The organism is Klebsiella indica, assembly GCF_005860775.1.
Taxonomy (GTDB): Bacteria; Pseudomonadota; Gammaproteobacteria; order Enterobacterales; family Enterobacteriaceae; genus Klebsiella; species Klebsiella indica.
This window is the reverse complement of sequence record NZ_VCHQ01000031.1, coordinates 1-57,671: the sequence shown is the minus strand read 5'-3', so window position 1 is coordinate 57,671 and position 57,671 is coordinate 1. Positions and strand designations below refer to the sequence as shown.

Sequence of the window (57,671 nt, the reverse complement as noted above, 5' to 3'; positions counted from 1 at the left end):
TCTAAGGTGGCGGGCTCGTCTTTAATGTGCCGCACCAGCACCTGTTTTTCCGCTAATACGGTGCCGGGAGGGACATCTGCCGCCCAGGCGAGAGAAGAGACGCTGGCTAACCACAACGCACCACATGTCAAGGTGACAGGATACTTCATAAGATCCCCTTTAAAATAAAAAAGCTGAGCTGGCAGTGGGATAATTATTTGTTTTATCACCTGAAATTGCAAACGGCTTGTGAAAGAAAATTGACATATATATGCATTTCGTTATCACCGGAAACCATTTGATTCCAGAACGGTTTTACACAACACTACTGAAAAATAACCGGATAACAGGATGCCCTATGCCCACTTCTCGCCCGCGTCCCCAGCGCGGTGATTTTCCGCCCGGCACGCAACGCTATGGTCAGTCTCACCTCGGCGCGCCGCTGCTATGGTTCCCTGCGCCGCAGGCCGATAGCCGCAGCGGTTTGATTCTTGCCGGTACCCACGGCGACGAAAATTCATCGATCGTCACCCTCTCCTGCGCGTTACGCACATTAAAACCGGAACTGCGCCGTCATCACGTTGTGCTAGCGGTAAACCCTGACGGTTGCCAGTTGGGGCTGCGCGCCAACGCGCGCGGTATCGACCTGAACCGAAATTTTCCCGCGGCGAACTGGAAGGAAGGCGAAACGGTCTATCGCTGGAACAGCGCGGCGGAGCAACGCGATGTGGTACTGTCCACCGGCGAAAAACCCGCTTCAGAACCAGAAGTCCATGCGCTGTGCCAGCTGATCCATCAGATCCATCCCGCCTGGGTGGTTTCATTTCATGACCCGCTGACCTGCATTGAAGATCCCGGCTATAGCATACTGGGGCGCTGGCTGGCCGACGCATTTAGTCTCCCGCTGGTGGGCAGCGTCGGCTATGAAACCCCCGGCTCCTTTGGCAGTTGGTGCGCGGATATCGGCCTGCCCTGCATTACCGCCGAGTTCCCCCCGATATCTTCTGACGAGGCAACGGATAAATACCTTCAGGCAATGACGGAACTGCTACGCTGGCACGATCAAAGATGAAGCACCCCGGGGCTGAAACGCAGCGCCGGTTCAACGTCCACCGCCAGCCAGGTCGGGCCATCCAGATCGGCAAAACGGGCCAGCGGCGCCAGCGGTAGCGCCGCGTTAATGGCCCGTGACGTGCACAACATGCAGCCCAGCATCCGCGCAAACCCCTGACGTTCCGCCTCCTCCGCCAGCAGCAGCGCTTCCGTTAGCCCCCCGGTCTTATCGAGTTTGATATTCACCAACTCGTAGCGGCCGCGCAATCCTGCCAGGCTCTCGCGGGTATGACAACTCTCATCGGCGCAAATGGGCAACGGATGGATAAAATTCTCCAGCGCTGCATCCGCCTCCGCCGGAAGCGGCTGTTCCAGCATTGCGACGCCAATATCCGCCAGCAGTTGACAGCGCTCAGCCAGACCATCGCTATGCCAGGCCTCGTTGGCATCGACAATCAGCGTCGCTTCCGGCACCGCCTCGCGAATGGCGATCATCCGCTCACTGATCAAATGGTCATCAAGCTTCACTTTCAGCAAGGTGGCCCCTTTTTGCCACAGCGCGGCGGCGCTGGCCGCCATCTGTTCTGGCGTGCCGATCACCACCGTTTGCGCTGTGACCACCCGGTCGGGCAGCGTCACATCCAACAGTTGCGCAATACTTTTACCCGCGCTACGCGCCTGCCAGTCCCACAGCGCACAATCCACGGCATTGCGGGCCGCGCCTGGCGGCAGTAAATGCTGAATCTGCTCACGGGAAGCACCACGTTCAAGCTGTTCTCCAATTGCGACAATCTGCGCCATCACCGACGCGATACTCTCGCCGTAACGCGGGTAAGGCGTGCATTCTCCAACCCCCTTCACGCCGTTTTCTTCGATTTCCACCACCACCACTTTTGCCTCGCTGCGGCTGCCGCGGGAAATCACAAAAGGGGTATGTAACGGCCAGGATTCTTCGTACACTCGCAAATTTCGCATTCCCTGAACCTCGCAGCTAAAATTAAAAGGATTTGCCGTGCTGATGAATGATGTCATACACTAGCCGCGACGTTAACTATATGTAAACAGGAAGATAACCATGTCACAAACCGTGCATTTCCAGGGTAACCCCGTTTCTGTTCAGGGCACCATTCCGCAGGCGGGCGCGAAAGCGCAGCCGTTTACGCTGGTCGCCAAAGATCTCTCCGACGTCGCGCTCAGCCAGTTCGCCGGCAAACGTAAAGTGCTGAATATTTTCCCAAGTATCGATACTGGCGTTTGCGCGACATCGGTACGTAAATTTAACCAACTGGCGTCTGAACTGAACAACACCGTGGTGCTGTGCATTTCCGCCGACCTGCCGTTCGCCCAGTCCCGCTTCTGCGGCGCGGAAAACCTCAACAACGTTGTGACGCTGTCCACGCTACGTGGCGCCCAGTTCCTGACCGACTACGGCGTCGCCATCTCCGCCGGTCCGCTGTCCGGCCTGGCCGCGCGTGCCGTCGTGGTGATCGATGAAAATGACCAGGTTGTTTATAGCCAGCTGGTAAACGAAATCACCGAAGAGCCAGACTACGACGCAGCCCTGGCCGCGCTGAAAGCGTGATATTGCTGGCAGGCCACGTAAGCCCTCGTTGAGCGGGGGCTTTTTTATTTCCGCGCCGCATGGCGGGAGATAAAACGCGCGATCGCCGGGCCGGTCAGCAAAATCGTAAACAGCCGTAAAGTCTGCATTGCCATAATAAACGATATATCCGCCCGTGTGCCGGCGGCAATAATCGCCACCGTGTCCAGCCCGCCAGGACTGGTCGCCAGCCAGGCGGTCATGAAATCCAGCGGCATAACCTGCGTTAGCCCAAAAGCCATCAGCCCGCACAGCAAGATCAGGCCGATAATTGATGCCAGGATCTGCGGCAGCGTTTTGAGCGCCAGCAGAAAAATCTGTTTATTAAACTTTAGACCAACGCTCCAGCCTATGGCGCAATAAGCCAGCGCCAGCAGCCACTCCGGCAGTTCGAGCTGCAGCCAGCCTTCTCCCTGCACCAGCGCGCCGATCAGCATCGGGAACAGCATCGCGCCGGACGGAAACCGCAGCCGCAAACCCAGCCACCCTGCCGCCGCAGTCAGCAACAGCGTGAGCGGCAGTTGCCAGCTTATCGGTGGAAACCAGATAATCTCCTGCGTCATCATCTGCGCGTCACCACCGAGGGCGACACGCACCACCAGCGCCGCGGCACCGGCGACAAACAGTACCCGCAGATACTGCATCAACGCCACCAGCCTCACATCGGCGCCATACTCCTGGGCCATGATTACCATCGCCGAGGCGCCGCCCGGTGAACTGCCCCAGGCGCCGGTTGCGCCAGGTAACGCGCTGTAACGCACCAGCAGCCATCCCGCCAGCGCGCTGATAGCGAGTGTAGAAAAGAGGATCAGCAGCACCAGCGCCCAGTTTGCCAGCAGGACGCCGAAAATGGAGGCCGTCAGGCTGCGGGCGATCATACAACCAATAATCGCCTGAGCGGCAATAAAAAAAGGACGAGGAACAAGAATCTTTGCGCCGCGAAGACTCAGGCTAATCCCGGCAATCATCGGCCCCAGCAGCAGCGCGGCGGGAAGATGAAACCAGAACAGCACAAACGAGATCGCGCCAGATAACGCCAGGAGTTCCATCCATTGAAAAAAACGACTACGCGGAATCCACATGCGTACTCCCTGAGAAAAAAGGTGAAGATCCGAGTATATACCCAATAAATTGCAAAACGAATAACGCAATACTAATTAACATACTGATTTAAATATCATTTCATCATTTCGATTTCACTATTTCAGGCTAATTGAGTCTATACATCAGATTGCTGACAAAGACCGTTCTTTTAGAATTGCTCAGCGGCGCTTCGCTTACATAAGCCTACGCGGAATGCACAACATATTGATATTGTTTTTTATTGTCGGGTAAGGCGTGTTCCGCCACCCGACAATAAAACCGGCTGAACAGGCCACCGGTTGCAGTAATGCCGTTCACTTAGGCAAATCATCGGTGTTGTCTTTTGTTTTATTTGCCTGTGGCAATCGCATTATCGGTAGTTCTGGCAAGCATGACGCCGTTTTCACCCATTCAGATTCCGTGGTCCGTTCCGTTCACGATAAATTCGCGGATATTCGTTATATCCACAGCGTGTGAACGGGCAAGGGGACGTTTCGCCCGTCCCCCTGCACCCCCGGCATGGCGCTGAAAACCTGCCGCTGCGCGGTCCGCTCCACTCCGGCTTCATCTGGCGGACCGGGCGGGACTCGACGTCCCTGTCTCGACCCGCCCTCTGGCCGCCGTCCTGGCGGCCAGTCCTGGATGCGCGCCTGCGTTCTCGCCAGGTTTCCTTGATGCGCCCAACCCCCATGCGATGAGTCCGTTATTCGTCAGGGGCTTTTCAGAGGCTGAAAATCATAAAAAAGTTATATCCTTTATATTTCAGCCCGTAGTATCAGCTCAGTTAGTGAATCAACCGAATCAGATTTTCGTTTAAACCACCGATTGACAAAACCACTCAGCCAGCCATAAACGCAACTGAGAGCCCTTAACTGACAAGCATTACATCGGTTGCAGGCGTTATTCGTCGCCTTTCTTCTGGCTCAGGCCATATTCGCGCAGTTTATTGGCGATTGCGGTATGTGAGACGCCAAGGCGCCTGGCCAGTTTCCGCGTACTGGGATAGCTGCGATAAAGCTGCGTGAGCACCGAACGCTCAAAACGGCGGGTAATATCGTCCAGCGAGCCTTCCATCGCCTCTTCACCGACAGCCAATGAAGACACTTCGTGATCCGGCAGCAGGATATCCTGAGGACGCAGTTCAAAACCATCCAGCTGCGTCAGCGCACGATAGACCGCATTCTTCAACTGGCGCACGTTTCCCGGCCAACTGTAACGGGTCAGCATACTATTCAAATCAGCAGAAAGCTTCGGCCGCGGGATCCCCTGCTCATCGGCAAAGCGTGCCACGAAAAGTTCGGTCAGCGGCATAATATCCTGCGGGCAATCGCGCAGCGGCGGCAGATACAGTGTCAAAACATTCAGGCGATAATAGAGATCCTCGCGAAACGCGCCCTTTTGCACCAGTTCCACCAGGTTCTTTTGAGTGGCGCAAATTACCCGCACATCGACATGAACTTCATGATCTTCCCCCACTCGACGGAAAGTCCCATCGTTGAGGAAACGCAGCAATTTGGTTTGCATTCGCGGCGACATTTCGCCAATTTCATCCAACAGCACCGAGCCGCCGTTAGCCTGCTCAAAAAAGCCCTTTTTCCCCTGAATCGCGTCACCAAACAGTTCGCTTTCCACCACATCTTCCGGGATAGAGCCGCAGTTCAGCGCCAGATAGGGTTTATCCGCTCGCGGGCTGGCCAGATGGCAGGCGTGGGCCAGCAAATCTTTACCGGTGCCGGTATCGCCCACGATCAGCAGCGGCGCGCTCAGCATCGCCAGCTTGCGGGCCTGTTCGACAACGTGGCGCATTTTCGGGCTAACGGCGAGGATCTGACTAAAAGCGCTGGTATCCTGTATGGTCATCGTTTGCAGTTGACGCCCCATACGAACCGTCGAACGCAACATCACAACCGCGCCAGTCAGTACCCGTTCGCCCTGTTCGCCATCCAGATAGACCGGCGTGATTTCCAGCAGGAAGTTCTGGCCGTTGACCACCACATGTTCGGCGTGGGATTCCTGGGGCGTGTTTTCCAGCCAGCGCTGCAGATTAAACTCGGTAATGAGTTGCGCGACAGGGTAGTTATGCAGTTTCTCCTGGCTCAGGCCAAATAGCTGGCAACTGGCCGGGTTAGCCAGCTCGACTTTCCCTTTGGTGTTCAGGGATAACACCGGTTCCGGCATCGCTACCAGCAGCGCGCTGAGCGCCAGGTGTTCACGCTCAGACGGCATCCACGGAACGGTACGTACGTCTGTTACACCCGCAATATGGCGGATCTCCGCCATCAGGCGGCTGAAGTGAGTAAACTCCAGCTCGGCGAAATTGAGATAAATCCGGCCTACGGGGTCAATATCAATGCCGCGCAGATCAATGCCGCGCAGCACCAGCAAATCGAGTAATTCACGGGTCAGACCAAGACGGTCTTCACAAAAGACTTCAAGACGCATAAGCGTTTTCACCCTACAAAGGCCAATGACGGATGAATAATAGGACAGTTATCTGCTGACGGGAAGATGGCTGTCAACAATTATTGACAGCATGGTGGAAAAATAACGTTTATGCCGTAAAGTTATACGCTCAGAAGTGACGTAACGTCAGGATCGCTCCCCGGTGACGCGTCGCTGGTCGGGGACGTGCGGAAAACCGTTATTTCTCCGGACTGTTTTTGTTCTTCTGTAATGTCTCTTTCAGTTGACTGATCAGCTCGCGACGAAAATCCCCCAGACGCGGTTTATCGTCAGCGATCCACGGCAGCGGACGACAGAGTTCCATCGCTTTAATCCCCAGCCGCGCGGTCAGTAGCCCGGCGCCAATGCCTTGCGCCGCACGCGCTGACAGCCTTGCCGCCAGATCCTGCGACATCCAGTCCATCCCCACTTCCCGCACCAGTTCGCTGGCCCCGGCAAACGCGATATTCAGCAGCACCAGACGGAACAGGCGCAGACGGCTGTAATAGCCCAGCTCAATACCGTACAGAGTGGCGATACGGTTGATCAGGCGTAAATTACGCCAGGCGATAAACGCCATATCCACCAGCGCCAGTGGGCTGACGGCAATCATCAGCGTTGATTCCGCCGCCGAGCGGCTGATTTCACGCCGTGCCTGAGCATCGAGTACCGGCTGCACGATCTGCGCATACAGGCTGACCACCTCACGATCGTTTTGCGTTTCGTGGATCGCCGCATACCAGCGCTGCAGCGCCGGATACGATTGATCCAGGCCTGCCTGCTGCGCCAGCTTCTCGCAAAATCCCCGCCCTTTACCAACCGCGTGGCTGTGCATCAAATCCCGCGCCTCATCGCGCTCGTAAGCCCGCTGACGTAACCGCCACAGACGCCGCCATTCGGTCGCCACTGAACCCACGCCAGCGCCGATAATCAACGCCCCGGCGGCACAGCCGCCGAGCGCAATCCAGTCCTCGGTTTGCCAGGCGTTCATCGTCCACTGTATGCCCTGCGCCACTACGCTGACGCCGAAGATCGCCAGCCCGGCGCTGACCATTTTTCGCCACAGGCTGCGCTTAGGCCGCAGTACCGACTCCACCACCGCTTCCGCCGCGCCCTCTTCTTCTTCCAGCGAATCAACCCGCGCAGGGGCGAACTTCTCAGCCTCATCCCCGGCAAAAGCGCGAGCGGACTTCAGGATTTGCGCCTTTTCCTCCTCCAGCGGGCCGTCGAAATCGATACGCGGTTTTAACGGTTCGGTCATCGCAGTTTATCTCCAAGTAAAAATTCCAGCGCCGCGTCGAGTCGAATATGCGGCAGCGGTTTATCAACGTCCATGACCTGCGGGCGAAAGTTCTCAAACTGAAAACCCTGCTGTTCCCAGAATGCCTGCCCCGGCAGGCGCGCAGGCACTTCGCCTGGATAGACGGTTAACGGCTGACCGTCGCTCAGCCTGTGGCCCCGCAGCGCGGGGATCTTTTCGCCATTCACCTCAATAAGCCCGCTCTGCGTCGCCTGGATCGACGCCAGCCCCAGGCAATCCATGCTGATCCCTTCAAACGCCGCGTTTTGCCAGGCGTCCTGAATCAGCTGTTGCAGCAGCGATACCAGATTACTGTGCTGATCGACGGTAACGTGATCCGCTTTGGTGGCGGCAAACAGCAGCTTGTCGATCACCGGCGAGAACAGGCGGCGAAACAGCGTGCGTTGCCCATAGTGAAAACTTTGCATCAGTTGCGTCAGCGCCAGACGCATATCGTTAAACGCCTGTGGCCCGCTGTTAAGCGGTTGCAGGCAGTCCACCAGCACAATTTGCCGGTCAAAGCGCAGGAAATGCTCTTTGTAGAAACCCTTGACCACTTTCTCGCAGTAGTATTTAAACCGCTCGCGCAGCATTCCGGCATTGGTATGTTTGTCCGCCTGGGCAAGCTTAGCTTCACCGCCGGCATCAACATCCGGCCAGGGGAAGAACTGCAGCGCCGGCGCGCCGGCCATTTCACCAGGCAGCACAAAACGCCCCGGCTGAATAAAATGCAGCCCTTCACGCTTGCAGGCGTGCAAATAGTCGGTCCATGCTGCGGCGATCTCCGCCAGCCGGGTTTCATCCGCGGGCGCCAGCGGGTCCAGCCCTTCACAAAGCTGCCGCCAGCGCGCCGACCATTCCGCTCTCTGCCCCTGCAACAGTCCGGTCATCTGCCGTGACCAGGTAAGATAGTCCTGAGCCAGCATCGGCAGATCCAGCAGCCATTCGCCGGGATAATCAACAATCTCCAGATACAGGGTTGACGTATCCTTAAAGTGACGTAATAACGAGTCGTTAGAGCGGTAGCGTAGCGCCAGGCGAATTTCGCTAACGCCGCGGGTAGGCGTCGGCCAGGTCGGTGGTTGACCATATAGCTGCGCCAACCCTTCATCATATGTGAAGCGCGGAATGCCGAAATCCCGCTGCGGCACGCGCTTGACGCCCAGCAACCGCTCTTCTCTGGCGACGCTAAGCAGCGGTAAACGCGCTCCGCCGTGAATATTCAGCAACTGATTGACCAGCGCGGTAATAAAGGCGGTCTTACCGCTGCGGCTAAGGCCGGTGACGGCCAGACGAAGATGCCGATCAACCCCACGATTAACCAGCGCATTGAGTTCATTTTTGAGTCGCTTCATCGCCATCCTGTTGTGCCTGAAGACCGGGGGGAAATAATATGAGGGTATATTGTTAATCAATGAATGACATCCCCCCATAACGGAGGGCTGAGGATGCATGCTGATGCTTTTCGACATCTCTCTTTGACTGAGGCCCCCGCGTTAACGGCTTAAGTGTAGCAACTTGCGTAGCATTTTATCATCCTGCTATTCAGGCTGTGACGTATTCATAACATATGCCATCCGCGACGTTTGGAAAACCGCTGAGCCGCCCGGCTAAGCAACGGTTCCAGAACCAGCATCAGCAGCATTTTCAACGGTCGACGGGCAACGGATTTTACCGCCCAGCCAGCGACGCCTGCCGGGCCATAGCGCAGCGCGGTCAGCAAAATCAGCTTACCCGCGATTTTCAGGCCGGGTTGCACTTTTTGCCCCGCCTGCTGCCATTTCACATTCATTGTTAATCTCCGTTACAGTTACAACTGGCGAAAACGGCTGCGTAGTGAAAAGGTGTCGGAAGTGATATAGCGCTCCATTTCACGCAAACGCCGTTCGCCGTCCGCCAGATCTTTATCCACCGCCGCTAACAGTTCGCCGCTACTCGGTGTTTTGTCACCATTCAGTTCGCTTTCCGGCATCGGATCCAGCGCAAACGAGAGAATGATGTAGGCCACCACCACAAACAGAAACAGACCAAAAATCATTGCCAGTACGGTAATCAAACGCACCAGTTTTACCGGCACGTCAAGGTACTGCGCGATACCGGCACAAACCCCTTTCACCATGCCATGCTGCGGAACGCGCCACAGTTTTTTACTCAAATCCAGTCCGCCCATTATTTTTCTCTCCAGTTCGGGTGCTCAGCATCAAGAATCGCCTCCAGCGCCTGAATACGCTCGCGCATACGCTTCGCGTCATCGGTCAGTTGCAGCAGGCGCTGCTGTTCGTTCTGCGATAAGCTGCCGCTGGCGCTACGGTTGTTGTAATGCAGCCAGAGCCAGACCGGCAAAACAAACAGCACAAACAACGTCAAAGGGATGGCGAGAAAAAGCATGCTCATGTGAACTCCTTGCAGATGGCGACGGCACATCTCGGTGCCGCCCGAATACGATTACTGGTTATTTTGCTTCATTTTGGCTTTCAGCGCCGCCAGCTGCTCGCTGATTTCATCGTCCGCTTTCAGGTCGGCGAACTGCTGATCCAGGGATTTCTGCTTACCAAATCGCTGGCTCTCCGCTTCGGCTTCCATATGATCGATACGACGCTCAAATGACTCAAAACGCGCCATCGCTTCGTCAATCTTGCCGCTGTCCAGTTGACGGCGAACATCGCGGGACGAGCTTGCGGCCTGATGACGCAGCATCAGCGCCTGCTGACGGGCACGGGTTTCGCTGAGTTTGTTTTCCAGCTCGCCAATCTCTTTTTTCATCCGCGCCAGGGTTTCATCAACCAGTTGCGCTTCATTTTCCAGGCTGGCGATAATCTCGGTCAGCTTCTGCTTTTCGATCAGCGCCGCACGGGCCAGATCCTCTTTCTCTTTACGCAGCGCCAGCTCGGCTTTCTCCTGCCACTCCGCCTGCTGGGAGACGGCCTGTTCAATACGACGGCTCAGCTGTTTCTTTTCCGCCAGCGCCCGCGCAGAAGTCGAACGGACTTCAACCAGCGTGTCTTCCATCTCCTGAATCATCAGGCGAACCAGCTTCTGCGGATCTTCTGCCTTCTCCAGCAGGGAGTTGATGTTGGCGTTCACGATGTCGGCAAAACGAGAAAAAATACCCATAATTTCAATCCTCATAGTTCTGGTGTCAGGCATCGGCCTGTGTGATCATTAATACAAATACCGTGCCATTTTTTATCTTGTTGATTTTAAAAGATGTGGTTGTTATCCATCCAATGGATTGCTAAAGTAACCTGGTGAATCACACTACAAAATGGCGAAATTCATCATGGCGGATTACAAGGATAACCTGCTCGGCGAGGCCAACAGCTTTCTTGAAGTGCTGGAACAGGTTTCAAGGCTGGCCCCGCTGGATAAACCGGTGCTGGTGATCGGCGAGCGCGGTACCGGCAAAGAGCTGATCGCCAGCCGCCTGCATTTCCTCTCCTCCCGCTGGCAGGGGCCGTTTATCTCGCTGAACTGCGCGGCGCTCAATGAAAACCTGCTGGATTCCGAACTGTTCGGCCACGAGGCCGGGGCGTTTACCGGGGCCAGTAAACGCCACCCCGGCCGTTTCGAGCGCGCCGATGGCGGCACGCTGTTTCTTGATGAGCTGGCGACTGCGCCAATGCTGGTGCAGGAAAAACTCCTGCGGGTGATCGAGTATGGCGAACTGGAGCGCGTCGGCGGCAGCCAGCCGCTGCAGGTGAACGTCCGCCTGATTTGCGCGACCAACGCCGACCTGCCGCACATGGTGGAAGAAGGTCTGTTTCGCGCCGACCTCCTCGACAGACTGGCATTTGATGTGGTGCAACTGCCGCCGCTGCGCGAGCGTCAAAGCGATATCATGCTGCTCGCCACTCAGTTTGCCATCCAGATGTGCCGCGAACTCGGGTTGCCGCTGTTTCCCGGCTTCAGCGAACGCGCCGTCGAGACGCTGCAAAACTACCGCTGGCCGGGGAATATCCGGGAACTGAAAAACGTCGTTGAGCGTTCGGTTTACCGCCACGGTAGCAGCGACAGCGAGCTGGATAATATTATTATTAACCCTTTCCGCCAGCAGCATTCTGCGCCGGACTCTGCGGCAGACAAGACGCCCGGACCAACGCTGCCGCTCAATTTGCGCGCTTTTCAGCAGGAGCAAGAAAAAAGCCTGCTTGAGATGAGCCTGGCGCAGGCGAAATACAATCAAAAGCAGGCGGCAGAGTTACTCGGTCTGACCTACCATCAGCTGCGGGCATTGCTGAAAAAGCATCAGATTTGAGCCGTACGCGGGCGGGATTGCATTCGCTTTAATTCCTCATTCCGCCTTTCCCCCAGTTCAACCAACACGCCTAACTGGAGAAAGCGCCAGGAAAAAGTTACCATGTGGCAAATATCGGAGCGCTTATCCGTGAGATAAGCACCATGCTTAATACGAATAGCACCCGCAGACCGTGCTGCATATACATCAATAAACATCCTCTTTAATGAAGCCCTCGCATGTCTGATGACAACGTTGCGCATTTCTCCGCATGGTGGGATGCCAAACGCACGGCGATTTAAGAGGTATACTCGAAGTCAGAATCAGTATGAATTTGAATCAGTCTGCCACATCACCCATGCAGCCATCGCTTATTTTCTCTTCATAAGCCATTAAGGTGGTGGTAAATGTTATTTAATATTAATAAGATAGAGTCTTGCTCTATAATCAAAACGAAACTATGCGTCTGACATTGTCTTCTCTCCTGGCAGCAGCATCTCTGCTGTGTGGGCATGCTTTTGCCGCGCCCACACAGCCTGCTCACGCCGATATTCGCGATAGCGGCTTTGTGTATTGCGTGAGCGGCCAGGTCAACACCTTCAACCCGCAAAAGGTCAGCAGCGGGCTGATTGTCGACACCCTGGCCGCCCAGCTCTACGACCGACTGCTCGATGTCGACCCCTATACCTACCGGCTGGTCCCTGAGCTGGCAGAAAGCTGGGAAGTCCTGGATAACGGCGCAACCTACCGCTTCCACCTGCGCCCCAACGTACCATTCCAGACTACCGCGTGGTTCAAACCGACCCGTAGTTTTAATGCCGATGACGTCATTTTTACCTTTGGCCGCATTTTTAACCGCGACCATCCATGGCATAACGTCAACGGCAGCAGTTTCCCCTATTTTGATAGCTTACAGTTCGCCGACAGCGTGGAAAGCGTGCGCAAGCTGGATAATCTGACCGTTGAGTTCCGCCTCAAGCACCCGGACGCGTCGTTCTTATGGCATCTGGCGACCCACTATGCCTCGGTGATGTCCGCTGAATATGCCGCAAAGCTGGCGAAGGACGATCGCCAGGAACTGATTGATCGTCAACCGGTCGGCACCGGTCCGTTCCAGTTGGAAGAGTATCGTAGCGGTCAGTATATCCGCCTGCAGCGACATCCGGGCTACTGGCGTGGTAAACCGCTGATGCCGCAGGTGGTCGTCGATCTCGGCTCCGGTGGCACCGGGCGTTTATCCAAACTGCTCACCGGCGAATGCGACGTACTGGCCTGGCCCGCCGCCAGCCAGCTCTCTATATTGCGTGACGATCCGCGTCTGCGCCTGACGCTGCGCCCGGGGATGAATATCGCCTGGCTGGCATTTAATACTGCTAAGCCGCCGCTGGATAACCCGGAAGTTCGTCACGCGCTGGCGCTGGCCATCAATAATCAGCGGCTGATGCAGTCGATCTACTACGGAACGGCGGAAACGGCAGCGTCAATATTGCCCCGCGCCTCCTGGGCTTACGATAATGAGGCGAAGATCACCGAATATAATCCAGCGGAGGCCCGCGCCCGCCTCAACGCGTTGGGACTGGAAAATTTGACGCTTAAACTGTGGGTGCCGACCAGTTCACAGGCCTGGAACCCCAGTCCGCTGAAAACCGCGGAGCTGATCCAGGCGGATATGGCGCAAATTGGCGTGAAGGTGATCATTGTGCCGGTTGAAGGCCGTTTCCAGGAGGCCAGATTGATGGATATGAACCACGATTTAACGCTTTCCGGCTGGGCGACTGACAGTAACGATCCGGATAGTTTTTTCCGTCCGTTGCTGAGCTGCGCGGCGATTGCCTCGCAAACCAACTACGCTCACTGGTGTAATCGTGAATTTGACGAGGTGCTGCAAAAAGCGCTGACGTCGCAGCAACTGGCCTCGCGCATTGAGGCTTATAAAGAGGCGCAGCACATCCTGGCGAAGGAGCTGCCGGTGCTGCCTTTAGCCTCTTCTCTGCGTTTGCAGGCCTATCGTTATGATATGAAAGGCCTTGTGCTGAGTCCGTTCGGCAACGCCTCTTTTGCCGGTGTCTCGCGGGAAAAAGAGAATGAGGTGAAAAAACCATGATTATTTTTACCCTGCGCCGCCTGCTTCTGCTGCTGATTACCCTCTTTCTGCTGACCTTTGTTGGTTTCAGCCTGAGCTACTTTACCCCTCACGCGCCGCTGCAGGGCGCCTCGCTATGGAACGCCTGGCTGTTCTGGTTTGAAGGCATACTGCGATGGGATTTCGGCGTCTCCAGCATCAATGGGGAACCCATCGCCAGGCAGCTTAAGGAAGTGTTCCCGGCGACCATGGAGCTCTGTATCCTTGCTTTCGGCTTTGCCCTGATCATCGGTATTCCCGTCGGCATGCTGGCGGGCATTATGCGCAATAAATGGCCGGATACCCTGATCAGCGCCCTGGCGCTGCTGGGCTTCTCCATTCCGGTATTCTGGCTGGCGCTGCTGCTGACCCTCTTCTTCTCCCTCACGCTAGGCTGGTTTCCTGTCTCAGGGCGCTTCGACCTGCTGTATGAAGTTAAATCAGTCACCGGTTTTGCACTGATCGACGCCTGGCTTTCCCATTCGCCCTGGCGCCATGAAATGATCGTCAGCGCCGTGCGCCATATGGTGCTGCCGGTGCTCACCCTCGCGGTCGCGCCGACGACGGAAGTGATCCGTCTGATGCGTATCAGCACCAGTGAGGTGTACGACACCAACTACGTGAAGGCCGCCGCCACCCGCGGCATATCACGGCGAGCGATTTTGCACCGCCACGTGCTGCATAACGCCCTGCCACCGGTGATCCCCCGGCTGGGGCTGCAGTTTTCAACCATGCTGACGCTGGCGATGATTACCGAAATGGTCTTTAGCTGGCCGGGGCTGGGACGCTGGCTCATTAACGCCATTCGTCAACAGGACTACGCCGCGATTTCGGCGGGTGTGATGGTCATCGGCTCGCTGGTGATTATTGTGAATGTGATATCAGATATTCTGGGAGCTATGGCTAACCCACTGAAACATAAGGAGTGGTATGCCCTTCGATAGCGTTTATCTGGAGAAGCGCCCGCCGAGTGCGCTGCGCACCGTATGGCGAAAATTTTACGGCGATACGACCGCCATGATCGGCCTGTACGGCTGCGCGGCGCTGGTGTTGCTGTGCGTTTTCGGCGGATGGTTCGCCCCCTATGGCATCGACCAGCAGTTTCTTGGCTATCAACTGCTGCCGCCATCCTGGTCGCGGTACGGCGAAGTGTCGTTCTTCCTCGGCACTGACGATCTTGGCCGCGATGTCCTCAGCCGCCTGCTGAGCGGCGCGGCGCCAACGGTCGGCGGCGCATTTGTGGTGACGCTCGGCGCAACCTTGCTGGGGTTGGCGCTTGGTGTGTTTGCCGGTTCCACGCACGGGCTACGTTCGGCCGTGATGAACCATATTCTTGATACCCTGCTGTCGCTACCGTCCCTGCTGCTGGCGATTATCGTCGTCGCCTTCGCCGGGCCACACCTGAGCCACGCGATGTTCGCCGTCTGGCTGGCACTGTTGCCGCGCATGGTGCGCTCGGTTTACAGCATGGTACACGACGAGCTGGAAAAAGAGTACGTGATCGCTGCCCGCCTCGACGGGGCGTCAACGCTGAATATCTTATGGTTTGCAGTGCTGCCGAATATCGCCTCCGGCCTGGTCACGGAGATCACCCGCGCCCTGTCAATGGCGATACTGGATATCGCCGCGCTGGGGTTCCTCGACCTCGGCGCCCAGCTCCCCTCCCCGGAGTGGGGAGCGATGCTCGGTGACGCGCTGGAGCTGATTTACGTCGCGCCGTGGACGGTGATGCTGCCGGGTTCGGCAATCATGATAAGCGTCCTGCTGGTTAATCTGCTGGGCGACGGGATCCGCCGCGCAATCATCGCCGGGGTGGAATAATGCCATTACTCGACATCCGTAATTTAACCATTGAATTCAAGACCAACGAAGGCTGGGTTAAAGCCGTCGATCGCGTCAGTCTGACCCTTGCAGAAGGGGAAATTCGCGGCCTGGTTGGCGAATCCGGCTCCGGTAAGAGCTTAATCGCCAAAGCCATTTGCGGCGTGACCAAAGACAACTGGCGGGTCACCGCCGACCGTATGCGCTTCGACGACATCGACCTGCTGCGCCTCTCCGGTCGCGAGCGGCGTAAGCTGGTCGGCCACAACGTGTCGATGATTTTTCAGGAGCCGCAGTCCTGCCTCGATCCTTCTGAACGTATCGGCCAGCAACTGATGCAGAACATCCCTGGCTGGACGTTTAAAGGACGCTGGTGGCAACGTCTGGGCTGGCGCAAACGGCGCGCTATCGAGCTCTTACACCGCGTAGGGATCAAAGATCATAAAGACGTGATGCGCAGCTTTCCTTATGAACTGACGGACGGAGAGTGCCAGAAAGTGATGATCGCCATCGCGCTGGCCAACCAGCCGCGACTGCTGATCGCCGATGAACCCACCAACGCCATGGAAGCCACAACACAGGCGCAAATCATTCGCCTGCTGACCCGGCTCAACCAAAATAACAACACCACTATTTTGCTGATCAGTCACGATATGCAGATGCTCAGTAAATGGGCGGATAAAATTAACGTCATGTACTGCGGGCAGACGGTGGAGAGCGCGCCGAGCGAAGAGCTGGTGACCATCCCCCATCACCCGTATACCCAGGCGCTGATTCGGGCGATCCCCGATTTCGGCAGCGCCATGCCGCATAAAAGCCGCCTCAACACACTGCCCGGCGCTATACCGCTGCTCGAACAGTTGCCTATCGGCTGCCGTCTCGGCCCGCGATGCCCCTATGCCCAGCGTGAATGCATCGAGACGCCCCGGCTGGTTGGCGCCCGCAACCACCTCTACGCCTGTCATTTCCCGCTGAACATGGAGAAAGAGTGAAATGGTCGAAACATTGCTTGAAGTCCGCAATCTGAGTAAGACCTTTCGCTATCGTACCGGCTGGTTTCACCGGCAAACGGTGGAAGCGGTCAAGCCGTTGAGCTTTACGCTGCGCGAGCGCCAGACGCTGGCGATTATTGGTGAAAACGGTTCCGGGAAATCAACCCTGGCGAAAATGCTCGCCGGAATGGTTGAACCCAGCACTGGCGAACTGTTGATTGATGATCATCTGCTGGAATTCGGCGATTACTCTTTCCGCAGTCAGAAAATCCGCATGATCTTCCAGGATCCGTCGACCTCGTTTAATCCCCGGCAGCGGATTTCACAGATCCTTGATTTCCCGTTACGCCTGAATACGTCCCTTGAACCCGAGGCGCGACAGAAGCAGATTATCGATACGCTACGTATGGTCGGCCTGCTGCCGGACCATGTCAGCTACTATCCGCATATGCTGGCGCCGGGACAAAAACAGCGTCTCGGCCTGGCGAGAGCGCTGATCCTGCGCCCGAAAGTGATTGTCTGCGACGAGGCGCTGGCGTCGCTGGATATGTCGATGCGTTCGCAGTTGATTAACCTGATGCTGGAATTGCAGGAGAAACAAGGGATCGCCTACATTTACGTTACCCAGCATCTGGGCATGATGAAACACATCAGCGATCAGGTGCTGGTGATGCACCAGGGGGAAGTCGTCGAGCGCGGCAGCACTGCCGATGTGCTGGCTTCCCCACTACACGATCTGACGAAACGCCTTATCGCCGGACATTTCGGCGAGGCGCTGACTGCCGATGCCTGGCGCAAAGACGGCAAGTAAAGCGGAGATTTTTACCGCCATCGACATCCGCGCCGCCAGAAACCTGCGACATCAGACACTGGTGACGGGGAGACGGCATAGCCGTTGCCCGCGATGCCGTGAGGATTGACAGAAAAATATCGTGACACAAGGGGTCGTCAGTGGGATATAATTCCCGGCTAAATTTGAGCTATTCTGAAATAACAACGCCAACCAAAGAGTTGTTAAAGTAACAATAAGCAATAACGATAAGGATTAAAAGCTATGGGTTTTCTTTCCGGTAAGCGCATTCTGATCACTGGCGTTGCCAGTAAACTGTCCATCGCCTACGGTATCGCGCAAGCCATGCACCGTGAAGGGGCTGAACTGGCGTTCACCTATCAGAACGAAAAACTGAAAGGCCGGGTGGAAGAATTCGCTACCGCGCTGGGCTCAAATATCGTACTGCCGTGCGATGTGGCTGAAGATGCCAGCATTGAGTCTCTGTTCACTGAACTGAGCAAAGTATGGCCGAAATTTGATGGTTTCGTACACTCCATCGGTTTTGCTCCGGCTGATCAACTGGACGGCGACTACGTCAACGCCGTCACTCGTGACGGTTTTAAAATTGCCCATGACATCAGCGCCTACAGCTTTGTCGCGATGGCCAAAGCCTGCCGCGGTATGCTGAACCCCGGTTCCGCCCTGCTGACGCTCTCCTATCTGGGCGCAGAGCGCGCAATTCCTAACTACAACGTGATGGGTCTGGCGAAAGCCTCTCTCGAAGCGAACGTCCGTTATATGGCTAACGCAATGGGTCCGGAAGGCGTGCGCGTTAACGCCATCTCCGCCGGTCCTATCCGTACTCTGGCGGCGTCCGGTATTAAAGATTTCCGCAAAATGCTGGCGCACTGCGAAGCGGTCACCCCGATCCGCCGCACCGTCACCACCGAAGACGTGGGTAACAGCGCGGCATTCCTCTGCTCCGATCTGTCTGCCGGTATCTCCGGTGAAGTCGTCCACGTTGACGGTGGTTTCAGCATCGCCGCGATGAACGAACTGGAACTGAAATAAGTTCCTTGCCCTCCTCACGATCGTGAGGAGGGTTCCTGCCCCCCTTCTCAATCACGCTTTCTCCTTCCGTTATTCCAATCTGCTATTTATTAGCACGTATCAATATTTTCTCCCGTATCGGGGTTACGCCAGGATAGTTCAGCATAGCATGACCGCGAAACGGCGGTTTGCCACATACCGAACAAGGAACGCCCATGGAGCAACGCCGCATTTACGGCAAAAACCACTGGTATCATGAGACTCAGGCTACGATCTGCCCGGTGGATGTATTGCCGCTCGTCCCTGAAGCCGCTGATGTCGAAGATCGTTTTCTGCTCGACCTGGTGCTGCCCGACGATCTGCGACAGGCGCATGCACGCTGGCTCACGCCTGCCCGTCAACTGGCCGATGCCCTCTTCCCGGCATCAGTTAACGACGATCGTCTGCCTACATTTAATGCCTACGACCGGCTGAGTACCGCGCTGACCGCCGCCCAGGTTTATGGTGTGCAGCGTCTGTGTAATCATTACGCCGCCCGCCTGGCGCCGCTTCCCGGCCCGGACTCTTCCCGCGAGAGCAACCGCCGCCTGGCGCAGATGACGCAATATGCCCGCCAGCTCGCCAGTTCTCCCTGGGTGATTAACGCGCAGGCTCGTCGTCAGTTAGATGAAGTCGGGCTGAGCCGTGACGACATCATTCTTATCAATCAGATTATCGGCTTTGTCGGCTTTCAGGCCCGCGCTATCGCCGCATTGCAGGCGGCTCAGGGTTATCCGGTACGCTGGCTCCCCGGCATGTCGCAGCAGGAAGATGCGCCGGAAGAAAGCTTTATCTCTGGCGACGTAGACTGGGAACCAGGGATCGACGATTATGATTTAGGCTACGAAAATGATGAGTATCTGTCGTTATTAGCAAAATGGCAGAATCATCCGGGCCTGTCCGACCTGGCGCCGCTACTGGCAATCCAGGGCCCGCCACTTGATGTACTGGAACAGCTTCTGGCTCATCTTAGCGAAGCGCAACCGTTCGCCGCGCAGGCGGCGCTGGTATCCGCGCGCATTAATGGCAGCATTAGCTGTTTTAACGCCTGGGCCGCACGATGTCCGGATTTAACCCCTCTGACGGCGGCTTTACGTGGTAATGAGCCTGACATTCATCGGTGGGGGAAAAACCACCCCATTGAGTATCAAATTTTACACTCCGCCCGGCTTTTAACCCGTGCACCCGACCGCTTCAGTACCGATCGGTTAACGCTCCTGATCGAACAGGGGCTTTCCCGTACCGCCGCTATCGATCTTCTCGTCTGGTGTGGACTGTGCGGCTGGATGAATCGTCTGAAAATCGCCCTCGGCAACGTCCCTCCTCAGACGTAAAATGCTGAAACATCGCTTGCTGCGGCAGGCATATTCGCGTAAAAATGTCAGCCGCTCTTTTAGCCACGAAAATACGACATTATGTTTCAGGACAACCCGCTGCTAGCGCAGCTTAAACAGCAACTGCATTCCCAGACGCCGCGTGTTGAAGGCGTCGTTAAGGGGACGGAAAAAGGGTTCGGCTTTCTCGAAGTCGACGCCCAAAAAAGCTATTTCATTCCGCCGCCGCAAATGAAAAAAGTGATGCATGGCGATCGTATTATCGCCGTGGTCAATACGGAAAAAGAACGCGAAAGCGCTGAGCCGGAAGAGCTGGTTGAGCCGTTTCTGACGCGTTTTGTCGGCAAAGTTCATAAGAAAGATGATCGTCTTTCCATCGTTCCTGATCATCCGCTGCTGAAAGACGCCATTCCCTGCCGGGCCGTTCGCGGCATAGAGCATGATTTTAAAGAGGGTGACTGGGCCGTAGCCGAAATGCGCCGTCATCCGCTGAAAGGCGACCGCGGTTTCTATGCCGAACTCACCCAGTACATCACCTATGGGGATGACCATTTCGTGCCATGGTGGGTCACTCTGGCGCGTCATCATCTGGAAAAAGAGGCGCCGGGCGGCGTCGCAACTGAAATGCTTGATGAAGGTCTGGAACGCCGCGATTTAACCGCGCTGGCTTTCGTGACCATCGACAGCGCAAGCACTGAAGATATGGATGATGCCCTGTACGCAGAGCAGACCGCTGACGGTAAACTGCACCTGACCGTCGCTATCGCCGATCCGACCGCCTGGATCACGGCAGGCAGCAAGCTGGACAATACGGCGAAAACCCGCGCCTTTACCAACTACCTGCCGGGCTTCAATATTCCGATGCTGCCACGCGAGCTGTCTGACGATCTCTGCTCCCTGCGCGCCAACGAAGTCCGTCCGGTTCTGGCCTGTCGCATGATTCTGGCTGATGATGGCGCTATCGAAGACGATATTGAGTTCTTCGCCGCCACCATCGAGTCCAAAGCGAAACTGGCCTACGATGAGGTTTCCGACTGGCTGGAAAACCACGGTAGCTGGCAGCCGGAGAGTGAAACCATCGCGCAGCAAATTAAACTGCTGCAGGATGTCTGCCTGCGGCGTAGCGAATGGCGCCAGAACCACGCGCTGGTGTTCAAAGATCGCCCGGATTATCGCTTTGTGCTGGGAGAAAAAGGCGAAGTGCTGGACATCGTCGCCGAACCGCGCCGTATCGCTAACCGTATTGTGGAAGAGTCGATGATTGCCGCCAACATTTGTGCGGCCCGCGTCCTGCGCGATAAACTCGGCTTCGGCATTTATAACGTTCACACCGGGTTCGATCCAGCAAACACCGAGCAATTAGCGGCATTGCTGAAGACGCACGATGTGCACGTTGATCCAGAGGAAGTATTAACGCTGCAGGGCTTCTGCAAACTGCGTCGTGAGCTCGACGCTCAGCCGTCCGGTTTCCTCGACAGCCGTATTCGCCGCTTCCAGTCATTCGCGGAAATTAGCACCGAGCCGGGTCCGCACTTTGGCCTGGGCCTTGATGCTTACGCAACCTGGACCTCCCCGATCCGTAAGTATGGCGATATGATCAATCACCGTTTGCTGAAAGCGATTATCAAAGGGGAAGCCATCGCCCGTCCGCAGGATGACGTTACGGTACAAATGGCGGAACGCCGTCGCCTCAACCGCATGGCGGAGCGCGATGTCGGTGACTGGCTGTACGCCCGCTATCTGAGCCCTAAAGCCGGAACCGATACCCGTTTTGCCGCTGAAATCGTTGATATCAGCCGCGGCGGCATGCGCGTGCGTCTGGTTGATAATGGCGCGATCGCCTTTATTCCGGCGCCATTCCTGCACGCCGTACGCGATGAACTGGTTTGCAGCCCGGAAAACGGCACCGTGCAAATTAAAGGCGAAATCGTCTATAAGGTAACCGACGTTATCGACATTACGATTGCTGAAGTTCGCATGGAAACCCGTAGCGTGATTGCACGCCCCGCGGCCTGATAAACGGCCCTCTACGGCTCCCGCATGTGGAGCCGTATTTCTACCTTTTCCTTGTTTTTCTGGGTATTGCCTGCAACGCTGCGCAGATAATTGAGTTGTACGTTTTTTTCACTTCTCTTTTTCTTCTATTTTTAGCATCATTGATTTTATTCACATTTATTATCAGGATAACGCCATGTCAGAACTGAATACCCGCCTGCTCGCCCAACGTATCGATACCGTGCTGGATATTCTGGTTGCCGGGGATTATCACTCCGCTATCCATAACCTGGAAATTCTGAAAGCTGAACTGCAGGCGCTTTCCAGCGACGAACAGGAAGAGAAATCCGGTCAGCCTAAAGCGCCGTGGGAAATTTAATAATTTCCTCGTTACCACCGGCCGCATAAGACCACTCGTTAGCCCAAATAGCCCTTAACCGTGATGTTGCTATGAACGCCAGACAACAAAGTATTTTGCAAATGGTCATCGATAAAGGCCGCATCAGCGTGGCCGATCTCGCGAAGATGACCGGTGTCTCTGAAGTCACCATCCGCCAGGATCTGAATTTATTAGAACAGCAGAGCTATCTGCGTCGTACCCACGGCTTCGCGGTTCCACTGGATAGCGAAGATGTGGAAACCCGGATGATGACCCATTTCGCCATCAAACGTGAACTGGCCGCATGGGCTGCTACGCTTGTCTCCTCTGGTGAGACGGTATTTATCGAGAACGGTAGCGGTAACGCTCTGCTTGCGCGTACGCTTGCCGATCGCGGTGATGTTACTATTATTACCGTCAGTAGCTATATCGCGCATCTGCTGAAAGCGTCTCCCGGGGAAGTCATTCTGCTTGGCGGAATTTATCAAAAACGCAGTGAAAGTATGGTTGGCCCGTTGACACGGCACTGTATCCAGCAGGTCCATTTTAGTAAGGCTTTTATCGGTATTGACGGCTGGCAGGCTGAAACCGGATTTACCGGACGGGATATGATGCGAGCCGACGTGGTCAATGCGGTGCTGGAAAAGGGCTGTGAAGCCATTGTGCTTAGCGACAGTTCGAAGTTCAATGTTGTTCACCCCTATCCACTCGGCCCTGTCGGGCGATTTAATCGCCTTATTACCGATAATAATCTTAGCGATGCCGTTCGCAATCAATTAATCGAATGCGGATTAGCCGTCGATATCGTCGACCATCCCTGATTCCCCTTTTTTGCTATTACGCGCGACGCTTTGCCGGACAATGTCCGGCCTGAGTTTCGTCTGAGACTTTTCCGACGCCTCAATTCAGAGTTTTTACCTGCCTGAAAAATTTATAGAAAGTAGAATTAATATTAGCGATATAACAGGAAGTGACTATCACCTGCGTGATTAAAGTAACACCTGCGCAACGAAAGTGACATGGAATAACCCCTGGGCTGGAGTAACACGCTATGCTTAAAGGAAGTTGTATCCATGAATAGATTATTCAGGAGAAAAAAATGATGACTTCAATGAACAAAAAAATGACCGCTGTAGTGCTGGCCGTCACGGTTGCAATGTCTCTGAGCGCTTGTTCTCACTGGTCTAAACGCGACCGCAACACCGCAATCGGTGCGGGTGCCGGCGCTATCGGCGGCGCGGTATTAACGGACGGCAGCACCCTGGGTACGCTGGGCGGCGCGGCAGTCGGCGGGATTATCGGCCACCAGGTGGGTAAATAATATTTACCACGCACTATAAAATTAATTTACAGCCGCTGGCTGATACCCCCGGCAAAAAATTAAGGCCACGATAAATATCGCGGCCTTAATAATTAATTAACCGCCAGCCAGCTTAACTTTCATACCTTTAGCTTCCAGCAACGATTTCAGCAAATCGCGCTTATCGCCCTGAATCTCTATTACGCCATCCTTCACCGACCCACCGCAGCCGCATTTCTTTTTCAGTTCGGCGGCTAGTTTAGCCAGCGCATCATCATTTTCATCAATTCCGCTAATCAGGCATACGCCTTTACCCTTGCGGCCGCTGGTCTGGCGCTGGATGCGCACAATACCGTCTCCTTTCAGACGCGTCTGTACCTGTTTGGGCTCATCAATACGGCCACCATCCGTTGAATACACCAGACGGCTACTGGAATCGCTCATCATGCCCCCTTGTTTAGCGATGCGTTGATGCTGCGCAGCGTGGCAGCCGGATCGGCAGACTGGGTTACCGGACGGCCAATCACCATATAATCGACGCCAGCCGCCTGCGCCTGTTCCGGCGTCATAATTCGCCGCTGGTCGCCGGCATCGCTGCCCAGAGGACGAATGCCGGGCGTCACCAGCTTAAACGCCTGGCCACGTTCTTGTTTGAAACGCACCGCCTCCTGCGCCGAGCAGACGACACCATCCAGACCGCAGCGTTGGGTCAGCGCCGCCAGCTTCGCAGCGTAATCTGCCGGAGAAAGGGAGATTCCCAGCGCCTGTAGATCGCTGGCTTCCATGCTGGTTAACACGGTTACCGCAATCAGCAGCGGCGCGTCACTGCCAAAGGGCAGTAGTGCTTCTCGTGCAGCGGTCATCATGCGCGCGCCGCCAGAGGCGTGAACGTTAACCATCCAGACGCCCAGATCCGCTGCCGCAGCGACCGCACGCGCCGTGGTATTCGGGATATCATGAAACTTGAGATCGAGGAAAACGTCAAAACCACGCTGGTGCAGGTCGCGGACAAACTGCGGCCCGAGCAGAGTAAACATCTCTTTGCCAACCTTCAGACGACAGTCGCGCGGGTCGATACGGTCGACAAACGCCAGCGCTTTATCACGGTTATCATAATCGAGAGCAACGACGACGGGCGAAGATGTGACAACGCGGGAAAAAGATGTAGCAGTAGACGTCATGACCGGACCTTAATTGTTGATAAGCGCCACTGCGGCGCAAGAAAGGTAAACGGCCAGCATTTTACCTGCGATAAAGCGAAAATAACAGGCTGCATTTCCCTCCCTGCCTGGCGATTTGATTACCGGGAGCGGAGGTAACGACGGTCATAACTAATAAGTATGTTGTAACTAAAACGCAGATTTTTTTTAACCTACTGCCCGTCAAGGCCACGAATCGGTTTAATAGTTGACCATGAGCGGCACGACGGGCAGTGCCAGTACAGGGTATGGGAGGTAAAACCGCATTTCTGGCAGCGGTAGCGCGGCTTGCTGCGCACCTGTTCCCCAACCATATGACGCAGAACGCCGAGGCTCTCCTTCGCCCGCCCCTCTTCGGCCTCATTAATATGGTAGTCAATTAGCTTGTGGAAAACGCGCATCGTCGGATGGCGCTCCAGTTGACGGGTAACATAGTTTTGCGCGGGCTCGATTCCTTCCCGTTGTTCGAGAATTTGCGCCAGCATAAGGTCGGCGCTCGCCCCGACATTTTCTTCAGCGCAGCGACGCAAAAACGCCTCCCATTCGCTGGCTTTCCCCAACTGCTGATAACAGGTTTGCAGCATTTCCAGCGTTTCAACGACCAGCTCTTTATCCTGTTCGATAACACGCTCCAGGCTCTCTACCGCTTTCGCGTAGTCGCCCTTTTCCATCCATACCCGGCCCATCATGATAGAAACCCGCGCGGCGGAACGGTCCGCCGCCGCACCTTTTTTCAGCAACGCCATCGCCTTATCCAGATCGTTGCTCGCCATTTGCTGAAGCGCCAGTTCGCACCAAAAATTCGCGATTTCGCCGCGATGTTTCTCTTTCCCCAGCTTTACCAGACGCTCGGCTACCTCAATAGCGGATTGCCAGTCGCTGGTCGCCTGATAGATTTGCAGCAGTTGCTGCAAGGCACCGAGACGAAAATCCGTTTCATCCACCAGTTGCTTGAACATGCCCTCCGCCCGGTCGTAGAGCCCGGCGGCCATATAATCACGCCCGAGCTGTTGTACGGCGAGCAGACGCTGGTCATACGTCAGCGCGGCGCTTTCCATCAGGCTTTGGTGAATGCGAATAGCCCGGTCAACCTCGCCGCGCGAGCGGAACAGATTACCGAGCGTGAGATGTGCTTCGACGGTGCCCGTATCCTCTTTCAGCATATCAAGGAAGAGATCGACAGCTTTATCCTGCTGATTGCTCAGCAGGAAGTTTACCCCTGTCACGTAGTCACGCGACAGACGGCTCGCATCGTCCTGTTTGGACTGTTGTGCACTTCTGCGCCCCATATACCAGCCATAAGCAGCGGCAACAGGCAAAAGCAGAAACAACAACTCCAGCATAAAGGGTTATTCCTTTACCACAGGAACACCCGCTTCAGCAGGCGCAACGCTGGCAGGCGCGATCTGGTGCTCCAGACGCTTAATCTTACGCTCTGCGCGCGCCAGCGAGACGCGAACGCGCAGCCAGAAAAGGCCGCAAATCAGCCAGCCGATAACAAAACCGGCGGCAAAAAGCACGGCCAGCAGCGTCGAAATACGGAATTCACCCTGCGCGAGCAAATAGTTGAACGTGACCAGCTGATCATTCTGGGCCCCCAGCGTCACTGAAATGACGAAGATGGCTAATACCAGTAAGAAAATAAGTAAATATTTCACATGACTTCCCGTTATGTGGGTTGCGCGAAAAATCCCGCGTTCAGCCCTATAAAGTATCATTTTCGCCGCAGCGGTGAAATGGAAAAGCATGATACCAGTACAGGATATGCCGCCTTGTACTGGTAATAGCAACATTATTCCTGTGCTGCGACCCTTTTTTTAATATCCCGTGCTTCTTCACCCGGCGGCAAAAGCGAGCCGCAAAACCGCTGGGCGAGCCAGGTCGCCAGCGTCACCAACAGCCAGGAAATCAGCGTCGCAACAATCAGATCCTGTGGCCAGTGCATCCCCAGCGCCAGTCGGCTCCCCATCACCAGCGTGGCCCACGCCAGCAGCAGTCCCATGGTTGCCCAACGACGACGCGGCCACAGCAATCCGACACCGAGCAGCGCCCAACTGGCGGCAAACATCGTGTGACCAGAAGGGAAAGCAAAACCGGTCTCTTTTTGCCAGTGTTTACGCAGGAATGCCGGTATTCTCTGCTCTTGCGCCAGTTGCGCATGCACCAGTTTAGCGCGTTCTTTGCGTTTCAACGCGTAGAATTGATCCACCGGCACCTGCCGCGTCTGTTCCAGCCAGATGACAAAAGGCCGGGGTTCCTGCACCTGGTCTTTGATCCACGACTTCATTCCTTGCCCAATTAAAATCGCCGCAGCAAGGATCAGAAACAGCATAATCGCCGCCCGCAGGCGAAAACGCAGGCACCACAGGAACCAGAGACATAAAATAACATGCGTAATAACGCCCCAGGGTTGCGTCACTGTTTCAGTCACCCAATACAGGGGCTTCATCACCCCTTCCGGTAATCCGGGATGCCATGTCCAGCCGGAAACCCAGACCACCGCGGGCATAACTAATAACACCACCGCCGCAGCGGCGGTTCGTCGGGCAATTAACAGCATCTCGTCTCCTTATCATTGACCTCAATATCATAACGGAAAGTCGCGCGTTTGTGCGCTTTGCGCCCAACTGAGCGCACGCAATTAGGCGAACGTCACGCCATTGTGGCAAAATGATGGCAAACAGAAGCACAGTCAGGTGCTGATAAAATCTGGAGAATCACATGCAGCTTAAACGTGTGGCAGAAGCCAAACTGCCAACGCCATGGGGAGATTTCCTCATGGTGGGTTTTGAAGAACTGGCAACCGGACAGGATCACGTCGCGCTGGTATTCGGCGATATTTCGGGGCAATCCCCGGTTCTGGCTCGCGTACATTCTGAATGTTTAACCGGCGATGCTCTTTTTAGTCTGCGCTGTGATTGCGGGTTTCAACTGGAAGCCGCGTTGTCGCATATTGCCGAAGAAGGGCGCGGTATTCTGCTGTATCACCGTCAGGAAGGGCGCAATATTGGTCTGCTGAATAAAATCCGCGCTTATGCTCTGCAGGATCAAGGCTATGACACGGTTGAAGCCAACCATCAGTTGGGTTTTGCCGCCGATGAGCGTGACTTCACGCTGTGTGCGGATATGTTTAAGTTGCTCAATGTCGATCAGGTTCGTCTGTTAACCAACAACCCGAAGAAGGTCGAGATCCTGAGCGAAGCGGGAATCAATATTGTGGAACGCGTACCGCTGATTGTGGGCCGCAATCCGAAAAATGCCCACTATCTGGATACCAAAGCCGCCAAAATGGGGCACCTTCTGGGCAAATAAAGCCGTTAAGAATACGGGCCAGCATTTGCTGGCCCTTTTGTTTAAAACATCTGGTTTACAGCATATTGCGAATCACATAATGCAATATGCCATCGTTCTGGTAGTACGTCAGCTCAGTGGCGGTATCAATGCGGCAGCGACAGTCAATGATTTCTTGCTTACCGTCCGTCCGCGTCAGCGTTACCGGCACTGTTGTCCCCGGCTGTAAAGCCTGCAGGTTACCGATATCAATCCTTTCCTCTCCGCTTAAGCCCAGCGTCTTACGCGTAACGCCTTGCGGGAATTCCAGCGGCAATATTCCCATTCCAATCAGGTTAGAGCGATGGATACGTTCGAAAGACTCAGCGATGACAACCCTGACGCCAAGCAAGCGCGGCCCTTTTGCCGCCCAGTCGCGGCTGGAACCGGAACCGTACTCTTTCCCGGCGATCACCGCCAGCGGCGTCCCCTCTTCCTTGTACAACATTGCGGCATCGTAAATAGCAATCGGCTCACTATCCGGAAGATGGCGCGTCATCCCGCCCTCCACACCTGGTACCATTTCGTTACGAATACGAATATTGGCGAACGTACCGCGCATCATCACCTCGTGATTCCCGCGACGGGAACCGTAGGAGTTAAAATCAGTACGTTCAACACCATGGTTTAGCAAATAACGCCCGGCGGGACTCTCGGCTTTGATACTGCCTGCCGGAGAGATATGGTCAGTGGTAACCGAGTCCCCCAGCATCGCCAGAATACGCGCGCCATGAATATCTTCCACCGGTTTGGGTTCAGCCGCCATCTCATCAAAGAAGGGTGACAGGCGAATATAGGTTGAATCGTCTTGCCAGTCGTAAGTGTCCGACCGTTCTACTTTTATCGCCTTCCACTCGGCGGTGCCTTCAAACACCTCCGCATACTCTTTACGGAACATCTGCGTCGACACTTGCTCCACCGCGCGGGCGACCTCCTCGCCACTCGGCCAGATATCTTTCAGATACACCGGTTGCCCGTCTTTACCCCGTCCCAACGGCTCACGAGTCAGATCAAGGTTCATGTTCCCCGCCAGAGCATAGGCCACCACCAACGGCGGCGAAGCCAGCCAGTTGGTTTTCACCAGCGGGTGAATTCGCCCTTCGAAGTTACGGTTACCCGAAAGGACCGCGCCGACAGTCAGATCCCCCTGCCTGATGGCGCGCTCAATCGGATCCGGTAGCGGTCCGGAGTTACCAATACAGGTAGTACAACCATAGCCCACCAGATTAAAACCCAGTTCATCAAGATAAGGCGTCAGTTTCGCGTGGGCCAGATAGTCGGAAACCACTTTCGACCCCGGCGCCAGCGACGCTTTTACCCACGGCTGCGGTTTCAGGCCCAGTTCGACGGCATTTTTGGCCAGCAAACCGGCGGCCATCAGTACGCTGGGGTTTGACGTATTGGTACAGGAGGTAATCGCGGCAATAACCACCGCCCCATCCGGCAATGAATATTGCTGTCCGTTCAGCGTATAGTCGATCGGTCGTTTATCTTTTTGCGCATGGTTAACCTCCAGTTCTGTACTGGCAGCAAACGCCTTTGGCACGTCCCCGAGGGCGACCCGATCTTGTGGCCGTTTCGGACCAGCCAGACTGGCTTCTACGGTTGCCATATCCAGCGCCAGTGTGCTGGTAAAGACGGGTTCATCCCCGGGCAGACGCCACATTCCCTGCGCTTTCGCATAGGCTTCGACCAGCGCCACCTGCTCTTCGCTGCGCCCGGTCAGGCGCATGTAGTCAAGCGTTACAGCATCAACGGGAAAGAAACCGCAGGTCGCACCGTATTCCGGTGACATATTGGCAATTGTCGCGCGATCCGCGAGGGGAAGTGAGTCGAGGCCATCACCATAGAATTCAACAAATTTACCCACTACGCCGTGTTTGCGCAGCATCTGAGTCACGGTAAGCACCAGGTCCGTCGCGGTAATCCCCTCTCGCAGCTTACCGCTCAGCTTGAAGCCAACGACATCCGGGATCAGCATCGAAACCGGCTGCCCCAGCATCGCGGCTTCCGCTTCAATACCGCCGACGCCCCAGCCCAGCACACCAAGGCCGTTAATCATGGTAGTGTGCGAATCGGTGCCGACCAGCGTGTCCGGAAAGGCTACCCATTCCCCCTCTTGCTGTTCGCTCCATACGGCGCGACCAAGATACTCAAGGTTAACCTGGTGGCAAATCCCGGTCCCCGGCGGCACGACGCTAAAGCGACTGAATGCCTGCTGTCCCCAGCGTAAAAAGACATAACGCTCATGGTTCCGCGCCATCTCAAGGCGGACGTTTTCTGCAAAGGCATCATCATCGCCAAAGCGATCTACGGTGACCGAATGGTCAATGACCAGATCGACGGGGGAAAGCGGGTTCACTTTGGCGGTGTCGCCTCCCAGGCGTTTTACCGCTTCACGCATTGCCGCCAGATCCACGACGGCGGGGACGCCCGTAAAATCCTGCATCAGTACTCGCGCCGGACGGTAGGCGATTTCTCGGTCGGCATGGGCCTGTTTCAACCATCCGGCAAGGGCGTGAATATCTTCGGCGGTCACTGAATCACCATCCTGCCAGCGCAGAAGGTTTTCCAGAAGTACTTTAAGCGATTTGGGCAAACGCGACAGATCGCCCAGTTCTTTGGCAGCTAGCGGTAAGCTGTAGTAGTGCCAGGTTTTACCTTTAACCTGTAACGAATCCTTGCTGGCTGCGCGTAGGGTTGACGACATAGCTCCTCCTTTACCTTAGGGATAGTATCTCCTGCTGCTCCTCAGGGTTATTATTAAAGATAACACATCTTTTGCGTAACATTTTGATAACACCCCAAATTGCTAAAAGAGGCAAAAAGTATGATGCCAGGAAAGTTGAATAATATGCGTGAAAATAATGAGAGAATTTGAAAGAGGCTAATTGTGCTAACAAAGGTATTGTATTAGTACGCGAGTACGATAAAAAACTGATCGCCGTTATTCTGGCGATCAGTTCAGGAGAGTAGATTGACGGAAAAACTCTTCAAAAGAAAAATCATATACGCCTTATTACCGCTGTATTATCAGATGGGAATAATTCGCAAATCTTTTTTGTCATAAAAATGACACAGATCTTTTAACAGGTAATGTGCTCTAGTTTAGAAACCAAATGTTGCAGACAACCAGAGCAATGATGCTCCAGAACATCGCAAGCCCAAGGATAACGGCGCTCCAGGCCTTACTTCTTAAAACCGGATCTATCTCGGTCTTGTCACGCTCCTGTGACATCGCTAACTTCATATAATCGATATCACTAATCATTCTTCCACCACCAATTGCTAAAAATAACTTAGTACAGATAAATCTTAATTATGGATTTTGTATTAATCCAGTGAATTTACTTTTCGACAGATATCTTTCGTCATTATTTTGATCGAAACAGGTATATTCGCAAATATGTTATGGGGAGTTAGCGAAACTGTGATTCAAACGAGGTTAAATTATTCGCTTCCAGGCCATTATTAAATTTGGCATCCCCTGGAGGATGCCATTATTTTTTACAGGGTTATTTTTCCGGTAACTTAATATCTTTGAACATGGCTTCAATATCTTCATTTGAGCGCAGGGCAACGGCCGTATCGACCACATCTCTGGTTAAATGCGGCGCAAATCGTTGAATAAAATCATACATATAGCTTCTTAAGAAGGTACTGCGACGAAACCCTATCTTTGTGGTGCTGTGGCTAAAAATGCCGTGGGCGTCAAGCTTAACCAAATCGGGATCAGACACAGGATCCACCGCCATGCTGGCTATCACCCCTACCCCGAGCCCTAGTCGGACGTAGGTTTTAATCACGTCGGCGTCCGTCGCGGTGAAAACAATGCGCGGCGTGAGTCCGGCACGGTTAAACGCCGTATCCAGTTCGGAGCGCCCGGTAAACCCAAAAGTGTAGGTCACCAGCGGATACTGGGCCAGCTCTTCTATTGAAACCGACCCCTGAGAGGCCAGCGGATGCTCTGGTGTGACAACGATCGATCGGTTCCAGTGATAGCACGGCAACATAACCAAATCATCATAGAGATGGAGCGCTTCAGTCGCGATGGCAAAGTCAGCATTGCCCTTTGAAACAGCTTCGGCGATTTGTGTCGGTGAGCCCTGATGCATGTGCAACGAGACGCGAGGATAGCGTTCAATAAAGCCTTTGATGACGCCCGGTAGCGCATAACGGGCTTGCGTATGCGTGGTTGCAACATACAGTGAACCTTTGTCAGGCCAGGTATGCTCGCCCGCCACCGACTTTATCGCCTCCACCTTCGACAAGACTTCACGCGCGATGCGTATGATCTCCTGCCCTGCTGGCGTGACCTGAGTCAAGTGTTTACCACTGCGAGCAAAAATCTGAACGCCCAGTTCATCTTCCAGCATGCGGACCTGTTTGCTGATGCCGGGCTGTGAGGTATACAAACCTTCAGCAGTAGAGGAAACATTCAGATTATGGTTAACAACCTCAACGATGTAGCGGAGTTGCTGTAGTTTCATGGCTGATATCCAAATAGCGCGTAAAATGAACCCGCTTAATACATTTTACGTTCAGGTCACTTCCTGGCCGGCGCACTTGTCTGGCCATCCCTGCGATTCGCCATATGGCGTCACAACGCATCCTGAAGACGGTGATGTATAAGACGATTTGATAATAAAGAAACGGTTAACTATAACCACTATATCATTTATATCTACAGTGTATAGATACCAACGAAAAATAATAAGCTGGTTATAAGAGGAGATAAAGCGCAACAAAATGCGCAAGCGCCATACCGCACGATTAAAAAGGGCCGCAATGCGGCCCTCACTACCAGCGATAAAGGTTATTTCTTCGCTTCAGTCCATTGCCCGTCAATATAGAAAGCGGACCAGCCGGTCGCTTTGCCGTCTTTCTCCGAAGCGACATATTGCTGCTTCGTCTTACGGCTAAAGCGCACCATCGTTTTATTACCCTGCGGATCTTTCTGCGGCGCATCGGCCAGATAACGCAGTTTCTCCGCCAGACGATCGCGGAAACGATACAGTTCTTCCACCAGCGGCGCACGGGTTTCGCGTGATTTAGGGAAAGTGCTGGCAGCCAGGAAGACGCCCGCCGCACCATCACGCAGAACGAAGTAGGCGTCTGATTTCTCGCAGGGAAGTTCCGGCAGTGGAACCGGATCTTCTTTCGGCGGGGCTACCTCGCCATTACGCAGGATTTTACGCGTGTTTTTACATTCATCGTTAGTACAGGCCATGTACTTACCAAAACGCCCCATCTTCAGGTGCATTTCGGAACCACATTTTTCACACTCAACGATCGGACCATCATAGCCCTTGATGCGGAATTCGCCCTCTTCAATCTCGTAACCATCACAGGTCGGGTTATTGCCGCAGACATGCAGCTTACGCTTCGGATCGATAAGGTAACTGTCCATCGCAGTGCCGCACTTTTTACAGCGACGTTTGGCGCGTAACGCATTGGTTTCCGCGTCATCGCCTTCCAGCACGTTAAGGACTTCGTTTTCCGGTACCAGATTAATGGTGGTTTTACAGCGCTCTTTCGGCGACAACGCATACCCTGAACAGCCGAGGAACACCCCGGTGCTGGCGGTGCGAATCCCCATCTTGCGCCCGCAGGTTGGACAATCGATGCTGGTCAGTACCATCGGGTTTGGCTGCATGCCCCCCACTTCCGGATCTTTCTCCGCGGTTTCCAGTTGCGCAGTGAAGTCGCCAAAGAAGTGGTCGAGCACCTGTTTCCATTCAGCCTGATGATTGGCCACCTGGTCGAGTCGGTCTTCCATTTGTGCGGTAAAATCGTAGTTCATCAAATCGCGGAAGTTTTCTTCCAGACGATCGGTGACAATTTCTCCCATTTTTTCCGCATAGAAACGACGGTTTTCCACTCGTACATAACCGCGGTCCTGGATAGTCGAAATAATCGAGGCATAGGTGGACGGACGGCCAATCCCACGTTTTTCCAGCTCTTTCACCAGCGACGCTTCACTAAAACGCGCGGGCGGCTTAGTAAAGTGCTGCGCGGGCGTCAGCTCAACCAGACTGAGGCGGTCACCTTTGTTTACCACAGGTAAGGTACGATCTTCATCGCCTTTACGCAGAGCTGGCATTACTTTCGTCCAGCCGTCAAAGCGCAGCGTACGACCGCGCGCTTTCAGTTTGAAATCCCCGGCTTTTACCGTCAGCGTGGTGGAGTCATACTGCGCAGGCGTCATCTGACAGGCGACGAACTGACGCCAGATCAACTGATACAGTTTCTGCGCGTCAGATTCCATATCTTTCAGCGTTTCGGCCAGCACATTGACATCGGAAGGACGGATCGCCTCGTGCGCCTCCTGCGAGTTTTCTTTGCTGGCGTACTGGTTAGCGCTCGCCGGAAGATATTTTTTACCGAATTTATCATCGATATAGTCGCGCACCATATTCAGCGCGTCCTGGCTGAGGTTCGTCGAATCGGTACGCATATAGGTAATATAGCCCGCTTCGTAGAGACGCTGCGCCATCATCATGGTTTTCTTCACGCCGAATCCCAGACGCGTGCTGGCGGCCTGCTGCAGCGTCGAGGTGATAAAGGGCGCGCCAGGCTTGCTGCTGGTCGGCTTATCTTCACGCTCCAGCACGCTGTAGCTGGCGTTTTCAAGCAGCGCGACCGCCGCCATAGTTTCATCACGGCTAACCGGGCGGAACGGTTTATCACCGTTATGCGTCACCTGCAGTTGTAATGCCTCGCCGCCCGGCGTCGTGGTACTGGCGTCAACCTCCCAGAACTCTTCCGGAACGAATGCTTTAATTTCGCGCTCGCGTTCCACCACCAGACGTACGGCAACGGACTGGACGCGGCCGGCAGACAAACCACGGGCAATTTTTTTCCACAGCAGTGGAGAAACCATATAGCCCACCACGCGATCCATAAAACGGCGCGCCTGCTGAGCATTAACCCGGTCGATATTCAGTTCGCCAGGCTTTTCGAAGGCCTGACGAATGGCATTTTTGGTGATCTCGTTGAACACCACGCGGCTATAGCGCTGTTCATCACCACCGATAACTTCCCGCAGGTGCCATGCAATCGCTTCCCCTTCGCGGTCAAGGTCGGTTGCGAGGTAGATGTGGTCAGCTTTTTCCGCCAACTGTTTGAGTTCTGAAACGACCTTTTCTTTACCCGGAAGTATTTCATAGTGCGCATTCCAGTCATGCCACGGGTCCACGCCCATACGATTAACCAGAGCGCCACGTTCATCCTTCTTAGGCTTTTTAGCCCCTTTGGTGGAGGTAGAGTCGGCGCTCTTTTTGGAAGCTGAGCCACTGGTCGGCAAATCGCGGATATGACCAACGCTGGATTTAACCACGTAGTCACTACCCAGATACTTATTGATCGTTTTGGCTTTTGCCGGGGACTCAACGATAACGAGAGCTTTACCCATATTCACCTTTACCTAATTTGATTCATCCAGAATACATCGCACATTGATTCACCATCCACGGGAAACACGTCACAACCAATGTTGCGTCGTTATCGATGGATATCAACCCTTTGCACCGGTTTCACATCCATAAAACCAGTTAGCTGAGTTAGCTGGCTTTTTCTGGCCTGGCGACATAGCACGAATAATTTTTGGCCGAATGTCAAGCAAATCTGTTACCAGATCGCTGAAAGCGTCACACTGTACCTGATAAAATTCGTTACGCAACTTTATTAGCATGCAAAAGCAAATCCCGCCACTAAACTGATGTTTATTAAGCGCCTGCGAATACCCTTGTAAGCACAGTGGAATATTTGCCCCGCGCCGCCGCGCGGCGTAGACTAACCGGTAAGAATCACAGGAGGTATTTATGCAAGGTACAACCCAACCAATCGATCGCCAGACGCTGCTGGAAAAAGCCAACACGCTTATTCGCGAACATGAAGATACGTTAGCCGGGATCGAGGCCACCGATGTCGTTCAGCGTAACGGCGTACTGGTATTCAGCGGCGAGTTCTATCTTGATGAACAGGGGCTGCCCACGGCGAAAAGTACGGCGGTATTTAATATGTTCAAATACCTTGCGCACCAGTTGTCCGATAAGTATCACCTGGCGGATTAAAAATGGCTTACCGGCCAGATATGGCAACGCGAGGTTTTAGCCTCGCGTCTTCTTTGTTTTTGTTTACATGAGCGGGGTTACATCAGCGGCTTTTGCCCACGCTGCCACCAGCGCAGCAGTAGCTTGTCGGCGCTTTCCGCCGCGCTGCCGGTAAAACGATCGAGCATTTTCTTACGCTGTTGGTAGCGCACGCTGATAACCTCATGTTTTTCCATCAGCCCCAGCAGCAGTTCATCACTGGTTTCCACCGCGTCCACAAGGCCCTTTTCAAGCGCCTGAACGCCGTACCAGTGTTCTCCAGTGGCCACCTGTTCAATATCCAGCGTTGGCCGCATTTGATGAACAAAGTCTTTAAATAACCGATGGGTATCATTCAGATCTTCACGGAATTTCTGCCGCCCTTCTTCCGTATTTTCACCCAGCATCGTCAGGGTGCGCTTGTATTGACCGGCGGTATGCAGCTCAATATCAATATCTTTGTTCTTCAGGAAGCGATTAATGTTCGGGATCTGCGCCACAACACCAATCGAGCCAAGAATCGCAAACGGCGCGGCGACAATTCGGTTCGCCACGCAGGCCATCATATAACCTCCGCTGGCCGCCACCTTATCTACCGCTACCGTCAACGGGATCTGTTTGTCACGCAAGCGTTGCAGTTGCGAAGCGGCAAGGCCATAACCGTGGACCACGCCGCCGGGACTTTCGAGGCGAATCACGACCTGGTCACGCGCTTTTACCGCCGCCAGAACAGCGGTGATCTCTTCCCGCAGGCTGCTGACTTCATGGGCATCCATGCTGCCTTTAAAATCCAGCACCCAAACCCGCGATTTCGCGTCTGGCTCCGCGGTACCCAGCTTTGCCCGGGCCTTTGCGGCCTTTGCTTCCTGCTTGTGCTTTTTCTTTTGCACTTTATGCCACCGCTTCTGCTGCGGGCCATCAAGCAACGAAACCGCCAGATCTTCCTTCATATCCTTATACTGCTCGCTAAGATTGGTCACCCGGAGCTCCCCGCGCTGCTTCTTGCGCTGAGTCAGGTTAACAATAATGGCGACGATAACCGCAATTGCGACGACAATCGTCGCGATTTTTGCCAAAAACAGGCCGTATTGAGCAAGTAACTCCACGTTTTCACCTTGTGTAAACCACTGACGTTGACGCACAGTGTACATCAGCCGTCCGCGATAAGTCTTTGTGCTTTGTGTTACGCGTGAGGCGCAATCCTGTTTTTTCAGCGACGATAAAATCGTTGCAAGATATTAATTCTCTGACGTGTTTCCGTTTCGCCGATTGCAATAGCGAGCGCTTTAGGGCATAAAGCGCAAAAGTGAGAGACCTAATAGCAAGCGCGATCGCCAGCCGATCGCTTGAGAGGAGTCGCCGTGCATTATCAACCGCAACGTCACCTGTTACAGGACCGCATCATCCTTGTTACCGGCGCCAGCGACGGCATTGGCCGTGAAGCCGCGCTGACCTATTCCCGCTATAGCGCCAGCGTCATCCTGGTCGGTCGTAATGAAGAGAAATTGCGCGGCGTCGCCCACGAGATTCAGCAGGCGGGAGGGATCCCTGCCCAGTGGTTTGTTCTGGACCTGTTAACCTGCACGCCACAGGCGTGCCAGCAACTGGCGCAGAAGATAGCCATCCACTACCCGCGCCTTGACGGCGTGCTGCACAACGCCGGTATGCTCGGCGATGTTTGCCCCATGGACCAACAAAAACCCGAAGTATGGCAAGAAGTTATGCAGGTGAACGTTAACGCCACCTTTATGCTCACTCAGGCGCTGCTTCCTTTATTACTTAAATCTGAATCAGGTTCGCTGGTTTTTACCTCTTCCAGCGTTGGCCGCCAGGGACGAGCCAACTGGGGGGCCTACGCAGCATCTAAATTTGCCACCGAAGGCATGATGCAGGTGCTGGCCGAAGAGTACCAAAGCCGCCATCTGCGGGTTAACTGTATTAATCCTGGCGGTACCCGTACTAACATGCGTGCCAATGCTTTCCCAACGGAAGATCCGCAAAAATTGAAAACGCCCGCCGATATCATGCCTGTTTATCTGTGGCTGATGGGCGACGACAGCCGTCGCAAGACGGGAATGACTTTTGATGCCCAGCCGGGGCGCAAACCAGGAATCGCACGATGAGTGATGAACGCTACCGCGAACGCCAGCAGCGGTTAAAAGATAAGGTTGACGCCCGCGTGGCGGCGGCCCAGGAAGAGCGCGGCATTATCATTGTCTTTACCGGCAACGGTAAAGGCAAAACCACCGCGGCGTTTGGCACAGTGACCCGCGCCGTCGGGCACGGTAAAAAGGCTGGCGTCGTGCAGTTTATTAAAGGCATCTGGCCGAATGGCGAACGCAATTTGCTCGAACCGCACGGCGTCGAATTCCAGGTAATGGCCACCGGGTTTACCTGGAATACCCAGGATCGCGCAAGCGACACCGCAGCCTGCCTCGCCGTCTGGGAGCATGGTCGCAGAATGCTGGCCGATGAAAGTCTGGATCTCGTTTTGCTCGACGAACTGACCTACATGGTCGCGTATGACTATCTGCCGCTGGACGAGGTGATGACCGCATTGCGCAATCGCCCGGCGCATCAAACGGTAATTATTACCGGTCGCGGTTGCCATCGTGAGATTATCGAACTGGCGGACACCGTCAGCGAGTTACGCCCGGTTAAGCATGCTTTTGACGCCGGAATTAAGGCGCAGATAGGGATCGACTACTAAGTGCACCTTCCGAAGTGTCGATCGCCTGAAGAAGATCTTCATATATCTGTCTGACGTGATGGAAGTCGCCCTATCCCTGGCCTGCATCCATTATGCCAGTTGGCTGACAAATAACCCGGATGCGCTGACCGCATCGATAGCAATTTTACCCAGTTTGCTACGAATCGCGTCAGCCAGCCCGATGGTTGAAAACCCCGTGCAGGAAAACGCGATGACCTCCGCGCCCTCCTTGTACAACATATCGGCGCAGGCCAGCGCACTGGCACGCCCCTCAGGCGTCAGCAAGTCCGTCGTATTGGTCACGCCTTCTGGCCTGGCATAGCGCACCTTTTCCCCCAGCAGGGCACGAAATGGCGCAGGTGCCCCAACACCAATTCCCATCACCGCCACCGGACGCTTCAGCATCGCCGCAATGCTGGCGGAGGCGCTGCCAGCACTTATAACAGGGACACTCACCGCGGCACGCAACTGTGCGAGACCCGGATCGGCCGCACAGCTCAAAAACAGCGCGGTACAGCCTTGCGCCTGTAATGTCTGGCCTGACGCAACAATTTTCGGTATCGCCAGCGCTTCGCTATCGGCATCGAAAATACCGCGTCGTTGATCCGCAATACAGCGACTGATACTCGCAATACCGTACTCTTGCTGAATCAGGCGACCATGTTCCTCAACAAAATGCCGATCGTCATGGGTCAGTACCCGAATAATGCCTAACATCAGCAACCTCCGTCAGTAAAAGCGATGACCGGGAACCAGTACAACTGCTGGCTCATTGGCTTTAAACAGCAACGCCGGGTTGCTGCCCCCCAGTTGCGCACTGCCGTTCTGCACGGAGATCCAGTTTCCTTCCGGCAGGCCAATCACTTCCAGGTGTGGATCAACCACCAACAGCTCGCGTATGCGCTGCTCGCGGGTTTCCCCCTGGTGACCAGCGGGCAGTGCGTTGGTAAAGTGCGGATTGATTTGCAGTGGCACCAGATTGAGCGCATCGAAGCCGCCCGGTTCGGTGATTGGCATATCGTTGGTGGTGCGAATCGTCGGGCAGGCCAGATTCGCACCGGCGCTCCAGCCTACGTACAACGCCCCCGTATTGACGGCCTGACGTACAGGATCGATCAGCCCGTATTCACGGCATTTTTTCAGTAGATTAAAGGTATTTCCCCCGCCCACCATCACGATATCCGCCGCAGCAAGGGCCGCCTTCGGATCGTCCACGGTATGAATCCCGGTGATCTCCAGAGACAGCTCCGCCAGCGCCAGTCGCACTTTATCGGTATAAGCATCCCAGCTCTGAGTGACCCCCGCGAAGGGGATAAACACCACCTTACGACGCCCACCCAGTTGCGCTTTCAGCACAGGAAGTGCGTATTCCAGATAGCCCGTTCCCGGCAGCACCGAATTACTCAACAGCACTAAATTCATGATTTGGGATGCATTCATTTCATTCTCCATACAGTAGGTTACTCAGCAGATCGGCCAGCAGTTTATTCGACAACACCACCGGCAGCGCCACGTGACGGGCGCAAATCTCCTGATGCCACTCGGTGAACCCCATGCAATCAGTGAGGATCACCTCCGCGCCCTGCGCTTCCAGCGAACGGGCGGCGGTGGACAATTCCTCTTCGCTAGCGGTATAAGGTGAGGCAACGGCAAAAACCGGGGGCCGTTGCGCACCCCGCCACTTTTCCCGTTCACTGGCGACTTGAGACGCCAGCGGCACCAGAATACCGGCACGGCGCTCGCCCACCAGCGCATTGAGCGTCGGAGGCAGAATCTGGTCTGGTTCCATCAGCCATGCTTTTTTGCTGTGCAGCCCGTGAAATTCGCCGGTACAGAGGAGAGCGATAAGTTCGCAGCCTTGCGCCTCCAGATCGTCAATCTTCTGCTGCAGCGCTTCACCCACTGCCGGTTTCCCCATTACCACTGCACGACCGTCCAGCAGGCGTGAGGTAAGCAACGCATCACCCGGTTGCGGTGCGAAGCGCGCAGCAATCGCTGCGTCGTCCAGCCCGTCAAGCACCCCGGCATGCAGGCACGCCACATGAGCAGGCAGTGCGGCGTCGAGGATCGGCGTGATATCCCTACGCGGCGCCTGACCGATGGTCAGCGTACCGATTTTGCGTATTGCCATGTCACACTCCCGGCTGACGTTTTTGCAGGTGCGCCAGTGAACCGTACAGATCCAGCAGGCGCTGATACTCCGCTTTATCAAAGAAGTGGCAGGTGCCGCGGGTAAACTCTTTCGCCACTTCTACTGCATATTTGCAGACCAGTGCGATATCCGTTTCATGGCTTGCGCCAGTACCGCAGCCCGGCACGGTGCTGACGGCCGTGATCGCGACGCCAACCACCGGTGCAGTGGTGGCAATGGATGGCTGTAAAATACTGTTGATGTGGTATACACCGTTACCGTACGGCGTAATATCCTGAGTGGTGATCGGGAACGTGACCGGTAACTGCCCGGTGGTCATCTCCATCACCCGCAATAGATCGTCTGAGACGCGCAAAACATAGCCCGATTTCACCGTCGGAGAAATGGCGAAGCCTTTGTGATTGATGACGCGGTTGCCTTTAGTAGTATCGATAGAGAGCACCGCATCCATCTCGTCGGAAACTTCCTGTTCGTTCATATCTTCGGTTTCCACCGGAGAATCCATAAAATCGACCGGTTCGTGTGGACGTGTCGGCGCATCAGGGCAGATATGGGTGCTCACAATCACATCTCCGGGCAGGCTATCGCCCTGACGCTGCATCTCAGCCAACTTGAGCGCACTGGCAATCGCCGCCACCGCGCCATCAGCATCCGAAACCAGGCCGATACGGCCCGGACGTGCGCCAATACCGCCGAGACGCCCTACGATTCCCAGTGTCGGCGCACTGCCGCCGCTACGTTTCCCCTCGGTGCCCGGGATAACGATGTTTACGAAATCAGTACTGCCTTTCGGACCGCTGACCGCTTTCACACTGACGTCGATGCCAGGGTATTCCGCCAGCAGTTTCTTCACCTTTTCGCCGCTGGCATACGCGCTGTCGAGTAATTCAAAAACCTGAATGGTCTGTTTTAAGCTCATACTATTTTCCTTTGTATTACGTGATTACTTTTTGCCGCCCGGCAGGACTGAGTTAAAGAAACTGAACAGTGCATCACCGGCGATAAGCCCCGCCGCCAGCACCTCGATTTTTTGACGAACCGGTTCGCCGCCTACCCGCAGTACAATAGCGCGAATGGAGATACCGATGATCACCGCCCAACCCGCCAGCGGATTATTGATTAACAGCCCCGTCGCCAGCAGGACGCCCATCTGGCGACCGGGTCCGCCAATCAACTGAATGATCGCGCCAGGGATGGCCCAGATCAGCATTGATTTGGCGATATCCAGCGATACGCCCGCCTTAATGGCTGCGACGTACACTTTCGCTACCGGCGGCACCAGCCCCTGAGAGAAGTAGTCGCGGAAGATAAACAGCACGACCGGCATCGCCACCACAAAGGCCAGAATCGCGGCAATCAACTGCTGGCGACGGCCTTCCAGTTCAAAGCGGGTGTGCTGACCTTTACCGCGCAGGATCCAGCCTGCCTTCAGGTCGTATCCCATGTCGGCAAACGCCGGCCCGGTTGCAGCGGAGAAGCCGCACAGCATCGCCAGCGCTTCCGGTGGAAAACCAATCAAAATGCCGATAATCAGCGTGATTAGCGCCACGGCGAAAGCCGGGAACCAGCCGGAGTGCATGGCAGCAAGACCCACAATCATTTCATGCAGGAAGGCAGCAAATGCGGCGTAAAGCATAAAAGCGATCAGCCACGGCAGCGTGAGGTGCGCGTACAGGCCGCTACCCAGCGCAATAAGCACCGAAATGGCGATAAATCCGAAAGCGCCCAGGCGGATGGTTTTACCGATCTGCTCGTTCTGCGCATGATCCAGCAGGTCGCTACTGCTCTTGCTCTGCGCTTTACTGGTATTACTCTGACGGATCAATTTGACAATCTGGAACAGCGCCACCAGACCCGCCCCTACCATCACCCCATGAGGGATATAGAGTTTGTTGATATCAATCCCAAACAGCGGATCGGAATAGCCACGTAGCAGAAAGCCCAGGCCCAGCATACCCAACGCCCAGATATTGCCGATAAACGCGGTGCCAAGCGCCGCCATCGGGAATTTAAACCACGAGCCAATGGCGCCAATCACGATACCAGTACTCAACAACACAGCCTGCTTGCCGCCTCGATCGCCCGCTTTGATGGATTCTGCAGCAGCAATCCCCGGCGGCCATGCCCCTTCAGCCGGAAAGATACGCGTGTTGAACAAGCGGTACAGCAGCCAGGCATCCAGTAGCATCGCCAGCGCCACGCCGAAGAACATCGGCATCACCATCTCTTCATGACCAAATAGCCAGGGAATGGAAATAGGCAGCAGCAGCGAGTTTGCCGCGCCAAAGGTCGCGGCGGAGGTGGCGCTCTGCGCAAGGTTCTGAATATGGATAGAGCGAAAACGGGCAAAACACTGAAGCGGGATGCGGGCAATAATCATTGCCACCATCGCGCCAATAATCGAGGTGTTGGGTGTCACCCCAAGTGTGGTGAGCAACTGCACGCCGATTACCGCGCCAAAGATGCTGAGCAACAGCAGTAGCAGCAGGGTCGACGGCGCTAAAGCGCGGGGATGCGACTCACTCTTATCTGCAGGTGTTTTTAAATGGTCGATCTGACTCACGGTGTTCTCCTGGCATTGGCAAAAGAAAAATCAAAGTGAATGGGCGACCAGCGTATCGCCCGTTTTTCTGGCAATGGTTATGGCCGTTTCTTTCAGTAACGTTGCGATGCGTTGCAACTCTTCGGGGGTGGCAAGATGCTGAGGAAACGACAGGCAGAACGCCACGGCTTCGTGTGTGGCCGGGTCGCCTACCGCGCAGCTGACAGAGGCTGTATCGGCAACGGATTCGTTGACCGCTGTTGCATACCCGGCATCACGGGCGCGGGCGACAGCAGCCACCAGCAGACTAAGATCCTGGTTTGATCCGCTGAGTTGCGACACCACCTGTGGGCTGGCAAAAAAGTCATGCAGTTGGATATCGGAGAAGCGCGACAGCAACGCGCGTCCGGTCGATGTCCCCCAGGCAGGCGAGCGGGAACCCGGCCAGGTTACGACAGGCAGCGCCTGACGACCGTGGATCACCCGTAGCACCAGAATTTCTTGATTATCGAGCATTGAGATATAGCCGGTGTAGCCAGTACGTTCACACAGACTGCGCAGGGCGATATCGACATGATCGCTCAGGGACATTTGACGACTGACCAGATGCGAGGCTGACATAATCAGCGGCCCCGGCAGAAATGTTCCCTGCACAGGGTCCTTTTCCAGATATCCATAAGACTCAAGCTGACTCATCACCCGCGAAGCGGTACTTTTTGGCATCTTCAGATGCGTAATCACATCGCTGATCCGGATCCCGCTTTGCAGATCCACCATCAGTTTCAGGATGTTGGCCGTGGTTTCTAAAATCGACATCAGCAAGTCCCATAAAATGGTACAATGGTTTCATTAAACGGATTCATTAAATGGTTTAGCAAAATCAATGCCAATCTGTAATCAATTGAATTATCGTAAAATGAAGGGGGAGGATAAAAATAAGGCTTCATTATATTGCTCTATTTTGGTGCAAACTACGCTGAGACTTCACAAATTGCACAAAATTAATGCAGCCTGATAACGCGATTCTCCTCATGTCGCGTATTAGAGAGTCGCCTTTATACTGGCCGCGCCATTTGAAGATCCGGTTGCATTGATACCCTGCGTCTGAGCAACATGAGACACATGTCATGCCCGGTCTCCGTCGTCTGCTGAATAATGGCAATTCTTTCGTGTGGCGTACGCCGTCGACGTCGCTCAGGGCCTGATTATGTTAAGAGAGGTGAAGTGTCTGGTGATCTATGGGGCCAGTCCAGGAGGGTTTGAGCCTCACGCAAGAAAAGCGAAAGTGAACATATCGCGCTAACAAAAAAGCGGGGCGGGAGACGGCGCAATCCTTCATTTATCATGAGGCACATTCACCAGCGGACTGCGCGTTGCCCATTGAGAGTGACATACTCAAACAGGCGTTTATATTACAGGAAGCGTTCCGGCGAACCGCCGGAACTGAAATAATTAACCGTTACTGCTATTACGACTGCTGGACCGACGAGTATTATTGCTTACTTTACTGTGACGCTTAACTGCGCGGCGGATCTGGTTCGCTTTCATACGGCGACGATCTTTTTCGACAGCCACTTTTGAGGCGGTTTCCGGCGTTAACGCCACCAGTTCACGCAGATAGTTCGTTTGCGCCAGATCCAGCTCGGTATAGCCCCCGCGCGGCAGGCCTTTTGGCAACGGAATATCGCCATAGCGCACGCGGATCAGGCGGCTCACCTGCACGCCAACGGCTTCCCACAGGCGGCGAACTTCACGGTTACGGCCTTCGGTCAGCGTCACGTTGTACCACTGGTTAATCCCTTCACCGCCGGTGAATTTAATGGTTTTAAACGCCGCCGGTCCGTCTTCCAGCTGCACGCCGCGGGATAACTGACGAAGTTTGTCCTCATCAATCTGACCAAAGACGCGCACCGCATATTCACGTTCAACTTCGCGGCTCGGATGCATCAGGCGGTTCGCCAGTTCACCGTCCGTCGTGAACAACAGCAGGCCGCAGGTATTGACGTCGAGACGACCAACGGCAATCCAGCGCGCACCGCGCAGCTTTGGCAAACGATCGAACACCGTCGGGCGCCCTTCCGGGTCATTACGGGTACAGAGTTCACCTTCGGGCTTGTAATAAGCCAGCACACGACAAATCTGTTCCGCAGACTCCTTCACCGAAACCAGGTGACCGTCAATGCGAATTTTTAAACCGGGAACAATTTCAACGCGATCGCCGAGGGTGGCGATTTTGCCATCGACGCTGACGCGGCCAGCGTCGATTTTGGCTTCAATTTCACGGCGGGAGCCGTGGCCGGCCCGGGCCAGCACTTTTTGTAGTTTCTCGCTCATTGAGCTTCCTTAAGGTGTCGCCTTCCCAGGCGTCGTGGTATACATAGAAAAACAGGACGCCAGGAATAACTCTTTCCTGGCCACCTGTTCTGTAAATATTTTTCCGTTCTCTGAACCGTTATCGCTAACGACTGAGACGTGCCTGCTGGCGTGGGCCGACATCATACACGAACTTTAAGATGAATGCTTCTGTGCGTTCCGTCATGTCAGCGCATGCCAACAGAACCCGTTGTTCACGATGAACCGATGGCCAGCAGATTTTCTGTCTACGGAAACGGTATCAGCACGAATAGTCGCGCCATAGAGATCATTGGCCACGGCATCGGTGGACACCTACGTAGTTTTTATCATTAGGGGTAAGATCGTATTGCCATTTATAATTTTTAGGATTATTCTTAGTTTGCGTTTCGTTTTTCACCCTTTGCATTCATTATTCAATTAAAACAAAGGCCTGGGATAAGTTCACATGCCCGGTCTCATTCATAAATGAGTCTTGAGAATGAAAAATATTGAACCACTTAAACTTCGTGACGTTTGTTATGCAAAAATAAAAACATGTAATAATGATGAAATGATAATTAAGATTTCCGAGATTACGATGGTTGTCTCGCAAGGTAATATTTGCATCCTTTCATTAAAAAGCATGCCCTCTCCTGTAAGATTAAGAAACAAGCTTTCTGAAATTGAATCACTGCTCAATATGACCCAACATCTCGTTATCCCGTGCACTGAAGACACATGTACTGGCTCAGAAAATACGTGATAATAATTAACTTGCGCTTTTTTTAGTTACAAAAAGCAACGAAGTGAATGTACTATTGAAACCTTATCAATACATTCATAACAATATTTCAACAGACTCTCGGCGCATCGCGATATCTCCCTGCCAGAGGTTCATTTTTATTATTTATCAGGCCCTGTTACCACGCAATTCAGGCTGCATAAGGATACCCAGGAAATAAAACGCCAGCATGTTTTTCCCTCTCTTTAGAAGAGAGAGGGAATTGACTCATTTCACGTTTTATTGCATAACAATGCGTCAACACCTTTTAAGAAGAAAATAATTTCTGGCCAACCGAAATTTTTCTCCCGCTCGCCCTCCGGGGATACCATGACTATCCGCAAGCCCCATGCCAACGCAATGCTGAACAGCCACAACAACACTGCGCAAACCGAAAAAAAATCGCCGTTCGTCACCATTCCTGTGCGAAAACAGGCCAGTGCTCACAGAAACGGCTTCACGTCACCAACGCCTTCACGCAGCACAACCGGCACGTCGTCGGTCAGATCAATAACCGTCGTCGGCTGCTGCCCCAGATAACCGCCATGAATAATCAGATCCACCTGCTTCTCAAGACGATCTTTGATCTCTTCCGGATCGGACTCAGTAAAATCACTGCCGGGCAGCATCAGCGAGGTGGAAAGCATCGGCTCGCCGAGCGTTTCCAGCAACGCCTGAGCTATCGGATTAGACGGTACGCGCATACCAATGGTTTTACGCTTATCCTGCAACAACCGGCGCGGCACCTCTTTGGTCCCCTTGAGGATAAAGGTATAGTTGCCCGGCGTATTATTTTTAATCAGCCGAAAGGCCACGTTATCGACGAATGAATAGGTCGATAGCTCGGATAAATCGCGGCACATCAGGGTAAAGTTGTGACCATCAGGTAGATCACGAATACGACAAATCCGCTCCATCGCGCCTTTATCTTCAATTTTGCAGCCTAATGCATAGCCGGAGTCGGTCGGATAGACGATAACCCCACCTTTACGCACAATTTCCACCGCCTGGTTAATCAGCCGCACCTGCGGGTTTTCCGGATGGATATAAAAAAACTGGCTCATACTTCCCTCTCAATGTTGTTCTGTGGCCACTTCCCAACTACGCCAGATTCCTTCTACACCAGCGGGTAGCCAAAGTTTACGTCCCAGTTCGATCCACGGACAGGGTTGATGAAAATCAGACCCTTGCGATGCAAGAAGACCAAACTGTACGGCATATGCAGCAAGCCGGGCGCGCTCATGCGGTGCCTGTTGACACTGCGCGACCTCCATTGCGTCGCCCCCCAGTTCACTAAAGTGGGCCAGCAGTCGCTTCAACCATTTGGCGGAGAGGTCATAGCGACCCGGATGAGCAATAACCGCTTTACCGCCAGAATGATGAATGACATCAATTGCTTGTTTTATTGTACACCACTGAGGAGGGACGTAACCGGTTTTCCCGCGTGCAAGATATTTCTTAAACACGTCAGCCATACACTTAGCATGGCCGGCCTCCACCAGAAAACGGGCAAAATGGCCGCGCGTCACCGCACCACCATCGGCCAGCTTCAGCGCACCTTCCCACGCGCCGGGGATCCGCGCTTTCTCCAGCCGCTCAGCAATCCGTTGCGCGCGATTCTGACGACGCGCTTTCTGTTCATCAAGCAGCGCGGTCATCGCCGGATGGGCAATATCAATATTCAGGCCGACAATATGAATTTCGTGATTTTCCCACAGAGTAGAAATTTCCACCCCGGTGGCCAGCGTCAACGGCAGGGAGGCGCGCGCGATCTCCGCCTGCGCGGCGGGGATCGCCGCTACGGTATCGTGATCGGTAATCGCCAGCGTACGGACACGCATCTGATGTGCGCGATGAACAAGTTCTTCTGGTGTCAGTCGTCCGTCAGAGGCAATCGTGTGGCTATGCAGGTCGTAAATCACTGCGTAATGGGTGTTGCTCAAGATGACTCCTGCTGGACATAAACCGGTACCCGTCATACTTTAAGTCACAGGCAGATTGACTGCGGCACGGCAACTTAAGTTATTAAGGATATGAATAAGTGCATCATCATACCGACTCACAGAGAAAATCTGCAAACGGGGGTTGACTTTAATCCCTCGGACTAGTTAACTAGTACGAAAGTTCACATGAAGGGGTATCCGCAATGAAAACGCTATTTATCACTCTGCACGGCTGGTGGCGCGCGTCCTGTTATCGGGCAGCGTAATCGCGTTTTGCACTCAGCATACAGATACCCGGCCCGCCAATGAGCGGGCTTTTTATTGGACAAATTTTTCTACCGAACAGGCGAGAACAATAATGCAAACATCAAAACCGGCACTCGAGCTTCTCACCAGCGACGCCATCTATCGGGAAAATCCGACGGCGTTATTCCATCAGTTATGCGGCGCACGACCGGCCACGCTGCTGCTGGAATCCGCTGACATCGACAGTAAAGATGATTTAAAAAGCCTGCTGCTGGTTGATAGCGCGCTGCGCATTACCGCACTAGGTGACACTGTCACCATTCAGGCACTTTCCGCCAATGGCACAGCGCTGTTAGATCTGCTGGATAGCGCGCTTCCCGCCGGTATCAATAATCAGCGTCAGCCTACTAGCCGGGTATTGACCTTCCCGCCGGTCAGTACGCTGTTAGATGAAGACGCCCGCTTATGCTCGCTGTCGGTGTTCGATGCTTTCCGCCTGTTACAGGATCTGATTACCGTACCGCAGGACGCGCGTGAAGCGATGTTCTTCGGCGGCCTGTTCGCCTATGACCTTGTCGCCGGTTTTGAAGACCTGCCGCCGCTGAAAAGTGATACCGCCTGCCCCGATTACTGCTTCTATCTGGCGGAAACGCTGCTGATTATCGACCACCAGACCAAAAACACCCACATCCAGGCCAGCCTGTTCACGCCGCTGGAAAGTGAAAAACAGCGCCTGTTACAGCGTATCGCCCAGCTTCGTCAGCAGTTAAATGAACCGCCAGCGCCGCTGCCGGTCACCACGGTCAGCGAGATGCGCTGCGACTGCGATCAGAGTGACGAAGAGTACGGTGCCGTGGTGCGTAAAATGCAACGCGCCATCCGTGCAGGCGAGATTTTCCAGGTCGTGCCATCACGTCGCTTCTCGCTGCCCTGCCCGTCGCCGCTGGCCGCTTATGATGTGCTGAAAAAGAGTAACCCTAGCCCGTATATGTTCTTTATGCAGGACAATGACTTCACGCTGTTCGGCGCCTCGCCGGAAAGCTCCCTGAAGTACGATGCCGCCAACCGCCAGATTGAGATCTACCCGATTGCCGGCACCCGCCCGCGCGGTCGTCGCCCGGACGGTTCGCTGGATCGCGATCTCGACAGTCGTATTGAGCTGGAGATGCGTACCGACCATAAAGAACTTTCCGAGCATCTGATGCTGGTTGACCTGGCGCGTAACGACCTCGCGCGCATCTGTACGCCGGGCAGTCGCTATGTTGCCGACTTAACCAAAGTTGACCGCTATTCGTTTGTTATGCACCTCGTCTCCCGCGTGGTCGGCGAACTGCGCAACGATCTCGACGTTCTGCACGCTTATCGCGCCTGTATGAACATGGGCACCCTCAGCGGCGCGCCGAAAGTTCGCGCGATGCAGCTTATCGCCGCCGCTGAAGGCAAGCGGCGCGGTAGCTACGGCGGCGCGGTGGGCTACTTTACCGCTCACGGCGACCTTGATACCTGCATCGTGATCCGTTCTGCCTACGTGCAGGAGGGCATTGCCACGGTACAGGCCGGTGCCGGCATTGTTCTCGATTCCGTTCCTCAGTCAGAAGCGGATGAAACCCGTAATAAAGCTCGCGCGGTGCTGCGCGCTATCGCCCAGGCCCATCACGCGAAGGAGACTTTCTAATGGCCGACATTCTGCTGCTCGATAATATCGATTCTTTTACCTATAACCTGGCAGATCAGCTACGGGCGAACGGCCATAACGTGGTGATTTACCGTAACTCTGTGCCGGCGCAAGCGTTGATTGAGCGCATCGGCACCATGAAAAACCCGGTACTGATGCTCTCTCCGGGCCCAGGCACACCGAGCGAAGCAGGCTGTATGCCGGAGCTGCTGACCCGGCTGCGCGGCAAACTGCCGATTATCGGCATCTGCCTTGGGCACCAGGCGATTGTGGAAGCCTACGGCGGTTACGTCGGCCAGGCCGGTGAGATTCTCCACGGTAAGGCTTCAAGCATCGAACATGATGGCCAGGCGATGTTTGCCGGTCTCAGTAATCCCTTGCCGGTCGCCCGCTACCACTCGCTGGTCGGCAGTAATATCCCGGCAGGGTTGACCATCAACGCCCACTTTGACGGCATGGTCATGGCGGTGCGTCACGATACGGATCGCGTTTGTGGTTTCCAGTTCCATCCTGAGTCGATTCTGACCACCCAGGGCGCGCGTTTGCTGGAACAAACCCTGGCCTGGGCGCTGCAGAAGCTGGAGCAGACCAATACCCTGCAACCGATTCTGGAAAAACTGTATCAGGCTGAACCCCTGAGCCAGCAGGAAAGCCACCTGCTATTTTCAGCCGTCGTACGCGGCGAAGTGAAACCCGAACAACTGGCCGCCGCGCTGGTGAGTATGAAAGTGCGCGGCGAACAACCGCAGGAAATTGCCGGGGCCGCCACCGCCCTGCTGGAAAACGCCGCCCCCTTCCCGCGCCCGGATTATCTGTTTGCCGATATTGTTGGTACCGGCGGCGACGGCAGCAACAGCATCAATATTTCCACCGCCAGCGCCTTTGTTGCCGCCGCCTGCGGCCTGAAAGTGGCAAAGCATGGCAATCGTAGCGTCTCCAGTAAGTCAGGCTCTTCCGACCTGCTGGCGGCATTCGGTATCAATCTGGATATGAACGCCGATAAATCTCGCCAGGCGCTGGATGAACTGGGCGTTTGTTTCCTGTTCGCGCCGAAGTATCACACCGGGTTCCGCCACGCCATGCCGGTCCGCCAGCAGCTTAAAACCCGCACCCTGTTTAACGTGCTCGGGCCGCTGATCAACCCGGCTCACCCGCCGCTGGCGCTGATTGGCGTCTACAGCCCGGAACTGGTGCTCCCCATTGCCGAAACCCTGCGTGTACTGGGCTACCAGCGTGCTGCGGTGGTGCATAGCGGAGGAATGGACGAAGTGTCGCTGCATGCGCCGACGGTGGTCGCTGAACTGCACAATGGCGAAATCAAAAGCTATCAGTTGACTGCAGCCGACTTTGGTCTGACGCCTTACCATCAGGAGCAACTGGCAGGCGGCACGCCGGAAGAAAACCGTGACATTCTTACGCGCTTGCTACAAGGTAAAGGTGAAGCCGCTCACGAAGCCGCTGTTGCCGCCAATGTCGCCATGTTGATGCGTTTATATGGCCATGAGGATCTGAAGGCCAACGCGCAGCAAGTTATTGATGTGCTGCACAGCGGAGCGGCCTATGACAGAGTAACCGCATTAGCGGCAAGAGGGTAAATAATGCAGACCGTGTTAGCGAAAATCGTTGCCGACAAAGCGATTTGGGTAGAAGCCCGTAAACAGCAACAACCATTAGCCAGTTTTCAGAATGAGGTGGTACCCACGCAGCGTAGTTTTTACGACGCCCTTGCCGGTACCCGCACCGCATTTATTCTTGAGTGCAAAAAGGCCTCGCCATCAAAAGGCCTGATTCGCGAAGATTTTGACCCGGCGACTATCGCCGGGATCTACAAGCACTACGCCTCGGCTATTTCGGTGCTGTGTGATGAAAAATATTTCCAGGGCAGCTTCGACTTTTTGCCTGTCGTCAGCAAAGTCGCACCGCAGCCGATTCTGTGTAAGGATTTCACTATCGATCCTTACCAGATTTACCTGGCGCGCTACTATCAGGCCGATGCCTGTCTGCTGATGCTCTCGGTACTGGATGATGAACAGTATCGCCAGCTGTCCGCCGTCGCGCACAGCCTCAATATGGGAGTTTTGACCGAGGTCAGCAATGAAGAAGAACTGGAACGCGCCATTGCCCTGAAAGCGAAAGTGGTGGGTATCAATAACCGCAATCTGCGCGATATGTCCATTGACCTTAATCGTACCCGCACGCTGGCGCCTAAGCTTGGTCATGACGTCACCGTGATCAGTGAATCCGGCATCCATACCTATGCCGAAGTACGCGAACTGAGCCACTTCGCCAATGGTTTCCTGATTGGTTCGGCGCTGATGGCGCACGATGATCTGAACGCCGCCGTAAAACGCGTACTGCTTGGTGAAAATAAGGTCTGCGGCCTGACCCGTCCGCAGGATGCCCAGATTGCCTTTGAATCCGGGGCGGTCTACGGCGGGCTTATTTTCGTCCCGTCGTCACCGCGCGTGGTGAATGAGGCCCAGGCGAAAGCGGTGATTGACAGCGCCCCGCTGCACTATGTCGGCGTGTTCCGCAATACGCCGGTGCCAGAGGTGGTCGCCCGCGCGGAAAACCTCAACTTAGCCGCCGTACAGCTGCACGGCAGCGAAGACCAGGCCTATATCGACGCCCTGCGCGCCGAACTGCCCGGCAAAGTGCAAATCTGGAAAGCCCTCAGCGTTGGCGAAACATTACCGCAACGTAATCTGAACCATGTCGACAAATACCTTTTCGATAATGGCCAGGGCGGTAGCGGGCAGCGTTTCGACTGGTCTCTGCTGCACGGGCAGGATCTGCGTAACGTTCTGCTGGCAGGCGGCCTCGGCGCCGATAACTGTGTGGAAGCGGCCAAAAGCGGCTGTGCCGGACTCGATTTTAATTCAGGCGTGGAGTCGCAGCCGGGTATAAAAGATGCCAGCAAACTGGCCTCGGTGTTTCAAACGCTGCGCGCATATTAAGGAGCAATAATGAGTACTTTACTGAACCCCTATTTTGGCGAATTCGGCGGGATGTACGTCCCGCAGATCCTGATGCCTGCCCTGCGCCAGCTGGAAGAGGCATTTGTCAGCGCGCAAAAAGACCCGGCCTTCCAGGCAGAATTTACCGGCCTGTTGAAGAACTACGCCGGTCGCCCGACAGCGCTGACCAAATGCCGTAATCTCACCGAAGGTACGCGCACCACGCTGTACCTGAAGCGTGAAGATCTGCTGCACGGCGGCGCGCATAAAACCAACCAGGTTCTCGGCCAGGCGTTGTTGGCGAAAAGGATGGGCAAAACGGAAATTATCGCCGAAACCGGCGCCGGCCAGCACGGCGTCGCCTCGGCTCTCGCCAGCGCCCTGCTCGGCCTGAAATGCCGCATCTACATGGGCGCCAAAGATATCGAACGCCAGTCGCCGAACGTCTTTCGTATGCGTCTGATGGGCGCAGAAGTGATTCCGGTGCATAGCGGCTCGTCAACGCTGAAAGATGCCTGTAACGAGGCCCTGCGCGACTGGTCCGGTAGCTACGAAAAAGCCCACTATATGCTTGGCACCGCCGCTGGTCCGCACCCGTTCCCGACCATCGTGCGTGAATTCCAGCGCATGATTGGCGAAGAGACCAAAACCCAAATCCTTGACCAGGAAGGTCGCCTGCCAGACGCGGTTATCGCCTGCGTCGGCGGCGGTTCTAACGCTATTGGCATGTTTGCCGACTTTATTGACGAGACGAAAGTTGGCCTGATTGGCGTAGAGCCAGCCGGTCACGGGATTGAAACCGGCGAGCACGGCGCGCCGCTGAAACATGGGCGCACAGGCATCTACTTCGGCATGAAATCGCCAATGATGCAGACCGATGACGGGCAGATCGAGGAATCCTACTCCATCTCCGCCGGGCTGGATTTCCCGTCTGTCGGGCCACAGCACGCCTATCTCAACAGCATCGGCCGGGCCGATTACGTATCGATTACCGATGATGAAGCGCTGGATGCCTTTAAAGAGCTTTCCCGCCATGAAGGAATTATCCCGGCGCTGGAGTCTTCTCACGCCCTGGCGCATGCGCTGAAAATGATGCGCGAAAACCCGGAAAAAGAGCAGTTGCTGGTGGTTAACCTTTCTGGCCGCGGCGATAAAGACATCTTCACCGTACACGATATTCTGAAAGCGCGAGGGGAAATCTGATGGAACGTTACGAAACGCTGTTTGCACAACTGAAAGCCCGCCAGGAAGGCGCGTTTGTTCCCTTTGTCACCCTTGGCGATCCAACCCCTGAACAGTCGCTGAAGATTATCGATACGCTGATTGAGGCGGGGGCTGATGCGCTGGAACTGGGCATCCCTTTCTCCGACCCGCTGGCGGATGGTCCGACGATTCAGGGCGCCAACCTGCGCGCGTTTGCTGCCGGCGTAACGCCCGCGCAATGTTTTGAAATGATCACCGCCATCCGACAGAAGCATCCGACGATCCCCATTGGTCTGCTCATGTACGCCAACCTGGTGTTCAGCCCTGGCATTGATGAATTCTACGCCGCATGCGAACGCGCGGGCGTTGATTCCGTACTGGTCGCCGATGTGCCTGTTGAAGAATCCGCGCCGTTCCGCCAGGCTGCGCTACGTCATAACATCGCGCCAATTTTTATCTGTCCTCCCAATGCCGATGATGACCTGCTGCGCCAGATTGCCTCCTATGGTCGCGGTTACACCTATCTGTTGTCCCGTGCCGGAGTGACCGGCGCGGAAAAGCGCGCCGCGCTGCCGCTGCACCATTTGATTGAGAAACTGGCCGAGTACAACGCCGCACCGCCGCTACAGGGCTTTGGCATCTCCGCGCCGGAACAGGTCGCGGCCGCGATTGATGCCGGTGCCGCCGGGGCGATTTCCGGCTCCGCCATCGTCAAAATCATCGAGCGCAACGTTAACGATCCTCAGGCGATGCTGACTGAACTGAAAGCCTTTGTGCAGAGCCTGAAAGCCGCCACTAAGGCGGCATAAACGCGCCAGCCGTCCGGCCCCGCCGGGCGGCTAGTTTTGTTGTAAATTTCCAGCCTACTCTCCACGCACTATTATTCACCCATTATGACGGAATATGGGCTGGATGTTGTCATGGCGGCAACCGGCATACTGAGCAGAATCAGCATAATTCACCCTTCTTTTTTCCGCACAATGCCCCGTCTTATTTAACCATCAAATTAAGTCGTTTTTTTCGGGTGCGAAGATAATAAATGGCGTGCGCTACTGGTAACATCAGCAGTGAAGGAAGAAGATCGAACAGTTCCAGATAGAGATAGCTGATATTTAACTCTATTGAAATGAACCAATAAATCACCAGATAATTCACGGTGAAGTAAAATACCTGTAAGTGTGACTTGCTATGTCTGGCTATCAGATATGCAAATAGAATGCATAACACAAAAGATACACCAACAAACCATAATAAAGTCGCGATCGCATAACCTATAGTTGCCATGGTTCCTCTCCAGATTGGTTATGGATAAAAAATATTTTTCATACGCTTATTTTCAACGCGCGCATTGATTTAAATAAAAATAATGAGCTTCAATCCTATGAATTGCAGGCCAGAACGGTTAGTCGTATTAAACGCGGCAAATCGGCAACCCATAAGAGCAAGCCTCATGGCTCAGACGGATCACTCAACAGCCAGCGCACCTGCCGCCCGAAGCAGAGGGGCATATACTGAAGAAAACTGAGGATCCATATGGGGTGGTCCATGCCTTGCTTTTACAATAATTTCTGCGCTAATGGTTCAGGGGAAGATAGCGAATCCGACTCCCTGGGAAGCACAAAACCCCGTTCCATTAAACGCGCTGCGATAGCAGGTTGTTTGACTGCCAACGCCAGGCGAAGCAGATTATCCGCACTGCACAAAGGCACAGAGGTGCTCTCCGGCAAATCCAGACAGTAATCCATCCGCGTCACATTCCCTGCCCTGATATAAGTGCGTAAAGCCTCGCAACGCGCAGCGGCAGTAGTTCGTTGAAGAAGAACGTTAACGATTTCATCTTTCAGTATGTTGTTACTTATATAAGTAAGCGTCCAGCGAGCACCGTCTGGTCATCATCTGATGAATTCGACAAAGTGGTGTCCACCAAATAGTGGTGGGAACCAAAATGTCAGATTTGCACAAAACAGTCGCTCCCGGCAGCCGTAAGGGCCGCCCTAATTACTCTCCCGAATTTAAGCAGCAGCTTGTCGCAGCCTCCTGTGAACCCGGTGTGTCCATATCAAAGCTGGCGCTTGAAAATGGCATCAACGCCAATCTGTTATTTAAATGGCGTCAGCAGTGGCGAGAGGGGAAACTCCCGCTGCCTTCGGCAGACCTTCCTCAGCTGCTCCCTGTAACACTCGATGCCACCAGTGCCCTGCTGGCTGTGCCGCCAGAAACGCCTGCAGATAAGTCGGAAACCCTCAGTATCAGCTGTGAGGTGACGTTCCGGCACGGAACGCTCCGTCTGGATGGCGCTGTCAGCGAAGGCCTGCTGACAATATTGATACAGGAGCTTAAACAGTGATCCCGCTACCATCAGGCACGAAAATCTGGCTGGTCGCCGGCATCACCGACATGAGAAACGGCTTCAACGGGCTGGCCGCAAAGGTGCAGACCGCGCTGAAAGATGATCCGATGTCGGGTCACGTCTTTATCTTCCGCGGCCGAAGTGGCAGTCAGGTGAAACTCCTCTGGTCAACTGGCGACGGGTTATGCCTGCTGACGAAACGGCTGGAGCGTGGGCGCTTCGCCTGGCCATCGGCCCGTGACGGCAAAGTCTTCCTCACCCCGGCACAGCTGGCGATGCTCCTCGAGGGCATCGACTGGCGGCAACCTAAAAGACTGCTGACATCCCTGACTATGCTGTAATCTTTTTATCCTGGTCGTGGGCGAATGAGCCTGGTAAAATCCCCCGCATGAACAGCCCGCTTCCCGATGACATCAATGAACTGAAACGTCTTCTTGCCGAACAGGAGGCGCTGAACCGTACCCTGCTGGAAAAGCTGGCGGACCGTGAACGCGAAATCGACAAGCTGCAGGCACAGCTGGATAAGCTCCGCCGGATGAACTTCGGCAGCCGCTCCGAAAAAATATCGCGCCGTATCGCACAGATGGAAGCCGACCTGAACCGGCTTCAAAAGGAAAGTGATACGCTGACCGGCCGGGTGGATGACCCGGCGGTACAGCGC

General features: G+C 54.8%; 55 protein-coding genes and 1 other annotated feature (1 of these 56 running past the window's edge). Of the genes, 26 read left to right on the top strand and 29 right to left on the bottom strand.

All coding sequences use genetic code 11. The features are described 5' to 3' along the window. Positions 1–149: the start of a peptide ABC transporter substrate-binding protein gene (locus tag FE839_RS20970; protein ID WP_138362700.1), read on the bottom strand. It extends 1,468 nt beyond the left edge of the window; only the first 149 of its 1,617 coding nucleotides appear in the window; it begins with the start codon at positions 147–149; the stop codon falls past the left edge of the window. Between the two features lie 188 nt (positions 150–337). Here FE839_RS20970 and mpaA point away from each other — a divergent pair, with 188 nt between their 5' ends. Continuing rightward, the gene (gene mpaA / locus FE839_RS20965; protein WP_138362699.1) at positions 338–1,051 is read left to right on the top strand and encodes a murein tripeptide amidase MpaA; all 714 of its coding nucleotides are present in this window, start codon (positions 338–340) and stop codon (positions 1,049–1,051) included. Here mpaA and ycjG read toward each other — a convergent pair. Further along, positions 1,042–2,007 carry an L-Ala-D/L-Glu epimerase gene (gene ycjG, locus FE839_RS20960; RefSeq protein ID WP_138362698.1) on the bottom strand — a complete coding sequence of 322 codons (966 nt, stop codon included), beginning with the start codon at positions 2,005–2,007 and terminating at the stop codon, positions 1,042–1,044. The genes mpaA and ycjG overlap by 10 nt on opposite strands. A 100-nt stretch (positions 2,008–2,107) precedes the next feature. Here ycjG and tpx point away from each other — a divergent pair, with 100 nt between their 5' ends. Next, positions 2,108–2,614 carry a thiol peroxidase gene (gene tpx, locus FE839_RS20955; RefSeq protein ID WP_138362697.1) on the top strand — a complete coding sequence of 169 codons (507 nt, stop codon included), beginning with the start codon at positions 2,108–2,110 and terminating at the stop codon, positions 2,612–2,614. A gap of 44 nt (positions 2,615–2,658) precedes the next feature. On the opposite strand, the gene FE839_RS20950 is transcribed toward tpx, so the two are convergent. From FE839_RS20950 to pspA, 8 genes are all read right to left on the bottom strand, one after another. Then, the gene (locus FE839_RS20950) at positions 2,659–3,714 is read right to left on the bottom strand and encodes an AbrB family transcriptional regulator (RefSeq protein ID WP_171034936.1); all 1,056 of its coding nucleotides are present in this window, start codon (positions 3,712–3,714) and stop codon (positions 2,659–2,661) included. A gap of 901 nt (positions 3,715–4,615) precedes the next feature. Then, on the bottom strand, positions 4,616–6,157 hold the full coding sequence (gene tyrR / locus FE839_RS20945) for a transcriptional regulator TyrR (protein WP_138362696.1): 1,542 nt from the start codon (positions 6,155–6,157) through the stop codon (positions 4,616–4,618). A 199-nt stretch (positions 6,158–6,356) separates the two neighbouring features. Further along, entirely contained in the window at positions 6,357–7,418 is a 1,062-nt protein-coding gene (locus FE839_RS20940; RefSeq protein WP_138362695.1) for a YcjF family protein, read from the bottom strand. Further along, positions 7,415–8,812, bottom strand: coding sequence for a YcjX family GTP-binding protein (locus FE839_RS20935; protein WP_138362694.1), 1,398 nt, complete (start codon positions 8,810–8,812; stop codon positions 7,415–7,417). The genes FE839_RS20940 and FE839_RS20935 overlap by 4 nt, the downstream gene beginning before the upstream one ends. Before the next feature lie 206 nt (positions 8,813–9,018). Next, positions 9,019–9,249, bottom strand: a complete 231-nt coding sequence (pspD, locus tag FE839_RS20930; protein ID WP_138362693.1) for a phage shock protein PspD — start codon at positions 9,247–9,249, stop codon at positions 9,019–9,021. Between the two features lie 18 nt (positions 9,250–9,267). Next, positions 9,268–9,627 carry an envelope stress response membrane protein PspC gene (gene pspC, locus FE839_RS20925; RefSeq protein WP_138362692.1) on the bottom strand — a complete coding sequence of 120 codons (360 nt, stop codon included), beginning with the start codon at positions 9,625–9,627 and terminating at the stop codon, positions 9,268–9,270. After that, positions 9,627–9,851 (bottom strand): envelope stress response membrane protein PspB, encoded by a 225-nt coding sequence (pspB, locus tag FE839_RS20920; RefSeq protein ID WP_138362691.1) that lies wholly within the window; start codon positions 9,849–9,851, stop codon positions 9,627–9,629. Before pspB ends, pspC begins: the two co-directional genes overlap by 1 nt. Positions 9,852–9,902: 51 nt before the next feature. Beyond that, a complete protein-coding gene (gene pspA, locus FE839_RS20915; RefSeq protein ID WP_138362690.1) occupies positions 9,903–10,571 on the bottom strand; it encodes a phage shock protein PspA in 669 nt (222 codons plus the stop codon). A 151-nt stretch (positions 10,572–10,722) separates the two neighbouring features. On the opposite strand from pspA, the gene pspF reads away from it, so the two are divergent. From pspF to osmB, 12 genes are all read left to right on the top strand, one after another. Then, positions 10,723–11,712, top strand: coding sequence for a phage shock protein operon transcriptional activator (gene pspF, locus FE839_RS20910; protein WP_171034935.1), 990 nt, complete (start codon positions 10,723–10,725; stop codon positions 11,710–11,712). A gap of 439 nt (positions 11,713–12,151) precedes the next feature. Further along, complete coding sequence (gene sapA, locus FE839_RS20905) at positions 12,152–13,795, top strand: ABC transporter substrate-binding protein SapA (RefSeq protein ID WP_138362689.1); 1,644 nt, start codon at positions 12,152–12,154, stop codon at positions 13,793–13,795. Then, positions 13,792–14,757 carry a putrescine export ABC transporter permease SapB gene (gene sapB, locus FE839_RS20900; protein WP_138362688.1) on the top strand — a complete coding sequence of 322 codons (966 nt, stop codon included), beginning with the start codon at positions 13,792–13,794 and terminating at the stop codon, positions 14,755–14,757. Before sapA ends, sapB begins: the two co-directional genes overlap by 4 nt. Continuing rightward, positions 14,744–15,634 (top strand): putrescine export ABC transporter permease SapC, encoded by an 891-nt coding sequence (gene sapC / locus FE839_RS20895; protein WP_138362687.1) that lies wholly within the window; start codon positions 14,744–14,746, stop codon positions 15,632–15,634. The genes sapB and sapC overlap by 14 nt, the downstream gene beginning before the upstream one ends. Beyond that, positions 15,634–16,626, top strand: coding sequence for a putrescine export ABC transporter ATP-binding protein SapD (gene sapD / locus FE839_RS20890; protein ID WP_138362686.1), 993 nt, complete (start codon positions 15,634–15,636; stop codon positions 16,624–16,626). The genes sapC and sapD overlap by 1 nt, the downstream gene beginning before the upstream one ends. Before the next feature lies 1 nt (position 16,627). Next, positions 16,628–17,437, top strand: a complete 810-nt coding sequence (sapF, locus tag FE839_RS20885; protein ID WP_138362685.1) for a putrescine export ABC transporter ATP-binding protein SapF — start codon at positions 16,628–16,630, stop codon at positions 17,435–17,437. 243 nt (positions 17,438–17,680) lie between these two features. Beyond that, positions 17,681–18,469 (top strand): enoyl-ACP reductase FabI, encoded by a 789-nt coding sequence (fabI, locus tag FE839_RS20880; RefSeq protein ID WP_138362684.1) that lies wholly within the window; start codon positions 17,681–17,683, stop codon positions 18,467–18,469. A gap of 194 nt (positions 18,470–18,663) precedes the next feature. Next, positions 18,664–19,821, top strand: coding sequence for a carboxymuconolactone decarboxylase family protein (locus FE839_RS20875; protein ID WP_138362683.1), 1,158 nt, complete (start codon positions 18,664–18,666; stop codon positions 19,819–19,821). Positions 19,822–19,902: 81 nt separating this feature from the next. Continuing rightward, entirely contained in the window at positions 19,903–21,837 is a 1,935-nt protein-coding gene (locus tag FE839_RS20870) for an exoribonuclease II (RefSeq protein WP_138362682.1), read from the top strand. A gap of 175 nt (positions 21,838–22,012) precedes the next feature. Beyond that, positions 22,013–22,195: a YciZ family protein gene (locus tag FE839_RS20865; RefSeq protein ID WP_138362681.1), complete on the top strand. Its 183-nt coding sequence runs from the start codon at positions 22,013–22,015 to the stop codon at positions 22,193–22,195. A gap of 71 nt (positions 22,196–22,266) precedes the next feature. Then, positions 22,267–23,016 carry a DNA-binding transcriptional regulator YciT gene (yciT, locus tag FE839_RS20860; RefSeq protein WP_138362680.1) on the top strand — a complete coding sequence of 250 codons (750 nt, stop codon included), beginning with the start codon at positions 22,267–22,269 and terminating at the stop codon, positions 23,014–23,016. A 278-nt stretch (positions 23,017–23,294) separates the two neighbouring features. After that, entirely contained in the window at positions 23,295–23,516 is a 222-nt protein-coding gene (osmB, locus tag FE839_RS20855; RefSeq protein ID WP_138362679.1) for an osmotically-inducible lipoprotein OsmB, read from the top strand. A gap of 96 nt (positions 23,517–23,612) precedes the next feature. Here osmB and yciH read toward each other — a convergent pair whose 3' ends face one another. From yciH to pgpB, 5 genes are all read right to left on the bottom strand, one after another. After that, positions 23,613–23,939 carry a stress response translation initiation inhibitor YciH gene (gene yciH, locus FE839_RS20850; RefSeq protein WP_138362796.1) on the bottom strand — a complete coding sequence of 109 codons (327 nt, stop codon included), beginning with the start codon at positions 23,937–23,939 and terminating at the stop codon, positions 23,613–23,615. Next, complete coding sequence (pyrF, locus tag FE839_RS20845; RefSeq protein WP_138362678.1) at positions 23,939–24,676, bottom strand: orotidine-5'-phosphate decarboxylase; 738 nt, start codon at positions 24,674–24,676, stop codon at positions 23,939–23,941. The genes yciH and pyrF overlap by 1 nt, the downstream gene beginning before the upstream one ends. Before the next feature lie 191 nt (positions 24,677–24,867). After that, a complete protein-coding gene (lapB, locus tag FE839_RS20840; RefSeq protein WP_138362677.1) occupies positions 24,868–26,037 on the bottom strand; it encodes a lipopolysaccharide assembly protein LapB in 1,170 nt (389 codons plus the stop codon). 6 nt (positions 26,038–26,043) lie between these two features. After that, a complete protein-coding gene (locus FE839_RS20835) occupies positions 26,044–26,352 on the bottom strand; it encodes a LapA family protein (RefSeq protein WP_138362676.1) in 309 nt (102 codons plus the stop codon). 134 nt (positions 26,353–26,486) lie between these two features. After that, positions 26,487–27,254, bottom strand: a complete 768-nt coding sequence (pgpB, locus tag FE839_RS20830; RefSeq protein WP_138362675.1) for a phosphatidylglycerophosphatase B — start codon at positions 27,252–27,254, stop codon at positions 26,487–26,489. A gap of 161 nt (positions 27,255–27,415) precedes the next feature. On the opposite strand from pgpB, the gene ribA reads away from it, so the two are divergent. Continuing rightward, the gene (ribA, locus tag FE839_RS20825; RefSeq protein ID WP_138362674.1) at positions 27,416–28,006 is read left to right on the top strand and encodes a GTP cyclohydrolase II; all 591 of its coding nucleotides are present in this window, start codon (positions 27,416–27,418) and stop codon (positions 28,004–28,006) included. A gap of 55 nt (positions 28,007–28,061) precedes the next feature. Here the strand turns inward: ribA and acnA are convergent, their stop codons facing one another. The 4 genes from acnA to topA form a co-directional block, all read right to left on the bottom strand. Continuing rightward, entirely contained in the window at positions 28,062–30,734 is a 2,673-nt protein-coding gene (acnA, locus tag FE839_RS20820; RefSeq protein ID WP_138362673.1) for an aconitate hydratase AcnA, read from the bottom strand. Between the two features lie 393 nt (positions 30,735–31,127). Further along, positions 31,128–31,295, bottom strand: a complete 168-nt coding sequence (locus FE839_RS20815) for a YmiA family putative membrane protein (RefSeq protein ID WP_138362672.1) — start codon at positions 31,293–31,295, stop codon at positions 31,128–31,130. Positions 31,296–31,539: 244 nt separating this feature from the next. Continuing rightward, positions 31,540–32,514 (bottom strand): HTH-type transcriptional regulator CysB, encoded by a 975-nt coding sequence (gene cysB, locus FE839_RS20810; RefSeq protein ID WP_138362671.1) that lies wholly within the window; start codon positions 32,512–32,514, stop codon positions 31,540–31,542. 326 nt (positions 32,515–32,840) lie between these two features. Further along, entirely contained in the window at positions 32,841–35,438 is a 2,598-nt protein-coding gene (topA, locus tag FE839_RS20805; protein WP_138362670.1) for a type I DNA topoisomerase, read from the bottom strand. A 409-nt stretch (positions 35,439–35,847) separates the two neighbouring features. Between topA and FE839_RS20800 the strand changes: the two genes are divergently transcribed. Then, positions 35,848–36,099, top strand: coding sequence for a YciN family protein (locus FE839_RS20800; protein ID WP_138362669.1), 252 nt, complete (start codon positions 35,848–35,850; stop codon positions 36,097–36,099). A gap of 77 nt (positions 36,100–36,176) precedes the next feature. Here the strand turns inward: FE839_RS20800 and sohB are convergent, their stop codons facing one another. Beyond that, positions 36,177–37,223 carry a protease SohB gene (sohB, locus tag FE839_RS20795; protein ID WP_138362668.1) on the bottom strand — a complete coding sequence of 349 codons (1,047 nt, stop codon included), beginning with the start codon at positions 37,221–37,223 and terminating at the stop codon, positions 36,177–36,179. 255 nt (positions 37,224–37,478) lie between these two features. Here sohB and FE839_RS20790 point away from each other — a divergent pair, with 255 nt between their 5' ends. Both FE839_RS20790 and cobO read left to right on the top strand, forming a co-directional pair. After that, positions 37,479–38,240: a YciK family oxidoreductase gene (locus tag FE839_RS20790; protein ID WP_138362667.1), complete on the top strand. Its 762-nt coding sequence runs from the start codon at positions 37,479–37,481 to the stop codon at positions 38,238–38,240. Then, entirely contained in the window at positions 38,237–38,827 is a 591-nt protein-coding gene (cobO, locus tag FE839_RS20785; RefSeq protein ID WP_138362666.1) for a cob(I)yrinic acid a,c-diamide adenosyltransferase, read from the top strand. The genes FE839_RS20790 and cobO overlap by 4 nt, the downstream gene beginning before the upstream one ends. 90 nt (positions 38,828–38,917) lie before the next feature. Here cobO and FE839_RS20780 read toward each other — a convergent pair whose 3' ends face one another. The 9 genes from FE839_RS20780 to rnm all read right to left on the bottom strand — a co-directional run bounded on the left by FE839_RS20780 (position 38,918) and on the right by rnm (position 48,579). After that, positions 38,918–39,544 (bottom strand): aspartate/glutamate racemase family protein, encoded by a 627-nt coding sequence (locus tag FE839_RS20780; protein ID WP_138362665.1) that lies wholly within the window; start codon positions 39,542–39,544, stop codon positions 38,918–38,920. 12 nt (positions 39,545–39,556) lie between these two features. Continuing rightward, complete coding sequence (gene pepE, locus FE839_RS20775) at positions 39,557–40,249, bottom strand: dipeptidase PepE (protein ID WP_138362795.1); 693 nt, start codon at positions 40,247–40,249, stop codon at positions 39,557–39,559. A gap of 19 nt (positions 40,250–40,268) precedes the next feature. Then, positions 40,269–40,958: an AroM family protein gene (locus tag FE839_RS20770; RefSeq protein WP_138362664.1), complete on the bottom strand. Its 690-nt coding sequence runs from the start codon at positions 40,956–40,958 to the stop codon at positions 40,269–40,271. A 1-nt stretch (position 40,959) separates the two neighbouring features. Further along, a complete protein-coding gene (locus tag FE839_RS20765; RefSeq protein ID WP_138362663.1) occupies positions 40,960–41,898 on the bottom strand; it encodes a DUF1177 domain-containing protein in 939 nt (312 codons plus the stop codon). 24 nt (positions 41,899–41,922) lie between these two features. Further along, the gene (locus FE839_RS20760; protein WP_241675662.1) at positions 41,923–43,467 is read right to left on the bottom strand and encodes an OPT/YSL family transporter; all 1,545 of its coding nucleotides are present in this window, start codon (positions 43,465–43,467) and stop codon (positions 41,923–41,925) included. A gap of 105 nt (positions 43,468–43,572) precedes the next feature. Beyond that, the gene (locus tag FE839_RS20755; protein ID WP_138362662.1) at positions 43,573–44,337 is read right to left on the bottom strand and encodes an IclR family transcriptional regulator; all 765 of its coding nucleotides are present in this window, start codon (positions 44,335–44,337) and stop codon (positions 43,573–43,575) included. A 636-nt stretch (positions 44,338–44,973) separates the two neighbouring features. Beyond that, on the bottom strand, positions 44,974–45,855 hold the full coding sequence (rluB, locus tag FE839_RS20750) for a 23S rRNA pseudouridine(2605) synthase RluB (protein WP_138362661.1): 882 nt from the start codon (positions 45,853–45,855) through the stop codon (positions 44,974–44,976). A 1,224-nt stretch (positions 45,856–47,079) separates the two neighbouring features. Further along, on the bottom strand, positions 47,080–47,700 hold the full coding sequence (locus FE839_RS20745; protein WP_138362660.1) for an L-threonylcarbamoyladenylate synthase: 621 nt from the start codon (positions 47,698–47,700) through the stop codon (positions 47,080–47,082). Positions 47,701–47,709: 9 nt separating this feature from the next. After that, a complete protein-coding gene (gene rnm / locus FE839_RS20740; RefSeq protein WP_138362659.1) occupies positions 47,710–48,579 on the bottom strand; it encodes an RNase RNM in 870 nt (289 codons plus the stop codon). Between the two features lie 227 nt (positions 48,580–48,806). Next, positions 48,807–48,902, top strand: a sequence feature (Trp leader region). Positions 48,903–48,937: 35 nt separating this feature from the next. On the opposite strand from rnm, the gene FE839_RS20735 reads away from it, so the two are divergent. The 8 genes from FE839_RS20735 to FE839_RS20700 all read left to right on the top strand — a co-directional run. Next, positions 48,938–50,500, top strand: coding sequence for an anthranilate synthase component 1 (locus tag FE839_RS20735; protein WP_138362658.1), 1,563 nt, complete (start codon positions 48,938–48,940; stop codon positions 50,498–50,500). After that, positions 50,500–52,095, top strand: a complete 1,596-nt coding sequence (gene trpD, locus FE839_RS20730; protein ID WP_138362657.1) for a bifunctional anthranilate synthase glutamate amidotransferase component TrpG/anthranilate phosphoribosyltransferase TrpD — start codon at positions 50,500–50,502, stop codon at positions 52,093–52,095. The genes FE839_RS20735 and trpD overlap by 1 nt, the downstream gene beginning before the upstream one ends. Positions 52,096–52,098: 3 nt before the next feature. Beyond that, a complete protein-coding gene (gene trpCF / locus FE839_RS20725) occupies positions 52,099–53,457 on the top strand; it encodes a bifunctional indole-3-glycerol-phosphate synthase TrpC/phosphoribosylanthranilate isomerase TrpF (RefSeq protein ID WP_138362656.1) in 1,359 nt (452 codons plus the stop codon). Between the two features lie 9 nt (positions 53,458–53,466). Then, complete coding sequence (gene trpB, locus FE839_RS20720) at positions 53,467–54,660, top strand: tryptophan synthase subunit beta (protein ID WP_138362655.1); 1,194 nt, start codon at positions 53,467–53,469, stop codon at positions 54,658–54,660. Continuing rightward, positions 54,660–55,469: a tryptophan synthase subunit alpha gene (gene trpA / locus FE839_RS20715; RefSeq protein WP_138362654.1), complete on the top strand. Its 810-nt coding sequence runs from the start codon at positions 54,660–54,662 to the stop codon at positions 55,467–55,469. Before trpB ends, trpA begins: the two co-directional genes overlap by 1 nt. Positions 55,470–56,605: 1,136 nt before the next feature. After that, complete coding sequence (tnpA, locus tag FE839_RS20710) at positions 56,606–57,007, top strand: IS66-like element accessory protein TnpA (RefSeq protein WP_138362653.1); 402 nt, start codon at positions 56,606–56,608, stop codon at positions 57,005–57,007. After that, positions 57,004–57,351: an IS66 family insertion sequence element accessory protein TnpB gene (tnpB, locus tag FE839_RS20705; RefSeq protein ID WP_042922210.1), complete on the top strand. Its 348-nt coding sequence runs from the start codon at positions 57,004–57,006 to the stop codon at positions 57,349–57,351. The genes tnpA and tnpB overlap by 4 nt, the downstream gene beginning before the upstream one ends. 47 nt (positions 57,352–57,398) lie before the next feature. Next, on the top strand, positions 57,399–57,671 hold a 273-nt coding region (locus tag FE839_RS20700; RefSeq protein WP_479680758.1), incomplete at its 3' end, for an IS66 family transposase.

What these genes read in the sequence shown, in the direction of transcription:
- pspF (WP_171034935.1), top strand. Translation starts at nt 10,723, where the DNA reads ATGGCGAAATTCATCATGGCGGATTACAAGGATAACCTGCTCGGCGAG.
- lapB (WP_138362677.1), bottom strand. Translation starts at nt 26,037, where the DNA reads ATGCTGGAGTTGTTGTTTCTGCTTTTGCCTGTTGCCGCTGCTTATGGC.
- fabI (WP_138362684.1), top strand. Translation starts at nt 17,681, where the DNA reads ATGGGTTTTCTTTCCGGTAAGCGCATTCTGATCACTGGCGTTGCCAGT.
- ycjG (WP_138362698.1), bottom strand. Translation starts at nt 2,007, where the DNA reads ATGCGAAATTTGCGAGTGTACGAAGAATCCTGGCCGTTACATACCCCT.
- FE839_RS20800 (WP_138362669.1), top strand. Translation starts at nt 35,848, where the DNA reads ATGCAAGGTACAACCCAACCAATCGATCGCCAGACGCTGCTGGAAAAA.
- FE839_RS20940 (WP_138362695.1), bottom strand. Translation starts at nt 7,418, where the DNA reads ATGACCGAACCGTTAAAACCGCGTATCGATTTCGACGGCCCGCTGGAG.
- sapC (WP_138362687.1), top strand. Translation starts at nt 14,744, where the DNA reads ATGCCCTTCGATAGCGTTTATCTGGAGAAGCGCCCGCCGAGTGCGCTG.
- pgpB (WP_138362675.1), bottom strand. Translation starts at nt 27,254, where the DNA reads ATGCTGTTAATTGCCCGACGAACCGCCGCTGCGGCGGTGGTGTTATTA.
- rluB (WP_138362661.1), bottom strand. Translation starts at nt 45,855, where the DNA reads ATGAGCGAGAAACTACAAAAAGTGCTGGCCCGGGCCGGCCACGGCTCC.
- FE839_RS20765 (WP_138362663.1), bottom strand. Translation starts at nt 41,898, where the DNA reads ATGAGCTTAAAACAGACCATTCAGGTTTTTGAATTACTCGACAGCGCG.
- trpA (WP_138362654.1), top strand. Translation starts at nt 54,660, where the DNA reads ATGGAACGTTACGAAACGCTGTTTGCACAACTGAAAGCCCGCCAGGAA.
- FE839_RS20950 (WP_171034936.1), bottom strand. Translation starts at nt 3,714, where the DNA reads ATGTGGATTCCGCGTAGTCGTTTTTTTCAATGGATGGAACTCCTGGCG.
- FE839_RS20780 (WP_138362665.1), bottom strand. Translation starts at nt 39,544, where the DNA reads ATGTTAGGCATTATTCGGGTACTGACCCATGACGATCGGCATTTTGTT.
- trpD (WP_138362657.1), top strand. Translation starts at nt 50,500, where the DNA reads ATGGCCGACATTCTGCTGCTCGATAATATCGATTCTTTTACCTATAAC.
- tpx (WP_138362697.1), top strand. Translation starts at nt 2,108, where the DNA reads ATGTCACAAACCGTGCATTTCCAGGGTAACCCCGTTTCTGTTCAGGGC.
- tyrR (WP_138362696.1), bottom strand. Translation starts at nt 6,157, where the DNA reads ATGCGTCTTGAAGTCTTTTGTGAAGACCGTCTTGGTCTGACCCGTGAA.
- yciH (WP_138362796.1), bottom strand. Translation starts at nt 23,939, where the DNA reads ATGAGCGATTCCAGTAGCCGTCTGGTGTATTCAACGGATGGTGGCCGT.
- acnA (WP_138362673.1), bottom strand. Translation starts at nt 30,734, where the DNA reads ATGTCGTCAACCCTACGCGCAGCCAGCAAGGATTCGTTACAGGTTAAA.
- mpaA (WP_138362699.1), top strand. Translation starts at nt 338, where the DNA reads ATGCCCACTTCTCGCCCGCGTCCCCAGCGCGGTGATTTTCCGCCCGGC.
- cysB (WP_138362671.1), bottom strand. Translation starts at nt 32,514, where the DNA reads ATGAAACTACAGCAACTCCGCTACATCGTTGAGGTTGTTAACCATAAT.
- pepE (WP_138362795.1), bottom strand. Translation starts at nt 40,249, where the DNA reads ATGAATTTAGTGCTGTTGAGTAATTCGGTGCTGCCGGGAACGGGCTAT.
- sapA (WP_138362689.1), top strand. Translation starts at nt 12,152, where the DNA reads ATGCGTCTGACATTGTCTTCTCTCCTGGCAGCAGCATCTCTGCTGTGT.
- FE839_RS20735 (WP_138362658.1), top strand. Translation starts at nt 48,938, where the DNA reads ATGCAAACATCAAAACCGGCACTCGAGCTTCTCACCAGCGACGCCATC.
- FE839_RS20875 (WP_138362683.1), top strand. Translation starts at nt 18,664, where the DNA reads ATGGAGCAACGCCGCATTTACGGCAAAAACCACTGGTATCATGAGACT.
- sapF (WP_138362685.1), top strand. Translation starts at nt 16,628, where the DNA reads ATGGTCGAAACATTGCTTGAAGTCCGCAATCTGAGTAAGACCTTTCGC.
- pspA (WP_138362690.1), bottom strand. Translation starts at nt 10,571, where the DNA reads ATGGGTATTTTTTCTCGTTTTGCCGACATCGTGAACGCCAACATCAAC.
- pyrF (WP_138362678.1), bottom strand. Translation starts at nt 24,676, where the DNA reads ATGACGTCTACTGCTACATCTTTTTCCCGCGTTGTCACATCTTCGCCC.
- FE839_RS20815 (WP_138362672.1), bottom strand. Translation starts at nt 31,295, where the DNA reads ATGATTAGTGATATCGATTATATGAAGTTAGCGATGTCACAGGAGCGT.
- tnpA (WP_138362653.1), top strand. Translation starts at nt 56,606, where the DNA reads ATGTCAGATTTGCACAAAACAGTCGCTCCCGGCAGCCGTAAGGGCCGC.
- trpB (WP_138362655.1), top strand. Translation starts at nt 53,467, where the DNA reads ATGAGTACTTTACTGAACCCCTATTTTGGCGAATTCGGCGGGATGTAC.
- FE839_RS20770 (WP_138362664.1), bottom strand. Translation starts at nt 40,958, where the DNA reads ATGGCAATACGCAAAATCGGTACGCTGACCATCGGTCAGGCGCCGCGT.
- FE839_RS20870 (WP_138362682.1), top strand. Translation starts at nt 19,903, where the DNA reads ATGTTTCAGGACAACCCGCTGCTAGCGCAGCTTAAACAGCAACTGCAT.
- pspC (WP_138362692.1), bottom strand. Translation starts at nt 9,627, where the DNA reads ATGGGCGGACTGGATTTGAGTAAAAAACTGTGGCGCGTTCCGCAGCAT.
- topA (WP_138362670.1), bottom strand. Translation starts at nt 35,438, where the DNA reads ATGGGTAAAGCTCTCGTTATCGTTGAGTCCCCGGCAAAAGCCAAAACG.
- FE839_RS20745 (WP_138362660.1), bottom strand. Translation starts at nt 47,700, where the DNA reads ATGAGCCAGTTTTTTTATATCCATCCGGAAAACCCGCAGGTGCGGCTG.
- sapD (WP_138362686.1), top strand. Translation starts at nt 15,634, where the DNA reads ATGCCATTACTCGACATCCGTAATTTAACCATTGAATTCAAGACCAAC.
- yciT (WP_138362680.1), top strand. Translation starts at nt 22,267, where the DNA reads ATGAACGCCAGACAACAAAGTATTTTGCAAATGGTCATCGATAAAGGC.
- osmB (WP_138362679.1), top strand. Translation starts at nt 23,295, where the DNA reads ATGATGACTTCAATGAACAAAAAAATGACCGCTGTAGTGCTGGCCGTC.
- sapB (WP_138362688.1), top strand. Translation starts at nt 13,792, where the DNA reads ATGATTATTTTTACCCTGCGCCGCCTGCTTCTGCTGCTGATTACCCTC.
- FE839_RS20935 (WP_138362694.1), bottom strand. Translation starts at nt 8,812, where the DNA reads ATGAAGCGACTCAAAAATGAACTCAATGCGCTGGTTAATCGTGGGGTT.
- ribA (WP_138362674.1), top strand. Translation starts at nt 27,416, where the DNA reads ATGCAGCTTAAACGTGTGGCAGAAGCCAAACTGCCAACGCCATGGGGA.
- FE839_RS20755 (WP_138362662.1), bottom strand. Translation starts at nt 44,337, where the DNA reads ATGTCGATTTTAGAAACCACGGCCAACATCCTGAAACTGATGGTGGAT.
- FE839_RS20865 (WP_138362681.1), top strand. Translation starts at nt 22,013, where the DNA reads ATGTCAGAACTGAATACCCGCCTGCTCGCCCAACGTATCGATACCGTG.
- cobO (WP_138362666.1), top strand. Translation starts at nt 38,237, where the DNA reads ATGAGTGATGAACGCTACCGCGAACGCCAGCAGCGGTTAAAAGATAAG.
- trpCF (WP_138362656.1), top strand. Translation starts at nt 52,099, where the DNA reads ATGCAGACCGTGTTAGCGAAAATCGTTGCCGACAAAGCGATTTGGGTA.
- pspB (WP_138362691.1), bottom strand. Translation starts at nt 9,851, where the DNA reads ATGAGCATGCTTTTTCTCGCCATCCCTTTGACGTTGTTTGTGCTGTTT.
- pspD (WP_138362693.1), bottom strand. Translation starts at nt 9,249, where the DNA reads ATGAATGTGAAATGGCAGCAGGCGGGGCAAAAAGTGCAACCCGGCCTG.